Source organism: Arthrobacter sp. HLT1-20, from assembly GCF_054510895.1.
In genome coordinates this window covers 1-55,684 of sequence record NZ_JBTNDR010000023.1, presented here as the reverse complement: position 1 = coordinate 55,684, position 55,684 = coordinate 1, and the positions used below count along the sequence as shown (strand labels likewise).

The following is a 55,684-nucleotide window of genomic DNA, read 5'->3' as shown; positions in this document are numbered from 1 at the left end:
TTGAGTCGAAGCAGCGCGATTTCCCGCAGCTGGTCCGCAACAATGAGCCGTTCGGTGTGGGGTGGGTTCCCCAGCCGCTCGTGCAGGGCGGACAGAATCTCATCCGGGGATCGCCCAGCAGCCCTAATGAGGAAGACCTGCCCAAACTTTTCCTCGTAGGCCAGGTTGCCGGCCACGAGCGCCCTGGCTGTCGCGGAGTCCGCGGGGTCAATCCCCGCCTGTTCCGCGGCGGACAGCGCCGCCTCATGGCTTGCACCGGACAGGCGTTCCCCAATGCGGGGGTGGTGCCTGAGCGCGAAGCTGACTTCTTCGGCGGTGAACGGTGCGGCGGCATGAGCGGCGGTCCCGAAGATGTCCTCCACCGCGGCATAGGGCCGGGCTTCGATGATCTCCTGGATCCACCGTTCGACGTCGATGCACGGGCGCAGCGCTGACGTTAGGTTAATTTCTGGTGATTCGTTGAATTCGTTCAACAGCATGGCAAGTTGATCCTTGCAATTTATGCTGGCATCCACGGCGTAGGCTATGCGAAATCTCATTTTGTTTCGCATCGTGGAACTGTTATTTCAGCGTATGAATAGTGAACCGCATCACATTTGAAATGTCAACCGCGGCGGTGGCTGGGCGGGTCACAAAGTGCCCCGGGGCCGTAGTGGGCGCAAAAAAGCACCCCGGCGCTCTCCCCCCTGAGGGGCATGCCGGGGTGCCTCAATGCTGCTGCGAGCGGGGGAGCTTAGAGCCCCAGTTCGGTGCGAAGACGCGCCACGTGGCCGTCGGCACTGACGTTATATTCGGCGGTGCGCACAGTTCCATCCGCGTTGACAACCACTGTGGAGCGTAGGGTGCCCACGACGGTCTTGTTGTTGACCAGCTTTTCGCCCCAGGCGCCCCATGCCTCGGCGGCCTGGTGGTTGGCGTCGGAAAGCAGCGGGAAATTCAGCTCAAATTCGCTGGAAAAACTGGCCAAGGCGTCCTGCGGGTCGGTGGAAATTCCCACAACGTCCACGCCGGCGGCCTGCAAGGCGGCTAGGCTGTCGCGAAAATCGCAGGCCTCGGTGGTGCAGCCGGGCGTGGCCGCCTTCGGGTAAAAGTAGACGATCACCTGGCGCCCGGCGTAGTCGGAGAGGGAAATGTTCCGGCCGCCAGCGTCCGGGAGGGTGAATCCGGGCGCTGCCTGACCTGGGGTGAGTATGTGGGACATGAGACTCCTTAATTTCGCAATATGAAATCTAAATATTGATGGGTGAAATAAGAGTAGGGCTCATGTAGGGTGAGGTCAAAGGAGGGGATCAGAAACCAGTGCGTCAACGGCTGTGCGCAGCCGTTCGCGCAACACAGCCGATTCGGCGCTGAACGACCGCTGCGCCGCCACGTAGTCAGCCTTTCCGGCGACCGTTTCGATGGCGATGGCGGGATAGCCCCACTGAGCCAGGTCATAGGGTGATGCCCGCATGTCCATGGCCCGAATGCGCCAGGACAGCTCAAAGCAGTCCATGACCAGCTCACTGGGCAGGGCGGGTGAGAGTTTGTAAGCCCACTTGTAGAGGTCCATGTTGGCGTGCAGGCACCCAGGCTGTTCCATGTCACGCTGGTTCTCGCGGGTGGGGGTCAGCTCATTGCGACCCGATGCCTGCGGGGTGTAAAAGCGGTAGGCATCAAAGTGCGTGCAGCGGATCTTGTTCTCTTCAACCACCTGGTCCGTGCCGCTGGAGCCAAGGCGCAACTCAAGGTATTCGTGCCTGACCTGGTTGGCTTCCTGCTTGTAGACCATGGCCCATTCGTGCAGCCCAAAACAGCCAAACTGGGCCGGGCGGGCGGCCGTGCGGCCCAGGATGATGCGGGCAAAATCAATGGCGTCTTTGCGTTCGGTGAGAAACTTCTCTTTGTCCAAAACGACGCCGGAACCTGGCTGTGCCAGCCCGCCCGCCTGGAGCTCGGCGTCGTTGGCGGTTCTGTAGAACTTCCAGTTCAAACGCTCCTTGGCGGCCTCACCCGTGAGGATGACGCCCGCGCCCGGATGCCAGCGGGACAGCTGGCCGGGTTTTTGGGTGTAGTACGTGAAGAGGAAGTCTTCCACCGGGTGCTTTTGGTTGGCCGAGCGGCGGGCCAGGTAGGGCGCTGCGTAGCGGTTGACGCGGTGGTGGTGCGCCGCGGCACGGTCCTGCCAGGCGTCCTCGGCGAGGGGGCGTGGGGCAGTGGTCATGCCTTCAATTATCCGCCACGGCCACGCCGGCTGCGTCCGCAGCGTCGAGATTGCCGGTGGCGGCCGCGATTAGGGCCATCATGCTGCCATGCAGCGCCATGGCGCCTTCACGGTCCAGGCCCAGCCGGGCCATCATGGTCCCCGGCACGGAGAGGGCCTGTTCCCGCAGCGCCCGGCCGGTGGGGGTGAGGTCAATGGCCAGGGCACGCTCATCGCTGGCGTCCCGGGCGCGGGTGATGTAGCCCAGCGTCTCGAGGCGCTTGAGGAGGGGGGACAGTGTGGCCGATTCCAGTAGCAGGGCGTTGCCAATGTCCTTGACTTTCCGCGGCGCCTGCTCCCAAAGGGCCAGCATGACCAGATATTGCGGGTGGGTCAGGCCCAGGGCGGAGAGCACGGGCTTGTAGGCGGCAATGACGCTGCGGGAGGCCACACTGAGGCCAAAACAAAGCTGCCGTTCCAGCAGCAGATCGTTTTCTGTGACGCTCATTGCCTTGCTCCCTCATTTTGGTTAGTGCACTAACTATCAGGGTACTATGGATAGTATCGCCTTTATCAATCGGCCGGGGAATCCCGTTTCCGGCCCAAGCGCCATAAGGAACGCCGCCCATGCCCAAGATGAGTCCAGCACAAAAACTGATGCGCTTTACAGGCCGCTTGCGCTACATTTTGGGCCCCGCCAGCAGCAGTCCACTGGATCATGAGATGACGCCGGAGAACAAGGCGTTGTTGGAAAGCCAGCAGGCAGCCACGGTTCAGTGGATCACCGTAACCCGGGCAGACGGCAGCACGTATTTGGTGCCCAAGGACCCCACTGACAAGTCGCTGCGCTAGGCCCTTGCGACTCATGATTGAGCCAAGACTGCAGAGCCTTTGGCGCCCACCAGGAGTAAACTGGAGGCGTTCTGGAGACAGGGTTTTCCTCTGCTGGGAGTGGGTGTTGATGATGACGAGCGGCGAAAAGTTCGTAGAAAAATTCATGCATGGCACGGAGAAGCTCAAGAAGGTCTTTGGGCCAGCTGACCAAGGGGATTCAGATGCCCCGGTGGTGCACCGCCACGATGCCTTTGAGGACAGCAGCGACGAGCAGCTCTCCCATTTTGAACAGCATACTGATTCGCAGGGTCACCACTATGCGGTCCGCAAGGAAGAGCCGAGGGAATAGTTTCAAACAACTGACCCGCAGAAAACGCCGAAAATTCACGGTTTTACCGTGATTTTCGGCGTTTTCTGCGGGTCAGATCTGGTTGCGGGGCTCAGCGGCCCGTGCCGCCGTAAACCGTCGCCTCGTCGTCGCCGTCCAAGCCAAAGGCCTGGTGGACGGCGCGCACTGCAACGTCGAGCAGGTCTGCGCGGGTGACAACGGAGATCCGGATCTCGGAGGTGGAGATCAAGTCAATGTTCACGCCGGCGTCGGACAGGGCCTGGAAGAAGCGGTAGGACACGCCCGGGTTGGAACGCATGCCGGCGCCGATCAGGGAAAGTTTGCCGATCTGATCGTCATAGATCAGGTCCTCGAAGCCGACCTCGTCCTGCTTGGCGCGCAGGGCGCTCAGGGCGTCCTCACCCTCCACCATGGGCAGGGTGAAGGAGATGTCCGTCTTGCCGGAGCCCTTCGTGGAGATGTTCTGCACAATCATGTCAATGTTTGAATGCGCACCGGCAATGATGCCAAAGATCATGGCTGCCTTGCCGGGGATGTCCGGCACGCCAACAACAGTGACTTTAGCTTCGGACCGGTCGTGAGCCACGCCGGAGATGATTGGCTGCTCCAAGGCAACTCCCTCTGAGATCTTGATTTTGTCGTCAGGGCTGGGCAAAACCCAGGTTCCCTCATTGTCACTAAAGGAGGACCGCACATGGATGGGCAGTCCAAAACGCCTGGCGTATTCCACGCAGCGCAAATGCAGGATCTTGGCGCCCGAGGCCGCCATTTCCAGCATCTCTTCACTGGAGATCTTGCTGATCTTCTGGGCGCTGGGCACAACGCGAGGATCGGCTGTATAGATGCCGTCAACATCGGTGTAAATTTCGCACACATCGGCATTCAATGCCGCAGCGAGGGCAACAGCTGTGGTGTCCGAGCCGCCGCGACCCATGGTGGTGATTTCCTGCGTCTGGCGGCTCATGCCCTGGAAGCCGGCCACAATGGCCACCTTGCCCTTGTCCAGAGCCGTGCGCACACGGTGCGGGTCCACGTCGATGATGCGGGCCTTGCCGTGAATGCCGTCGGTAATCATGCCGGCCTGGCTCCCGGTGAAGGACTGGGCCACGCCGCCCAATGAGCTGATGGCCATGGCGAGCAGGGCCATGGAAATGCGCTCCCCGGCCGTCATGAGCATGTCCAGCTCGCGGGCGGGGGGACGCTCGGAAACCTGGGCGGCCAGATCCAGCAGTTCATCGGTGGTGTCGCCCATTGCGGAGACAACCACCACTACTTCATGACCTGCTGTTTGGGTGCTGACAACCCTGCGGGCTACGCGCAGAATGCCCTCGGCGTCGGACACGGACGAGCCGCCGTACTTTTGAACTATCAGGCTCATGGATGCACACTCATTGACTTACCTAACGCAACACTAGGAGAAGGAAATTTGCTGCCGCTCACGCCAGAGCCGCGCCTGCGCGCTGGGCCAGTGCGGCATCATCAGCGCGGAAGGCAGTTTCAAGCCAGTTTAGCGCGGTGGTACGTCAACACGGAATTGTGATGTCCATATGATGATACGTGAAGGTCATTATGTGGTCTCGATAAAGGGGTGGGGCCGGCTGGGTGGAAGCTGATGAATATCCGACGCCGGGATGATGACTCCGGTGCCCAGCTGAGCCTATGCTGATTGCATATCCGCTATTGCGGACTATCGGGGAGGGACACCATGACCCAACAGATTCCACCGGAACAGGACCGGCCAGCGAACCTGGATCCGGCCACAGCGCCAGCTTCCGTGCAAGCTCGCGGACCTGAGAATGGGGTGACAGAAGCCTTCAATGGGCTGTCCGCCACGGGACTTTCCCGCAGCTTTGGTGCGGTGCACGCCGTCGTCAATATGGATCTGCAGGCACCAGCGGGGCAGGTAACGGCCCTTATTGGTCCCAATGGCGCCGGAAAAACCACTCTGCTGCTCATGCTTGCCTCGCTGCTGGCGCCGGATTCTGGCACTGTCAGCGTCATGGGCATTGACCCTATCAGGGAGCCAGCCGCGGCCAGGGCAAAAATCGGTTGGATGCCGGACACCCTCGGAGTGTGGGAGGCGCTGACGGCACGAGAAATCCTCAACACCATGGGCAAGTTTTACCGGCTGCCCAAGGAATTGATTCCCGACAGGGTTGCCGAACTGCTGGCCCTGGTGAACCTTTCGTCCCTGGCGGACCAGAAGGCGCGGGTGCTGTCGCGCGGACAGCAGCAGCGGCTCAGTCTTGCCCGCGCCTTGATTCATGATCCGCAGGTGTTGCTGCTGGATGAGCCGGCGTCCGGACTGGATCCTGGCTCCCGGGTCGCCCTGCGCGGAATCCTGCGCCAGCTTGCCGCCGAGGGGAAAGCCATAGTGGTGTCCTCCCACGTGTTGGCTGAGCTGGATGAGATTGCTGACGGTGCAGTGTTTGTGAATCAGGGCCGCACTGTGCTGGCTCAAACAGTGGACCAGGCGGCCGGGCAGGGGCGCAAGTATTCCATTTCGGCGCTAGACGCCACCGCGCTGGCTGCTTCACTGGCCGCATTGGGGGTGGCCTTCGAGTCGGGAAATGGGCGCCGGGACTCCGTCATTATTTCAGTGCCCACTCAGGAACACGCGTCTGCGCTGTTGCGGGATCTGGTGATGGCTGGCGTTGCCGTGTGTGCGTTCGCCCCCGCCACCGGTGCATTGGAAGAGACCTACATGAGCATGAAGGTGGAACAGCCATGACACAGACTCACAATGATGCCGGCCCGCAGCGTGTGGCCGGCAACGCGCGGCAGCATACCGGCCTGCGCGCCTACTTTGACGGTGTCTTTGCCGTGGTGGGCATGGAGATGCGCCAAAGGCTGCGCTCACGTGGCTGGTACATCATGCTGGCCTTGTGGTTTGTCATCATCGGCATAGTCACCTGGCTGACGTGGTGGAGCTGGAATACCCAGCAGGCCAGCATGGCGTGGGACACAACCGCCGGCAGCAGAAGTCCGGGCCCACTGATCTTTGAGATTGTGCTGGCCTTTGTGCTGCTGTTTGGTCTGCTGGTTGCCCCGGCATTTTCCGCCAATGCGATCAACGGCGACAGAGCAGGCGGCACCTTGGCGATCCTGCAGGTGACTTTGCTCAGTTCCGGGCAGATCCTGTGGGGGAAATTTCTGGCATCCTGGATTGCGGGGATTGCGTTCCTGGCAGCCAGCGTCCCGTTCCTGGCCTTTGGCATAGCCCAAGGCGGACTGGGATTCGGGCACATAGCCATTGCGCTGCTGATGCTCGCCGTGGAAATTGCCGTGGTGTGCGCGTTGGGCGTTGGTATCTCGGCGCTTGCCAACCGGCCCCTGTTTTCCATAGTTGTCACCTATTTGGTGGTTTCACTGCTGGTCTTTGGAACCCTCATCGCCTTTGGGCTCGGGGCAATGGTCAGCCAGGGAAAGGTGAATGCCAATCAAATGGGGTACACAGGCATGTACGGCTATGACAGCGGCGACATCAAGGAGCCGGTGCCGCCGGACTATGTTCCGCCGCTGCCAAGCAACATCACCGACCGTGATGGTGACAGGTACTGCTTTGGGGTCATCCAAGAGGTGGAAACCGTACGCACGGAACGGGTTGCCTGGATGCTGAGCATGAACCCGTTCGTGGTGATCGCCGATTCCATTCCCTACCAAAAGTCGGTGACGGAGGATAGGACTTCCACTGGCATCTTCGAGACAATCAGCCAGGGGGCCAGGTATGCGCAGGCTGGGCCTGAAGGCAGCTACCCTTGTGCCAACGGCAAGCTCACAGCTGACTACATGGACCAGAAAAATCCATTGTGGCCGCAGGGTCTGGGGTTGCAACTGCTGGTGGCGGCAGGAATCGTGGCACTGGGCTGGCGAGCATTGCGCACCCCTGCCGGGAAACTGCCCAAGGGCACGCGCGTGGCCTAGCGTTGGGACAGGAACGCCAAGACGCGCTGGGTCACAGCGTCCGGCGCATCGTCCACGATGAAATGGGAGGCGGCCGGCAGGAACTCGACTGTGAGGTCATCGGCATAGGGTTCGTGCCCGGCTAGCATGCTCGGTGTCAGCGGCGGGTCTTCGGCTCCAATCAACATCAGCGTCGGCACACTGAGCCGAAACTTCCTGAAACGACCGGCGAAGATGTCAACAAACGTGGGGATGTTGCAGCGCCGGTACAGGGCGCTGGCCGCCCGCGCCCTGGCTGGCTCGCGAAGACTGGCTAGAAAGTACTCCAAATTTTCAGGTGTCAGGCTGCGCTCGCTGTGGCTGAAGTGGGAGAAGAGGAAACGAGGGAACTTCTGGCGCGGGGACCCGAGCAGTGCTGGGCCCAAAATTGGTGTGGCGATAACCGGCTCGATCCACGCCGCCTTCAAGACCCGGATGAGGCCAAAGGATGGCTTTAGGAAGGGGTGCGGTATTCCCAGGGCAACGAACCGGCGAACCCGTTGCGGGTGCTCCAGGCATATCCGGAAGCCGATGATCGCACCATAGTCATGCGCCAGGATGTGGGCCCGGTCAAGCCCCAGAGCATCCATCAGGCCGAGAGTGTCGGCAAGTAATTGGTCTGAGGTGTATCCGCCCGTGGGGGCATCAGTGGAGCCAGTGCCGCGAAAGTCTGGGCAGATCACCCGGTAGCGGCTGGCAAGTGGGGCGATAACATCGCGCCATTCCCACCAGTTCTGCGGGAATCCGTGCAGCAGAAGCAGCGGCTCACCGTGGCCGAGCTGGGCCACATGAACCCGCAGGCCCTCAAGATTGATGTAACTGTGTCTGACCCCGGGGATAGTCCGCTCGGGGAGTACCGTGGTGTTCATGAAAAAATTCTACTATGTTTATAGTGCAAGAGCACTATATTTGTAGTGAAAAAAATTGCGAACTACAGTAGATTCATGCCGCCAACTAAAACCCGCGCCCTGAGCGCTGCACTTGAATTACTGGGCGCCGAAGGTGTTCGGGCGCTCACTCATGCCCGCGTGGATGCGCGGGCCGGCCTTCCCAAGGGTTCCACCTCCAACTTCTTCCGCACCAGGGCGGCCCTGTTGAGCGGTGTAGTTGACTACTTGGTCGAGCAGGAACTCTCGGGCATGGGTGAGTTTCTGCGGCCTGGCACGGTGGAGGAGTTCGTTGATGGCTTGTGTGCGGTTTATGAATTCGCCGGTGGTCAAAACCGGACCTTCACGGCGGCCAGGTTTGCACTCTTCGTGGAGGCCGGCCACAACCTTGAGGTGCGCCAGGCAGTGGGTCGCGGGCGTGCCCGCTACGAGGAGCTGGCCGTCGCCGCGCTGGGACATCTTGAGGTGCCGCGCCCGAGTGTTGTGGCTGCGGCGTTAATGTCCTGTCTGGAAGGGTTGTTGTTGCACAGGATTGCCCGTGACGACGCCACGGATCCTCGGCCCCTGCTGGAGTTAATTCTCCGGCCTAGCGGCGCCACTCGTTAATGTCCGACGGCGTTCCAGCCGTCAGTATCTATGACGCACTAGGTGCGCCAAAATACCGGAAGAAAGCGCTTTCCGCCGCATCTACTGCGTCATAGACGGGGCATGTTGCTTAAGAGACGGAAACCTCGGCGCGCGGTGCTCGCATCATGATGGCGTCTTCGGGAACCTGGCGGATGGCACCCTTGTCGGCGCTGGTGGCCATGGAGGCGTAGGCGCGCAGGGCCAGGGAAACTTCACGCTCACGGGCCACCGGACGGTAGCCGGTGGTTGCCTCGAGCAGATCTCGGCGTTCGTCCAGTTCCACCGGGTCAACCAGCAATTCCATGGACCGGTTGGGGATGTCGATCCGGATGCGGTCGCCGTCCTGAACGAGGGCGATGGTGCCGCCAGCGGCCGCTTCGGGGGAGACATGGCCAATGGAGAGACCTGAGGTGCCGCCGGAGAAGCGGCCATCGGTGATGAGCGCGCAAACCTTGCCCAGGCCCAGGCCCTTGAGGAAGGACGTGGGGTAGAGCATTTCCTGCATGCCCGGACCGCCGCGCGGGCCTTCGTAGCGGATGACGACTACGTCGCCGGCCTTCACTATCTTGCTCAAGATCTTTTCCACGGCCTCGTCCTGTGACTCGCACACCACGGCCGGGCCCTCAAACGTCCAGATGGACTCATCCACGCCAGCGGTCTTGACCACGGCGCCGTCCACGGCAATGTTGCCGCGCAGGACGCCCAAACCGCCGTCCTTGGAGAAGGCGTGCCCAACATCGCGCAGGCAACCCTCGGCGGCGTCGGTGTCCAGGGACGTCCACTCGGCAGACTGGGAGAACGCAGTGGAGGAGCGCTGGCCGCCCGGTGCAGCAGTCCACAGGGCCTGCGCAGCCTCGGTGGCCTTGCCGCCGCGAATGTCCCAGTCGTCCAGCCAGTCGGTGAGGCCCTCGGAGTGGACCGACTTGACGTTCGTGTGGAGCAGCCCGCCGCGGTTCAGCTCACCCAGCAGTGCCGGGATGCCGCCGGCGCGGTGCACGTCTTCCATGTAGAAGGTCTTGCTGCCGGCAACATTCGGGGCAACCTTGGCCAGGCACGGGACCTGGCGCGACTTGGCGTCGATGTCGTCCAGATCGTACTTCAGCCCGGCCTCCTGCGCTGCGGCGAGCAGGTGCAGGATGGTGTTGGTGGAGCCGCCCATGGCGATGTCCAGTGCCATGGCGTTGTCGAACGCCTCAAAGCTGGCGATCGAGCGCGGCAGCACGGAGGCGTCGTCGTCCTCGTAGTAACGCTTGGCCAGTGCAACGGCAGTGGCACCGGCGCGCTGGTACAGCTCCTTGCGCGCGGTGTGGGTGGCCAGTAGTGAGCCGTTGCCCGGCAGCGACAGGCCGATGGCTTCCGTGAGGCAGTTCATGGAGTTGGCCGTGAACATGCCCGAGCAGGAGCCGCAGGTGGGGCAGGCGTTGTCCTCGATGAGGTCAATGTCGGCGTCGGAGATGGAGTCATCCACGGCGTCGGAAATGGCGTTGACCAAATCCAGGGTGCGGATGGAGCCGTCGGTCATGGTGACCCGGCCGGCTTCCATGGGGCCGCCGGAGACAAAAACGGTGGGGATATTCAAGCGCAGCGCGGCCATGAGCATGCCGGGGGTGATCTTGTCGCAGTTGGAGATGCAGACCAGCACGTCGGCGCAGTGGGCGTTCACCATGTACTCAACCGAGTCGGCGATGAGGTCGCGGGACGGCAGCGAGTAGAGCATGCCGCCGTGGCCCATGGCGATGCCATCGTCCACCGCGATGGTGTTGAATTCGCGGGCGATGGCGCCGGCCTCGTGAATGGCGTCGGAGACAATGCGGCCCACGGGGGCGAGGTGCGTGTGGCCGGGGACAAACTCGGTGAAGGAGTTGGCGACGGCAACAATGGGCTTGCCGATGTCGGACTTGGCGACGCCGGAGGCCATCATGAGGGCGCGGGCGCCTGCCATGTTGCGGCCGTGGGTGACTGTGCGTGAACGTAATGGAGGCATAGTGACAGTTAACCAGCATTTTGGCCCGGACAGGAAGACGGCGCTAATACTAGTAGTGGCAGTGCTAGATTTGGTGCCATGGATGAAGAGCGACGGCGGGAGCTGGGTCAGTTTCTGCGTGACCGTCGTGCGGGGCTGGTGCGGGCGGACCATGGCCTGCCGCCTATTGGCCGCAGCCGCACGCTGGGTCTGCGGCGTGAGGAGATTGCGGCCTTCGCCGCCGTGAGCGTCACCTGGTACACCTGGCTGGAACAGGGGCGGGACATCAATGCCTCCCGCCAGGTGCTTGAATCCGTGGGCAGGGTGTTGCGCCTGAGTGCCGCCGAGCAGGCGTATCTGCTGGCCATGGGCGGTTACGCGGCCCTGCCCCTGGCTGAAGTTACAGCCATCGAAGCCGCGCCGCCGCATTTGCAGGCATTGCTGGACGCCCTGGATTTCCCTGCGTTTGCCGTGGCCCCGGACTGGGGGATTGCGGGCTGGAACGGCGCCTACGCCGGACTGTACTCAAGGATTGCCGAGGTGGCCCCGGAGCAGCGGAACCTGCTGTGGCTGATCTTCACCGATCCCGCCCTGCGCCGCATGCTGCCCGACTGGGAAGAGACCTCACGGCATTTTGTGGCCGAATTTCGGGCGGAGGCAGGGCCCCGGCTTGGTTCCGCCGCGCATACTGCATTGGTGGCCAGGCTGTCCGCTGCGAGCGGGGAGTTCGCCCGGATTTGGGCAGACCACGGGGTGGAAGGTTTTGCCTCCCGGCAGCGCGTCTTTGTCCACCCGTTGGTGGGCGAGCTGACCTTTGAGCACCACAGGCTCGTGCCCTCCGACGCCCCGGACCTGCACTTTGTGCTCTACACACCCACACCCGGCACGCCCACTAGGGAACGGCTTGCCCAGCTGTCGGTGGGAACGTCGTCGAAACCGGCCACGTCCGCCTCGTGAACGTACAGTTGATGCCGATGTTGACGTGAAACATCAGCATCAACTGTACGTTCACGAGGCCACGGCGGGGCTGTTTGCGGGGTTACGTGAGGGCGTTGCGGCGGCCTTCAAAGGCGCGGCCCAGGGTGACCTCGTCGGCGTATTCCAAGTCGCCGCCCACGGGGAGGCCTGAAGCCAGCCGGGTCACGGCAATCCCAATAGTCTTGAGCATGCGGGAGAGGTACGTTGCCGTGGCCTCGCCTTCCAGGTTGGGGTCGGTGGCGATGATGACCTCTTGGATTTGGCTGTCGTTCAGGCGGGTGAGCAGTTCGCGGATGCGCAACTGGTCCGGACCAATGCCCGCGATGGGGTTGATGGAGCCGCCCAGTACGTGGTACCGGCCGCGGAAAGCACGGGTGCGCTCCACAGCGAGAACGTCCTTGGATTCCTCCACGACGCAGATGATGCTGGGATCACGGCGCGGATCGCGGCAAATGTTGCACAGCTCCGCCTCGGTGACATTGCCGCACACGGTGCAGAACTTTACGCGTTCCTTGACCGTGACAATGGCCCGAACCAAGCGCTGCATGTCCTCGGTGTCCGCCTCCAGAATGTGGAAAGCGAGCCGCTGGGCGGATTTGGGCCCAATTCCTGGCAGGCGGCCCAACTCATCGATGAGCTCCTGAACTGCTCCCTCGTACACAATGCCTCTTGTCTATTGGTTCAAAAATGGTGGCGCCAAGCCGGCTTAGTGCGACGCGTTGAGCGGGCGTTCCTCAATGAGCACTCCGCCAAGAATACGCTCCACCGCGGCCTGGCCCACCACACCGGATTCCTCAATGGTGACATCGTCCGGGCTGGGGACATCCTCCACATAGGGGGTTTGCGCCATAACCGCCGGGGCTTGGGCGCGCGCCGCCTGAGCCTCGGGGCTCGTGGCCAGCCGCTGGTAGCGGCTCATTTTGGTCCCGCCATTGTCAGCGTTCGACGCCGGAACCTCCTGGGCTGGGACGCTTACTTCCGCGGGGGGTGCGGCTGTCACCGGGGGTGCAGCCTGCACGGCGGGCGCGGCAACTATGGGTTCAGCAACTGGTGCCGGCACCGCGGCCGGTGTTTCCGTCGGTGCGGCCGGCGCATCTGCCTGGGCCCAGTCGGGGGCGTTGGACAAGCTGCCCCACCCCGGATCTTTCACGTCTGAGCGTGCCGGAGCTCCCAGCGATACACCCCAGTCCTGCGGGGCAGGCTGGGACATCTGCTCAGCCAAGAGGGCGCTGCGCTTGGGCACCACGGCTTGCGTCGCCTCCGGGGCGGCAGGCTCTACGCTGGCAGCCGGCGTATCCCAGCCGGTGGTCCAGGCCGAAATGGGTGAAACCCGTGGCGGTGTGTGTGCAGGCGGGGCCGCAGCCGCTGGCTGTTCCGGCGGTGCCTGGTATTCCGGGATTGGCGCCGGCGAATGCGCTGTTTCCGCGAACTGGTCCTGGTAGGGATCGGCCGGCGGGTAGGAATCCGGGTGCGGCTCATCCCAGGGATCACTGGGTTCGGTGGGGCCCTCCCAGTATGCGGGCTCCTCGGCGGCGGGCTCCTCGGCGGCGGGCGCCTGCACCTCGACAAGCGGCGCTGCCACGGGAACGGCCTTTGGTGCGGGTGTCTGCGGCGCTGGGGTCGCGAACGGCTGCTCGGCAACCGGCACTGCCCGCTCCGCTGCAAGGGGAGCCACAACGATTGCGGGTGAAACGGGCGCTGCGGGTGCAGGTGCAGCGGGAAGACCCCATGCGTCCAGGGGGGCCGCGACTGGCTCTGGAACTGCCGGGGCCGGGGCCGGGACCGGCTGGGCCTGTGCCGGGACAGCCTGTGCCGACTTAACCAGTGCCGGGGCATTGCCTAGCTGCGCGGGGGCGCCAACTGTTCCGCCGCGGCCACTCCGGGGTGCTGGCGGCTGATTACCAGTTTGAACTTTTGGGTTTGGCTCAGCGCTCGCCTTCGGCGCATCGCCAGCGGCGGGCATGATCGCAATGGTCATGCCCAGTACCTGGTTGATGGCCTGCTGCAAATTCTCCAGGTGGCCGCTGTTGGTGAAGGTGCTGATCAGGCCTGCGGAAGGAAGCCCCACGCGGAGTTCCTGACCGTCGAAGGTTTGCGGCACCACGTTTTGGTTGACGATTACCCACGACGCCATGCGGATGTTTCGCAGTGCGCCAAGGATTTCCGGCCAGGCGCGGCGGATGATCTCAATGTTGGAGGCACTGCCGCTGGCGGACGCGGTGCTAGGGGCTGCTGCGGCTTGCGGTGCTTTGGGGGCGGCAGCCTGCGCCTGTTGCGCCTGTTGCGCCTGTTGCGCTGCGGGTGCACTGGGCTGCCGCGTGGGAGCATCAGCGTCAGCATTGCCCGTGGGTGTGGGGAGGCTGTCCCAAGACTGTGCCGCTGCGGCGCTTTGAGCTGACTGAACCGGCTCAGGAACTGCCGCAGCGGGCGCCTGCTGCTGGGTCGGGATGGGGTGCGAGATCTGTTCAACGGCCGGGGCGGCTGCCGTGGCAGAGGACTCCACTGCGGGTGTTTCCGCCGGGGCAGAAACCGGGGCCTGGCGTGCGGCCACTTCGGCGCCCGCTGCTTCTTTGGCACGCGCCAATTGTGCCCGTACGGCAGCCAGGCCGCCATTTGAGGTGGCGGGGTCAGCGTAGGTGGGGGCCGGCGTCGAACTTTGCAAAGCAACGGGCTGTTCCGGCGCAGTAGCAAGCGGTGCGCCAGATACGGGGGCAGCGGCAGCGGTGCCAGCGTAATTCAGGCGCCGTTCCAGCTGCTCAAGCCGGGTGGCCATGCCGCGGGTGGAGGAATCCGCGCCCGGCAGGAGAAGTCGCGCGCCCAGCAATTCCAGGTGCAGACGCGGCGAGGTGGCGCCGGTCATTTCGTTGAACGCTGCGTTGGTGACATCGGCGGCACGGGAGAGCTCCGCGGCACCGAGCTGGGCGGCCTGTGACTGCATGCGCGCAATCAGCTCATCAGGGGTGCCGCGCAGGATGGCGTGGGCGCTCTCCGGCATGGCCTGCACAATGATGAGGTCGCGGAAACGCTCCAGCAGGTCTTCCACAAAACGGCGGGGATCGTGGCCTGTCTGGATGACCCTGTCCACCGACTTGAAGACTGTTGCCGAATCAGCGGCGGCCAGGGCCTCCACTACATCGTCTAGGAGCGAGGCGTGAGTGTAGCCCAGCAGGTCAACAGCCAGATCGTAGTTCAACCCTGAGGCGTCGGCGCCGGCCATCAGCTGGTCAAGGACCGAAAGCGAGTCGCGCACCGAGCCGCCGCCGGCGCGCACCACCAGTGAGAGAACGCCCGGGGCAACGGATACATTCTCTTGTTCACACAACTGCGCCAAATACGCCATGAGGGGCTCGGGCGGCACCAGCCGGAAGGGGTAGTGGTGAGTGCGCGAACGGATGGTGCCAATGACCTTGTCAGGCTCCGTGGTGGCAAAGATGAACTTGATGTGCTCCGGCGGCTCTTCAACAATCTTCAGCAGCGCGTTAAAACCTGCCGAGGTGACCATGTGGGCCTCGTCAATAATGAAAATCTTGTAGCGGTCCCGTATGGGGGCAAAGGTGGCGCGTTCGCGCAGGTCGCGGGCGTCGTCAACGCCACCGTGGCTGGCCGCGTCAATTTCAATGACGTCCAGGGAGCCGGCGCCGCCGCGGGCCAGTTCCACGCAGCTTTCGCATGTTCCGCAGGGGTGTGAGGTGGGGCCTTGGGCGCAGTTGAGGCAGCGGGCAAGGATGCGTGCCGAGGTGGTTTTACCGCAGCCGCGGGGGCCGGAAAACAGGTACGCGTGGTTGACGCGGTTCTTGTCCAGGGCAGTCATCAGGGGGGAGGTGACGTGCTCTTGGCCAATGACTGTCGCAAAAGAATCGGGACGGTACCGGCGATACAGGGCTGTTGGTGCGCTCACAGTTGAAACCCTATCTAATCCGCCTGACAAAGTGCCGCATAGATGCGGCGTTCGGGGCGCATCTGGGGATAAATATAGACCCCCCATGCACCCGCCAGAGCCCGCTTACCCTTGCTACCTTCCGGTCCTGGGGGAGTTCACAGGGTGACGCCACATGAGGGGCCGGGAATCAGCTTACCTGACTGCGGCGGCGCGGGCGAATCCGCGCAGTCCCCAGCGGGCCATTTCAATTTTCCTGCCACGGTGATACGTTCGCCAGAAGGGGCAATGACGCTAAAGCCAAGCCGGTCCCGGTGCGCTTTTGCCCTTGCGCAGCCTGGTCCAAGAAGGAGCGAGTCAGCATGTTGGGATTTGGATTCTTTGAATGGTTCTTTTGGGTGCTGGCCTTCGGTACGGGGATTCTTGCCCTGACCCGCATTGAGGTGTTCTCCACCAACTCAACACAACGCACCCGCCACCATGCCGGCCAGACATTCCTGCTGTGGATACTCACGGCCGGCTTTGCCTTGGCAGGTTTCGTCACGGCGGTCATGGCCATGCGTGCTGGGCAATAGCGGCTGCGGGCTTCGTGACGTAAAGAAGACGTGAGGAATGTCACGCGCGTGTGACGGTGTTGTAAAGTTTGGCATGTACCGCCGTCGCGGAATAGAGCGCCGACGATGGCTGTATGGGGGGGTGCATTGAGTGCCCAATCCTTTGCAAGTGGTCTGCCTTCCGCAATGACCGCATGGGGAAGTAAGGGTGGTAAGGCTTGAACGGGGCCGAGCTGCCCTTATTTCTTGCCCGGAATTGCCCCAATTGCCGGCCATTCCCAGGCCCGGGACACTCGATTCGTGCGTTTGGCACTTTGTCAGGTACTCTTGAACCTGCCGTGTTCTGCACGGCAAGCTGGAGGATTCGCCTAGCGGCCTATGGCGCACGCCTGGAACGCGTGTTGGGTTAACGCCCTCGGGGGTTCAAATCCCCCATCCTCCGCCAATGAAAGGCCCGGAATCATCATGATTCCGGGCCTTTCGTCGTTTAAGCCAATCCACGGCCGCCCGTCAGCTGAGCCGGTTAGACTCAGCCTGTGATTACAGAAACCTTGAACAGTATCCCCCTCGCCCTGAGCGACGGCACCGAAAAGTCACTCCCACAGCTGGCCGACAAGGCCGTTTTGCTGGTCAACGTGGCCTCAGAATGCGGCTTCACCCGCCAGTACGACGCCCTTGAGGCGCTCCACGGCAAGTACAGCTCACAGGGCCTGACCGTGGTGGGTGTGCCGTGCAACCAGTTTGGTGGGCAGGAACCCGGCACGCAGGAGGAGATTGTGGAGTTCTGCCGAAAGAACTTTGGCGTGAGCTTCCCGCTCGCCTCAAAAACCGATGTCAACGGCCCCGATGCGCACCCGCTCTACGCCGTTTTGACCGGCCAGGGCGAGGAGCCCATCGCCTGGAACTTTGAAAAATTCCTGATCACGCACGACGGCGCCGTGCTGGAACGCTTCCCATCTTCCGTGACGCCTGACTCGCCGGAGCTGCTTGCGGCCGTGGAAGCGGCACTGAGCTAGACCCATTCCTACGTGACTACGCAGATAACGCCCTCTCAGCGCGCCGAGAGGGCGTTATCTGCGTAGTCGCTGCCGAAAAAACTAGCGGGCCAGCTCGTCCAGCCAGTGCTGCAGGAATGCCGCCCCGGAGAAGTCATTGACCACCGCTTCGCCCAACTTGAGGTCGGCGGCGGTCTGGATCGCGTACGGTTTGCTGGGCACGCCGTCGGCCGGGCGGACATCAACGTGGATGACGTGGTGATCGTGGTGGTGCAGCCAATCGGCCATGGCGTAGTCGGTGCGGGAATCACCCACTGTGCGCCAGGACTGCGGAACAATGCCCTGGGCGGCCAGCAGCTCCACCGCGCGGCTGGCGCCCAGGTCCTTGCCCAGGCGGACTGACTCAATGTCGGTGGAAATGATGGACGGGTCAACCCGGTAGTCCACGTCCCCGGACGACGCCGGCGCCCGGTGCTCAAGGCGGGTGGCACCCAGGTCGTGGGTGGCCAGCAAAGCCAGGGCATCGGCGTCGAACTTTGCCTGCTCGGCAAGGTAGCTTCCGCTCTCAACCTCAATGTGCTGCTCCACGGACACCATGGCCCGCTTGGTCTCGTCGAAGAACATGTGATCGGCGTAGGAGCGCGCCACGAGTTCGCGGACGTCGTCACCGAAGGCCGTGGGCATGGCAAGATCCTGGTCCACGTGGATGGGACCGGGCCCGCCCGCCGTGAAGCTGAACCAAACGGCCCCCTTCTCGCAGATGGCGTGGACCACTGCACCGTCCGGCAACCCGGCCGCGAGCATGGGCTCCATGAGCTGCTCCGCAATAAATGCGTCCGAGCGGCCGGTATTGAACACCACAGGGATGCCCCGGCGCACCAGCTCAATCAAGTCCGCAATGATACCGGGGGCCACCCGCCGGGTCACAGGGCTGGCCAAGGGGCCATCAACATCAAGAAGGAGGGCAAGCGGGGGTTGCAAAAGTGTCATGCCCCATAGTCCCAGCAGAGGCGGTGGAAGGGCCACTTTGCATAACCTTTTGGCAACACGACGCTGCGTCCACAGCGCGGCCAGTTCCTTTAGGGCCGCACAGTCCCTAGTCTGAAGGAGTGATCTTCAAAGCTGTTGGCGACAAACGCCCCTATCCGGACCATGGCCACATCACGCCCAAGGACTGGGCCAGCGTTCCGCCGCGCCAGGTCAGGCTGGCCGAGCTTGTCACCACCAAGGCACAACTGGACCTTGAAGCCCTTCTGGCCGAAGACTCAACGTTCTTCGGTGACCTGTTCCCGCACGTGGTGCAATGGCGCGACACCTTGTATCTGGAGGATGGCCTGCACAGGGCTGTCCGCACGGCCTTGCACCAGCGGACTATTCTGCACGCCCGAGTGTTGGTGATAGATGACTAGGCCCCGCGCGGAGCCGCCTTCCGGGGAATCCGCTGACCGCATTCCACCCCCGCCCCGGTACTTTCCCGGCGAGGCCCTCCACGATGAAGTGTTGATGACGGCCAAGCAGCGGCGCAAGGCTGCCCGCGAAGAGAAGCGCCAGGCCAAGGATGCGGCCTACGATCTTCGCCAGAAACGAAAAAAAGAAAAAGACATCCATTCCTGGCACGGGCACCACATTGTGGATTCCAAGGGCTTGGCCGAGGCGTTCCCCGAGCCGGAAACGCCGGAAATTCCCAGCAGCACGGTACGCCGCCGCATCACCCACGGCGTCATTTTGGTGCTTCTGCTGGCCATGGTGGCCACGGGCCTAGTCTTGGCGGGGATGGTACAGCGCGGTGAACTCGAGCTGAAATTCAGTGCAGGCAAACCCACTCCCACACCCGCAGCCTGTCCGGGTGAGACGTTGGACTACCCGGCCAACAAGACTGTCAGGGTCAATGTCTACAACGGCGGCGCCGCCGAGGGCCGGGCCGGCCAGGTGGCGCAGGAACTGATGCAACGAAGCTTCGCAGTGGGTGAAGTAGCCAATAAAGCCTCCGAATATTCAGCTCCCGTAGTGATAGTTTCAGGTGCCAAGGGCCATGCTGCCGCTTTCAATATGCAGCGAAATTTTTCCCTCGTGGCGGATGGTTCGGAGTATGTGCAGGACGGTAGGGAAGATGCCAGTGTGGACGTCATCCTAACCAGTCAGTTCCAGGACCTGGTGGCAGTGCCCAAGGTGGACCAAAAGCCGGGCGTGCTCTTTTGCCCGCGGCTCAGCCCGCCGCCGAGCGCTCCCGCAAGCCCTGGCACTCCCGCAAGCCCTGGCGCAACGGCGCTCAAGAAGCCCTGACGAGCCCTACTGCTCCACGATGACGGGGCGGCCATGTTCGTCAAAGGCGGCGCCCACTCCGGCCTGAATAAACTTCACGGCTGCGGCAATGCGGTCCTCGTCCGGGGTGTCCGAGTTGCGGCGGGAGGCGCTTGCCGTCAACGATCCGTGGATGAGCTGCACCAGGCCGTCCACGTCTGACGCAGGCAAATAGCCCTGCTCCATGCCGGTGCGCAAGATGTCTTCCAACAAAGCATTGAGCTCGCCCACATGAACGCCCAGCTTTGCGAACGACTCACTGGACAGCACCGATCGCATGGCCGGCCCAGGGGGCAGATGGCGCCGGGTGAGGTCCTCAAGCTGCGCGCGCACGTACACGGCCAGCCGGTCCACGGGGTTCCCCAAACCATCCAACTTGGCCCGCAACTCGGCAACAAACTTGCCGGTTTCATCCAGCGCGTAGGCCACCAGGAGCTGTTCCAGATCGGCAAAGTAATTGTAAACGGCTGTTCGTCCCACGCCAGCCGTGCGGGCAACATCGGTCATGGTGAGCCCGGGAAGGCCGTGTGTAAACAGAAGGTCGCCAAAGGCGTCGAGGATTTTGCGCTGCGTCTGCTCGCGCTGCGCCGCGTTCGTGGGGGCGGCTATTCGTGGCATAGAGACATTTTAGCGGCAATTCGTCAGTAAAAGTATTTGGCGGTGTTTCTAGCGTTGGATGGCCGCGCGTCGAATCCCCAAAACACGTACGACGGCGGCACTGACCCCACGCTCAAAGGGCAGTTCCGCCGTGGTCATGACGGAGGCCGCAAGGGCCTTGTCGATGCATTTGGCCACGAGCCGTTCGGGGATGTGCAGGGAACGGCCAAAGCGGAGCCAGTCGTTGCGGTTCAGGCCTGTCCGGCTGCCGGCGCTGCCACCCACGGGCAGGGCCATGCCGGGGTCCCGGGAGGGGTCGCCGTCGGTCAGATCGGTCAAGATTCCCCCGGGAACACCGGCCGCGAAGCCCTGCTCAATCTCGGCAGCCAGCGTGCATTGGAGGTCGTAGGCGGGGGCCACCAGCCATTCGCCATTGTGTTGCTGCACCACGGAAATGTTCTTGGCGTGCAGATTCCCGTTGCCCGTCAGCCAGGCAAAGAGGAACTGCAGGAAAATGTTGCGGGCGGCCAGGGACTGGGCCGAACACATGTTCACGGCGGCCGCTGCCACGGCCTCGGAGGGCACCGAGTGCTTGCGGCCCGGCAATAGCCCCATCAGCTGGGCGCAATCCTCAACCGCCAACGGCCCGCCGGGGGACCGGTCAAAACGGGAGACCAGCAGCGCTGCCTGACCGGCGCCGTCGTACACCAAACGGGCGTCCGCCACGGGGATGGCGAGCCGTCTGGCCTTTTGCAGGAGCATGAATTCCGTTTCAACCTGACGGGCGTGGCTGCCGTCGTTGAACTTGAGAATGTAGGCGCGGCTGGGGTCCTTGTCATGCAGATACGAGGCCGTGACCTTGTCCTGCATGCCGGGCAGCGCCGAATGGTCAACGGGGCCGGGGACGGAGGCAAAATCACCAAAGTTCATGGTGGCCATGTTCTTGGTGACAGTCAGCAGGGCGGGGACTTTTTGGGGTTCGTGCCCTGTCGGCAGGATCTGGACGTCGCCCACGGGGTTCTCACCCGCAGCAACCAGGAGGGAGAACTCGTCATTGATGGTGGTTTTCACCGCCCAGCGCAGCTTGGACAGGCGTTCGCCCTCCGGGAGCAGGCCCGCAAAGAACGCCGGAACGCTGCCGTGGCCCAGCGTCACCGGGACGTCAAGGGCCGGCAGGGTGGAGGCAATCGCCGGGCCGCCAGTGCTGAGATAGGTGGGCAGATAGGAAAAGACCACGCCAACGCTTGGGTGCCGGCTCAGGGTGGCCGCGGCCCTACCCTTCTTGAAAATCACTGCCTGGGTGACTGTTTTGGCATGTTCAAGGTTCTTCACGGGAGTGTCCGCAACACGTCAGTGGATTCTCATGGCATTGTCACCGTCAGGCCCAGGCTCATGCCAAGCGCCGTGGCCACGGCGGCCAAGATGTCCAGGCGCACAGTTTCGCGGCCGTTTTCCAGGTCGCTGAGCACGCGGGTGGAGACATCGGCCAGGTCGGCGGTTTCGCTCTGCGTCAGGTGCAAGGCTTTTCGTCGGGCGCGCAAGGTGGCGCCCAGTTCGGCAACGTCCATGAGTCAACACCTTTCCGCGCAGGAACCGTGGCTCCATACTAAGCCCTGGGTGCCGATTTTCTGCACGATCCTGCCGAAAAAGCGGGAGCATTACTGGCCCGCTACGTCACCTGCAGCCGGGCCAGGAACTCGGGGGCGTCCCAGAGCTTGTTATCCAGGATGTCAAACAAGGCCTCCACGGCGTTCCACACGTCCATGTACCCCACATACAGCGGCGTAATGCCGAACCGCAGGACCCCAGGTTCGCGGTAATCGCCAATGATTCCGCGCGCAATAAGGGCCGCCATCACGGGGTAGCCCTGCGGATGAACGTAGCTGACGTGGCTACCGCGCTGGGCATGGTCCAAAGGGGTGATGAGTTCCAGCTCGTGCTCACCGCGGCGGGCCTCAACGAGCGCGATGAACAGATCCGTCAGCGCCAACGACTTTTCCCGCACCTGCGCCATGGGCGCCGCCAAGCTGATGTCCAGCCCGCACTCCACCAGCGCCATGGACAGGATGGGCTGGGTGCCGCACAGGAACCGGCCAATGCCGGAGACCGGTTCGTAGGAATCCTCCATGGCAAAGGGCCGGGCATGGCCCCACCACCCTGACAAGGGCTGCCAAAACCGGTCCTGGTGGGCGGCATTGACCCAGATGAAGGCCGGCGAGCCGGGCCCGCCGTTAAGGTACTTGTAGGTGCAGCCCACAGCAAAGTCGGCACCCGCACCGCGCAGGTCAACGGGGACGGCCCCGGCGGAATGGGCCAGGTCCCACACGGCCAACGCTCCGGCGTCGTGAATGGCAGAGCTCGTGGCAGCCATGTCCCACATGGCCCCCGTTCGGTAGTTGACGTGCGACAACGCCACCACGGCAACATCCGCGCCCACGGCATCCTGCAAGGACAAGGAACTGTCAATCAGGCGCACCGAGTAGCCCTGGTCCAGGAAATCAACCATGCCCTGGGCCATGTAGATGTCCGTGGGGAAGTTGTCCCGCTCCGTAACAATGACCTTCCGCGCCGGATCGGCTGCCTTCTGGATGCGAACGGCAGCGGCCAGGGCCTTGAACAGGTTCAGTGAGGTGGTGTCCGTGACAACCACCTCGCCCTCGCCGGCACCGAGCAGACCCGCCAACTTATTGCCCAGACGGCCCGGCAGCTCAAACCAGCCAGCGGTGTTCCAACTGCGGATCAGCCCCGTGCCCCACTCATCCTCCATGACGCGCGTGGCCACCTGGGTGGACGTTGCAGGCCTGGCGCCGAGGGAGTTGCCGTCCAAGTAGTTCACGCCCTGGGGCAGGATGAACTGGTCCCGGAACCGGCGCAGGGGATCGCCCTGGTCTGCGGCCAAACAAGCGGTCTTGGTGATGGGCTGCGTTAAATCCATGGGGCATCCTTGCCGTGGGGTGGGGTGTGCGGGCCAATCCCCAATCTATGGCCGCAGTTGTGCCCGGTCAAGGACTGCCGGGCGCATGGCGCCGCGGAAGGTGGCTAGGGTTAACCGGTGAGCAATTTTGTTGTGAAGAAACCATGGGCCGGCCGCATCGGGGCGCTCCTGGGCATCATGGTCATGGCCCTGAGCCTGCGCACGGCCGTGTCCGTGGTGCCCCCGCTGCTGGGCGAATTGCGCGGTGAGCTGGGCTTCGATGCCAACACCATCGGCCTGCTGGCCATGCTGCCGCCACTGATTTTTGCCCTCTTTGGGCTGCTGACGCCTGTGCTGATCCGCCGCTTCAGCCTGGAGAAGGCGCTGGTGGCCGCCGTGGCCCTTGCCGTGCTGGGCCAGCTGGCCCGCGCCACCACGGAACAGGTGTGGCCGTTCCTGGGCCTCACGGCTGTGATCATGGCCGGCTACGGAATTGGCAATGTGGTGCTGCCGCCGCTGGTCAAAAAGTACTTCCCCGACAGGGTGGGGCTGGTGACAGCCGGCTACGTGACACTGCTGGCCGTGGGCACCGCCATCAGCCCGCAGCTGGCCGTGCCGGTGGCCGGGCTGAGCACCTGGCGGGTGTCCATTGGGATGTGGGCCTCGGTGAGTTTCCTGGTGCTCCTGCCTTGGATTCTGCAATTCCGCCGTGACCGCAAGGAAAGGGGCGACGCCGTTTCCCCAGCCGGGAAGGCAGCCCACCTCAGTGCCACCCAGGGCGGTGCCGGGCCTGTGCCGAAGCTGCGGCCGTGGCGTTCGCCCGTGGCCTGGGGGCTGGCCATATTTCTGGCCGGAAACTCCGCCCAAACCTATGTGTACTTCACCTGGCTGCCGCCCTACCTTGCAGGCCAGGGGCTCGACGCCGCAACGGCGGGCTCGGCGCTGGCCTACTTTGCCATTCTGGGCCTGCCCGTGAGCTTGCTGGTGCCGCTGTGGGTGCCGCGCATGAAGAACCCCATCGTGGCGATCAGCCTCTTCGCGATGTGTTCGGCCACCGGCCACCTGGGCTTGTATCTCTCGCCCCTGGATGGAACCTGGCTGTGGGTGACGTTTGCCGGCTTGGGCCAGGGCACCTTCGCCACGGCCCTGCTGATGGTGAATCTGCGCTCGCGGACTACGCACGGATCCGCCGTGTTGTCCGGCTTCAGCCAGGGGCTTGGCTACGCAGGCGCTGGCATTGCGCCCCTGCTGTTCGGAACCATGCACGAATCCACAGGCTCGTGGACCGCATCCTTCGCCATGCTGGGCATCTGCCTGCTGGTGATGATGACCGGCGCCGTCATGATCAACGCCAAACGCTACATTGAAGACTCCGCAGAGGGGCCGACTGAGCCGCCAGCCACCGAGCATGCTGTGGCCCTCAAGGACTAGCCACCCGCAAAGCAAAACGCTATCGCATCAGTGGTCAGTTTTTTCCGGACCCTCTCGCAGCAATGGCAAGTTTTTGCCGAACGCTCTCGCAGTTGTGTGCGATAGCGTCCACCAAAATCCAGCCATTGCTGCGAGAGCGTCTGTCGTGCCTGAAAAGGTCTTAGAAGCTGGAGGAGCTGCCTGAACCGGAGAAACTTCCGCCACTTGAGCCGTAGCCGCTGCTGCTGCCACCGCTGGAACTGGCGCTGGAGCGGGCCGAGTCAACAGTGCTTCTGCCGCTGCTGTAGCCGATGGCGAAGGCGTGCACCGGGTAGAAGGTGTACCACTGGTACACGGACCCCAAGATGGTGGATTCGCGGCCACGAATCTCGGTCCGGCGACTGCTTTCCATGGCCCGCTCCATGTCCATAGTCTCGGACTTATTTTTGGCGTACTTGCCGATCATGGCCTCCGAATGCCGCTGCAACACGGATGTCAGTTCCGCACCCATGGCCCGCAGCTGGTCCAGAGCCGCATCCGGGGTGATCAGCCCGGACCGGAAATCGGCGGCCAATTGTTGCAGCCCCTGGGTTCTCTGGGTGTGCAGTGAGGCGAGGGCTGCGGTGGTGGGCAGGCCTTGGGCCTCTGCCTGGGCGATCAGTGCTGGCAGCTGTTCCAAGTCATGGCGCATGGGGTGGGCCTGCCTGTCCCACGCGCCTTCCCAGCCGGCAAACTTGTTGAGCAAAGTATTAGTGTCCGCGATGACGTCGTCCAGACTGTCCAATTCCTCCGCCAGATCGGCGTACTGAGCCACGGTCTTGACGGTGGAACCCTTGGCTAGATCTTTCTTGGTAAAGGCGTGGCACGTCTGGTTCAAATCGCTGGCCTCATGGTACCGGGTATTGAAATTGCGGTACTTCTCCAGCACTAGGGCGCCGTAGCTTGATGCTTCGGGGATGGTGTTGGCATTGAGTTCGGTGACGGGCAAATCAAGGCTGACGCTGGAGAATCCGGCGTCGCCGCGCTTGAGATGCTCAGCGGCCTTCTTCCTGTTCTTGGCCCGGACGACGGCGCGCGTCCCCAGTCCCAGCGCGGCCAGGCCGCCCACGATGCTTGTGGTGATGATGAAGCCCGCCGAGAGATACCAGGGCTGGTTGATCAGCTTGGCGGCCTTCTTGACTCCGGCGATGGTGCCGTCCGTCCATTGGGCTTCACGGAACAGATCCTTGGTGGCTTCCTGGATCGCTTCCTGCTTGCCCAGGGACACCTTGCGGTCTTCACCCATGTAGGTGCCCACCTTGCGGGCTGGCGGATCAAAGGCCAGGATGAACAGGCCGTCGGCCCATTTTTGCCCGTCCGCGCTGATCCACTCGGGGTGGTTGGCGCGGGCGTAGCGCAGAACCTCTTCGTTGAAGTTCTCGCTTTTGTTGCCACTACGGGTGTAGATGACCACCTTGGTGGGGGAGTGGAAGCTGATCTCCTCCAGCGCAGGCAGCAGCTGAGGCTGATAGAGCACTCCTGCGGTGTCCTCAACAACGATGTCAGTTGGTGGCGCGGCCATGGCTGCCGGGGCGATCCCAAGGATCGCCATGAGTGTCAGTGCCAGAATCCCCAGAATCTTCTTCATGGCTACAGCCCACCATTTTGTTGCGGCTTTGTGCAAGCTTGCGGTGCGGCTGGGAGAGGTTCCGGCCGATGGTGGCTAGTCAAACGGTGGCGGCCCCACAATCACGATGCCGCCGTTGATCCTCCCGGAGTCCTGAATGCGGTCGAAATTCACCACCCCGGTTCCCGTTTCACCCAGCGGCACGCTGGCTCCCATGTAAAAAGACTGCGCGTTGCCGGGTGTTTGGATGCAGAGCAAGCTGGTGTCCTCACTCAACACTTTGAAGGCATGTGGTTGGCCGCGCAGCGCCATGACCAAGCCGCCCGCTCCCACCTCTTCTTCAATGCCGCCCAGGTTCATGAGGATGGAACCGGAGAGAATGTAGAGGGCTTCATCCGTGTCGGGATGGATGTGCATGGGGGTGACCTTGCCGGATTCCATGTCATCCCGGTAGATCAGGGATGCGCCGCCGGTCTCCTCGGCCTTGGCCAACCAGGTGTGGACGCCGCCCCCGAAGAACCACCGCCGCTCGCCTTCCCCTGCTTGGCGGGTGAATGATTTGGCCTGCTTCGTCGTGTCCATGGGACTCGCCTCTTTATTGGGCTGATGACTTTATGGGACTGATGTCTCATAACAAGACTGCGGTATCATAAGCTCTATGTCAACCCCTTATCTGGAACGTGGCCGCAGCGGCCAGAAGCGCCGCACCCTCAACGCATTGGTCGACGCGGCCAGGGAGATGATTGCAGCGGGCAAGACGCCCACTGTGGACGAGGCCGCGCTCGCATCCGGGGTGGCCAGAAGCACGGCGTACCGCTACTTCCCGGGACAGCGCGAGCTGCTGGCGGCTGCCCACCCGGAAACCGGACTGCGTTCCATACTGCCGGAAAACTCGGGCGACGATCCCGCGGAACGGCTTGCCGCCGTCGTACACAGGTTCACGGCAATGATCGTTGAGACGGAGAATCAGCAGCGGACAATGCTCCGGTTGTCGCTGGAACCTGCGACGCCGGTCCACAGCCTTCCACTGCGCCAGGGCCGGGCCATTCCGTGGATCACGGAGGCTTTGGAACCTTTGCGCGGCACAATGTCAGAGGCGGAAATTCACCGCCTGGTGCTGGCCATCCGCAGTGCCACCGGCATTGAATCCCTGGTGTGGCTGACGGACGTTGGCGGGCTGTCCCGTGAGCAAGCCGTCGAGTCCATGCGTTGGAGCGCACAAGCCCTTCTTCGCCAAGCGCTTGAAGTCGGCGCGCCACGTCTATGATGCGTTGCCAACCCGCCGGACGGTTCGCCTCCCATTAACCCGGCGTTCAACCATTCCCCTCCAACACGTCGTCCGGCACTGCCACTGTGTGTGTATTGCACCCACGTCTGGAAGGTTCGCCATGAACGATCTGAAGAAACTCTTGCCCATGCTCGGCCACACCCGCGGCAAGCGCAGCGCCGTTACCTGCATGCTCAAGTGCGACAGCGCCTGCTCCAAGGCCGTTTGCAACACCTCCACCAACAGTTACTTCCGCGACATCGTCTCCACGGAGTTCTCACGCCGCTCGGCAATGGGCATTGGCCTGGCCGGTGTGCTGAGCGCCGCAGTCATGGTCGGCAGCAATGACGGCAAAGGCGGCCAGTACGACGGCGGCGACAAGGGTCAGGGTGGCAAGCTTGCCTTCACGCCGATCAAGCCCGTGGACGCGGCCGTGGACAGCTTCAATGTCCCCGCCGGATACCGCTGGCAGCCCATCATCCGCTGGGGTGACCCGCTGTTCAAGAACTCACCCGACTTCGACTTCGCGAAGCAAACGCCCGAGGCACAGGCCGGCCAGTTCGGCTACAACAACGACTACACGGAGATCCTGCGCCAGCCCAACGGCAAGAAGGGCTTGCTGGTCTGCAACCACGAGTATGTCAACCCGCAGATCATGTTCCCCGCAGCCCCTGCCAACGATGCTGAGCAGGCCCAGCGCCGCAACATCTTCCGCAACGCCGTGGGCATGAGCGTCGTGGAGCTGGAACGTGAGAAGAAGGGCCAGCCGTGGAGCTATGTCCGGGGCGGCAAGCTGAACCGCCGCATCACCATGGACACAAAGTTTGAATTGACAGGTCCTCTGGCTGGCTCCGACTTCGTCAAGACAGCAGCGGACAAAGATGGCCGCTTCGTGTTGGGCACCCTGGGTAACTGTTCCGGCGGCACCACCCCCTGGGGCACCATTCTCTCCGGCGAGGAAAACTTCAACGGCTTCTTCCGAAGCAATGGAACCAGTGCCGAGGACCGCCGCTATGGTCTGGGCAACGCCGTCACGGGTATGGCGTGGGAGCTTGAGGACCCGCGCTTTGACGCCCGTGGCGAGGACTACCGCAACGAGCCCAACCGCTTCGGCTACATTGTGGAGGTTGACCCCGAAAACCCCAACTCCATCCCGAAAAAGCACACCAGCCTGGGCCGGTTCAAGCATGAGGGCGCCAACGTCATCATCGCGGACAACGGCAAGGTGGTTGCGTACTCGGGCGATGACGAGCGCTTTGACTACCTGTACAAATTCGTCTCCAAGAACAAGTACAAGAAGAATGACAAGGCGCACAACATGACGCTGCTCAGCGAGGGCGATCTCTACGTTGCGCAGTTCGCGGGCAATTCGGCGGCTGAGATCGACGGCTCCGGCACGGTTCCCACCGACGGGGCGTTCGACGGCTCCGGAAAGTGGCTGCCTCTGGTGGTCAACGGCAAGAGCGCCATTTCCGGCATGAGTGTCCAGGAGGTTCTGGTCTACACACGCCTGGCAGCAGACAAGGCCGGCGCCACCAAGATGGACCGTTGCGAGGATGTGCAGCCCAACCTGAAGACGGGCAAGGTGTACGTGGCCTGCACCAACAACACCAAGCGAGGCGTGGGCAGCGGGGCGGTTGCCGACGAGACGAACCCCCGCGCGGAGAACCGTGACGGTCACGTTGTGGAGATCACCGAGCGCCGCAACGACGCCACGGCCACCACCTTCGGCTGGAACTTGCTGATGCTGTGTGGGGACCCGGCCAAGAATACGGAAACCTACTTCAGTGGCTTCCCGGCGTCGCAGGTCAGCCCCATCTCCTGCCCGGACAACCTGGCGTTCGACACCCAGGGCAACCTGTGGATCTCAACGGATGGGGCACCGTCCACCATTGGCTATAACGACGGCCTGTTCAAGGTGGGTCTGGAGGGCCGCAACCGCGGCAATGTCCAGCAGTTTGCATCCATGCCGCGCGATGCCGAGACCTGTGGTCCCATCATTCACGACGATGAATCCATGGTTTACGTGGCCGTGCAGCACCCGGGCGAGGACGGGAAACATGGGGCGCAAAACTCATTCTTCCCCGACTACGTTGCCGAAGGCGCCAAGCCCAAGCGGGGCCAGGTGCGCGCGGCCCGCCCGTCGGTAGTGCAGATCTTCCCGAAGAACGCCGGCAAGTGAACTAAAAACTAGCCCGCAGAAAACGGCGAAAAATGGTCGATTCCGACCATTTTGCGCCGTTTTCTGCGGGCTACTTCTAAGGCTACTTTTTGGTTTCGTCGTTCGGGTGCTCTTCGCGGAGCTTGGCCTCGCGGGCATCCAGCTCGGCCTTGAGCTTGCGCAGCTTCTCGGCTTCCAGCTTCTGCGCCCGGTTCACGGCCAGGTTGCGCAGGAACTCGGGATCGTCGTCGGGAGCGGTGGAACGGCCCGTATTGCCGGCCGAGTAGGGGCCACGACTACCGGCGGACCGGCCACCCGCGCGCTGTACGGCACCGGAAGCGTAGCGGGGGCGGCCCAACCAGAACCACAGGCCCACGCCAATGACGTTCAGAAGCACGATGACAACTATCCAGGCAGTCTTGGGAATGCTCCGCACATGGGCGGATTCACTACGGATGCAGTCAATGAGCCCGTAGATAAAAAGGACAACACCGAAGATGACTGGGAGATAACGCATATTTCATTCTAGCGTTGAGAACCAGCCCGCGGCACAAGGGAAAGCGCTGAGGAACAGCTCCGGGGCGGCACTCAGAATCAACGGCTAAACTTGGCCGGTGGCTTTCTTCAAATACACCTTGATCCGTGCAGTCCTGTTCCTGGCATTCTTCTTGATCGCCTACCTGGGGCTGCATCTGAGCGACCTGACATCGGCCCTTGTTGCCGCCCTCTGCGCTTTTATTGTCAGCTTCTTCTTCCTGCGCAAGCAGCGCGACGGCGCCACCTCGGTCATCGCCGACAGGTTTGCCCCCAACGCCACCACCACCCAGTCCTCCGGCGCCATGGCAGATGCCGACGCCGAGGACGCGCTGGTTGATGAGAACCCGGACATCTGGGTTGACGCCGACCGCAAGCCCGGCCGCGAACCCGAACAGGCCTAAAACGCTAGAACGCTAGAACGCTAGAGTGCGCTGAGCACCATGGCCGCGGCGAAAAGCACGCTGAAGCCAAGGTTGATGAGCCCCGTCTGCTGCAGCACCGGGATCAGGCTCTTGCGCTTCTTGCCCTTGAGCATGAGCCAGCTGGGCATCAGCATGAACGGGATCAGTAGCAGCACCATCAGGATCCACGGCTTGGCCGGGGCCAGGAACAGCATCAGCACCACGGACAGCGCCAGCATCACCACGTAGCTGAGCCTGGCATTCCTGTCGCCCAACCGCACCGCCAGGGTGCGCTTGCCAACCTCCGTGTCCGTGGGAATGTCCCGGACATTGTTGGCCATCAGAAGTGCGACGGCGATCAGTCCCGTTGAGATGGAACCTAACACTGCCGCCGTGCTCACCGCCCCGGCCTGGGTGAAGGTGGTTCCCAATGTGGCCACGGGGCCGAAGAAGACAAACACGAAGACGTCGCCCAAACCCATGTAGCCATAGGGATTCTTGCCACCCGTATAGCCCCACGCGGCCAGAATCGCGCCGGCGCCCACCAGCAGCAGCCACCAGGCCTGGGACATGATCACCAATGCCAGCCCGGCCAGCATGGCCAGGCCAAGAGCCCCGAAGGCTGCCATTTTGACGTGCTGCGGCTTCGCCACCCCGCTGCCCACTAGGCGCAACGGGCCAACCCGGACCTCGTCAGTGCCGCGAATGCCGTCGGAGTAGTCGTTGGCGTAGTTCACGCCAATTTGCAACAACAACGCCACCAAGGCGGCCAGCACGGCCCGCCCCCAGTGCAACGCACCCATGTCGAAGGCTGCGGCCGTACCGATGATGACCGGTGCCACTGCCATGGGAAGAGTCCGCAATCGAGCCCCAGCTATCCATTGCCCCACAGTGGCCACGGTGTTACTCCTTAGATGCATCAAGAAAAGTTAAAAAGGTACTAGGCGGACCCGAAACTTGGGCCTTCCTAGCTAATTCTGCCGCCTGGGCGGCAATTATGTGCGGGCAGTTGTCCCGTTTTCCGCGTTGGGCGCCAGTGAAGCGTCCGTCAATGCCGCCAGAATCGCTGTCCTGTCGGGCTTTCCCGTGGCCAGCAGCGGCAGTTCGGAGACAAACACCACAGTCTTGGGGACCAGATGGGGTTCCATGACTCCCGCAGCACCCGCCAAAAGTTCAGCCAACGAGCATGAGCCAACCACCATGGCCGCCACCGCCTGGCCCCACTCCGCCGAAGGAACAGGGGCTACGAACGCCTCGCGAACACCTTGCACCTTGTGCAGCCCGTCAGTGACCGTGCCGGCAGAAACCTTCAGGCCGCCGGTGATGATCACATCATCCACGCGACCCAGCACACGCAACCGTCCCTCGCTGTCCAATTCGCCCAAGTCCCCGGTGGAATACCAACGCACCAGTTCGCCGTCGTGCTCTTCCTCGAAGAAGGACGCGCTGGTCAGAGCGGCGTTGTCCAGGTAGCCGGAGGCCACAACCGGTCCGCCGAGCACCACCAAGCCGGAGCGGATGGTGAGTTGCACGCCGTCGAGCGGGACGCCGTCGTACACGCAACCGCCGCACGTCTCGCTCATGCCATAAGTGGTGACAACGTTCAGCCCGGCACCGCGCGCGGCCTCAAGCAGCACGGGGTTGATGGGGCCGCCGCCCAACAGGATGGCGTTGAAACGGCGCAGCACGGTAAGCGTTTCGGCGCTCGGGTTGGTGAGCAGACGGCTGAGCTGGGTGGGGACCAGCGAGGTGAAACGCATCTTGTCCGTGAGTTCCAGCGCCGCCTCGGTGAACGCCTCGGGGGTGAAACCGCCGCTCAAATCCATGGCCCAGGGGCGCGTTCCGGCGAACAGGCTGCGCACCACAACCTGCAGGCCCGCCACATAGTTCAGCGGCAGCGCCAACAGCCATTGACCCTCGCCGCGCAGCGCCAGCGCCGTACCCACGGACGACGCCGCCAGCGCATCAACGCTCAGCAGCGTGCGCTTGGGCGTGCCGGTACTCCCGGAGGTAAGCACGACGGCGGCAATCTCCGTCTCGCTGCCGGCCGGCAATCCCAGCTCGCTTTGCGGGATGAGGGTGAAGCTGCCGTCGGGGGCGATCTGAACTGCGGGACTTTCGCCGGCGAGGGCTTCGGAGAGTGCCTTGAGCAGGGGTTCAATGTTCATGAGTACCTCTATATAGGGGGATTAGAAGTAGTACGGGAAGGAGGACCAGTCGGGGTCGCGCTTTTCCAGGAACGCTTCCTTGCCCTCCACCGCTTCATCCGTCATGTAGGCCAGGCGGGTGGCTTCGCCAGCAAAGACCTGTTGGCCTGCCAGGCCGTCGTCGGCCAGGTTGAAGGCAAACTTGAGCATGCGGATAGCCTGCGGGGACTGGCGGGCAATGTCCGCGGCGTATTCCAGCGCTGTCTTTTCCAGATCCTCGTGGGCCACGGCCTCGTTGACGGCGCCCATGCGGACCATGTCATCGGCGGAGTACTCGCGGGCCAGGAAGAAGATTTCGCGGGCTGATTTCTGGCCGATCTGGCGGGCCAGCAGGGCCGAGCCGTAGCCGGCGTCGAAGGATCCCACGGTGGCGTCGGTCTGCTTGAACTTGCCGTGTTCGCGGGAGGCGATGGTCAAATCGGAGACCACGTGGAGTGAGTGTCCGCCGCCGGCCGCCCATCCGTTGACCACGGCGATGACCACCTTGGGCATGGTGCGCATGAGGCGCTGGACCTCCAGGATGTGGAGGCGGCCGGCGCGGGCGGGGTCGATGGTTTCCTTGGTTTCGCCATCTGCATACTTGTAGCCGTCGCGGCCACGGATGCGCTGGTCGCCGCCGGAGCAGAAGGAATGGCCGCCGTCCTTGGGGGAGGGGCCGTTGCCCGTCAGCAGCACGGTGGCCACATCCGGGGTCATACGGGCGTGGTCCATGGCGCGGTACAGCTCATCCACCGTGCCCGGGCGGAAGGCGTTGCGGACCTCGGGGCGGTTGAAGGCGATGCGCACTGTGGGCAGGTCCCTGACTATTTCCCCTGCTGCATTTCGTTCCACCTGGCGGTGGTACGTCATGTCGGTGAAGTCGAAGCCCTCCACCACGCGCCAGCGGGTGGGGTCGAAGATGTCGGATACCTGGTCAGGAAGATTCTGCACGCTGCTCACCCTAACGATCTTAGCTGGCAGGTGGCGTGTTGCCCCGCTCACAGTGTTGCGTCAATGTGACGAAAACGGTCTTGGAACATTTTCGTTTTCACTTTCACCACACCCGGGGACCTGCCAGCTCGCAAGCCCACCTCTTTGATCGCTGAGCAATGCGGGGCGCCTTAAAAGTTCAAGAGCAATCATTGCGACGTCCTGCCTTGCCCTGTCCATTTGGATCAATTTCAGCGCAGAAACTTGGCCACACTTGCCCGCCGTTGGCCAATTGGTCAGTTGGCGGCGTGCCTTATAGCTTGGTATCTGTTGCCCAACGTCCATTGGGGGTGGCGAAACTGTCAAGACATGAGGGTTAGGTAATTTCTTTGAAACTTAGTACACCACCAGCGGGCCGAGCTTCCCGCCGCATAGGCGTCCTGACGGCGTCGAGCCTTGCCGGGGCGCTAACCCTGGGCGGATTTCTGGCCATGGTTCCCACGGCCAATGCGGAGGGCAGCTTTTCCTGCGCCGAATTGATGCCGGGGCTGGGCAACGGCGCCGTGGCCGGCTTTGACAACAACACCAACATTTTTGTGGGCGGCAACTTCGCCGTGAAGGAATCGGCGGCCGAGGCTGAAGGCCGGATTGTTGTCATGGGCAACGCCGATTTCAGCAAGACACAGCAGAGCCGCTACAACGTTGGCGAGGTGGGTGTTGGGTCGCAGACCGTTCCCACGCCCGGAGCTGAGATGCTGCTGGTGGGCGGCAATGTGAGCAGCAACGGCACCACCATCGACGTCGGATTCCGCACTGCCGAAGGTGGGGCCGTCCGCATCAAGGGCGCAAACAATGCCCCCACTGGAAAATTGGTGACCAACGGCGGTGCCCTGACCGTTCCCGATGCGGGAGCCGTTTCCGAGCACACCGGCGTGGCGGCGGCTTTGACGGCAAGCTCCGCGCAGTTCTCCGCGCTGGCGGACACTGGCACGGTTGTCACCAACGCGTGGTCTACGGTGTTGCAGGGCGACGGCGTGTCCTCGCCGCAGGTCTTCACTGTCAACGGAGGTGCGCTCGGCACCCAGGCCAGCAACGTTTCATTGCAGTTGAAGGGTATTCCCGCTGGTGCCCGAGCGGTGGTCAACGTGACCGGCGCCCCGGCAGCCGGACTGTTCTTCAACTCCCTGCTTGATGGCGCCGGCTCGCCCCTGAACACCAACGCCAACCCGCCAGCCGAATCCGCCTTTGGTGCCATTGCCGCCAATCTTGTGTGGAACTTCGAGACTGCCTCCAACGTGACTATCGGAGGGCAGGCTCAAGTGCCCGGCACCATTTTAGTCGCGACGCCCGGTGGCGTCACCGATATCTCCGCGCCCGGCACGAACGGCCGAATCTTAGTTGCCGGTGACCTGACGCACCGCGGCAACGGCAGCGAAATGCACGCCTACCCGTTGAGTGGGCATGAGCTGTTCGGTTGCAAGGTCCCCGGTGATCCGGTCCCTACGTCTGCTGCGCCGGTCACCACCTCCGCGGCTCCGGCCACGACTGCGCCGGCGACGACTATTCCGGCGACGACGGTTCCCGCCACGACGGTTCCCGCGACTACTGCTCCGGCGACGCCGGCAGTCAGCGTCACCGCGGCGACTCCCGCCGGCAATGGCCTGGCTGCCACTGGCGCAAACACCAACGGTGCCATGCTGTTTGGTGGCGCGGCCTTGATGCTGCTGGGCTTGGGCGTTTTCTCGGTGACTTCAGTGCGCCGCAGGCACTAGCGGCCCCAGGCAAACACAATGGCCGTTAGGCTGTGGGAAACCACGGCTCAGCGGCCATTGCCGTCTACGGAGTCGCTAGCTGATGCAGAATTCGTTGCCTTCTGGATCAGCCATGGCGAACCAGAAGTGCGGGCCTTGCCCCGCTTCCCAGAGGAATGTGGCGCCCCGGCTTTCAAGGCGGGATCGGAGTGAGTCCCTGTCGTCGCCGTCGAGCCGCACATCCCAGTGCACGCGATTCTTGCCAGCTTTGTTCTGTTCGCTGCGCTGGAACAGGATCCGTGGTTGACCCGAGCTTGCGTCAGCTCCTGCTGTGATAGCCGCGCCGATGGCCCAAACCAGGATGCCGTTATGGGTGAGGGTTTGCTCCGCCGTGGCAAAGCCTTTCTCCACCATGGAGCGGATGAAGTCCGGATCTGACGGTTCCACCTGCCAGCCCATGGTCTCAGCCCACCAGTCGGCAAGCACATGGGGATTGCGGCAATCGACAACTATTTGCAGTGAGTAGGCCATGAGGAAAGTCTGCTCCGCGGCGGGGCCGGCGTCCAGCCTTCAACTTCTACGTACGGTTCATGCCCAATCCGGCGCAGCTATCAGAGCTGCGCCGGATTCAGCCCGAATGGTGCGCCGAATTCGCGGGCTCCGGCTAGGGTTTTCTCATGACAGCAATTGCGCCCGTAACCTTGCACGGAAAATATGTCACCCTAGAGCCGTTGAGCATGGAACACCATGACGGCCTGGTGGCTGCGGCGTCAGACGGCGAGCTCTGGAACCTTTGGTACACCTCGGTTCCTCGGCCGGAGGCCATGAAAGCTGAGATTCAACAACGTCTGGCCGCGCAGCAAGCCGGAAACGAGCTGTCCTTCACCGCAAGAAAGATAGACGCCGCGACCGGGGAGCCTGGCCAAATCATTGGCCTCACCAGTTACTACGCCATAGATCTGTCGGTGCCGAGGCTCGCCATTGGGGCAACGTGGAACGCCGCCAGCGTGCAAGGCACCGGCACCAACCCCGACAGTAAGCGGCTGTTACTGGCCCACGCCTTTGAAGCGTTGGGCTGCGCGGCGGTGGAATTCCATACGCACTGGATGAATATGCAATCGCGTGCAGCAATCGCCCGGCTCGGGGCCAAGCAGGACGGCGTATTGCGGGCCCATCGACGCATGCCCGACGGCTCCTTGCGCGACACCGTTGTCTTCTCCATCCTTGCTGCCGAGTGGCCACAGGTGCGCAATGGCCTTGACCACCGATTGTCGAAGAAGCAGTGACGGCACCGCATTGGGAAGGTGCCGTCAATGCCCGGCGCCTCACGGGGGACATCTACCGGATGGGCCGCAGTGAATGGCTCACCGAGCATGGCTGGGAACAGCTCTACAGCGACGGCGTCCGCACAGTCATCGATCTCCGAAATCCCGGGGAGCGCCAGCGCAGGCCTAGCGACCCGGAGGTGAGCGGGGCGGCCATGGCGAGATTCGCCGTCGTACATTCACCTACCGAGGACCCTGCAGATCCGGCGTATCAAGAGCTGTTCCACCCGTACATGAACCACCCCCGGCTCTACGCCGACATTCTGCGCCTCTTTCCGCATCAGGTGGCGGCCGTCTTCAAGGAGCTGGCGGCTGCGCAGGGCGCTGTGGTGATTCATTGTTCGGCTGGGCGGGACCGGACCGGGTTGATCGCCACCTTGCTGCTGGCCCTGCTTGGTCAGGCGGATCGGGCGGCGCGTGAGGACGAGCTTGCGGCCCGCGGCATCAACGAATGGCATTTGGTGGCGCCCGTTAAGCATCCCTACGAACGGCACTTGGAACAGGCTGAGCTGGCGGAGGTGGTGCACGGCCGGGGTGAGGCCGTGGCGGAATTTGTTGGCGGTATGGATGTGCGCGCATTCCTGCTGGCCAACGGTCTCAGCGCTGCCGAGCTCGACGCCGTTATTGCGCGGAGCCGCTGAGGCTGCGATTGAGTCGATCAACCTCGTCAAGCACTTCCGTTGCCGCCCACGCCCGCCATGGCTGCGGCGGTGTGGGCTGGCAATTCCCTCAGGGTTAGCCGTTGAGTCGAGTAGTTGCGAGCTCCTTCCTACGATTCTTGATCTCAAATAAGAATAAGGAGACACTTGTTCTTCGCTTGGGCCGGCTTTCTGGTTGAGGTTGAGGATTGCGTTGACCGGCGAGGACCCGTGGCTCGCTTGCTGATTTCTAGTTGGCTGATCCCGCACTGACCAGTGACCGGGCGCGGGATGAGGTCGGCAGATCGCGGAGCTCTTCGGTGAACACGAAGTACCGGTAGGCCAGGAACCTGAAGATGGTGCCCAGGACCAGGCCAATCACCCCGCCGGCAATGAAGTCGGCCGTGAATGAGGTTAAGCCCAAAACGTAGCGCGAAATGACCTGACAGGCCAGCACGATGCCAAGGCCCAGCCCGTTCATGACCAGGAACAAGGCGAATTCCTTCCACACTCGCTCAGAACGGCGGTGCCGGAATGTCCAATAGCGGTTGGCAAACCAGGCGAACAGGGTGGCCACGATGGTGGAAACCACGCGGGCCTTGATGGTGCCATCGGACATGGGGCCGCGCCACAGCATGGTGTAGATTCCGTTGTCTATGAACCAGCCCAGTCCGCCCACGGCACCGAATTTCAGGGCCTCCCGCCACAGCAAAGCCGCTAGGTTCATGATCTTGTCGATGACGCGCAAAGGGGGCCTTTCCTGCGGGCGGAACCGCCTGAAGTTATCGATAACATTTGAAGAGGGAACGGCGCAGGGCGCTAATCTATGCTTACGGTAGCGCAAAAAACCAGGCCGAGCTTTGGAATGTGCGCAATCAGGCCGCACTTGCTCGAATTATGACGTGACTGTAGATTCGGCACTCGCAGGGACTGGCCGCAAGAAGCAAGACCACCGACAACCATGGGTTGATATGGCAATGCGAATGAACAAGGAAGCATCCGGGAAACAGCTGGCAGTCAAGAAGCGGCCGCAGTTGGGAAGCCGGTTCAAGAACTGGCTCCTAAACACCCCGGGAGTGATGGACACCGCCGGGCTGGATCAGCTGGTGGCCCGTGCCGTTGAGCGCGCCACCATGCCCGCGCCGCACGGGCAACCTTCCGCGGTCAGCGTTGCAGAGGCGCAGGAAGTCCTTGCCGCACTGAGGGATTCCTCCCCGGAAATTGCCACCCAATGGAGCGATCCGGAGGTGGAAGACTTTCTGTTCTGTGCACGCGTCTTGGTGCAGGAATCGCTGGGGATGACCCTCTTCGACACGCAGCTGCTGGCCGCCGCCAACATGATGCGCGGGACTGTTGTGGAGATGGACACCGGCGAGGGAAAAACCTTGGTGGGGGCCCTGGTAGCCGGCGCCCACGCCGTGCGGGGCAACCGCGTCCACGTCCTCACTGTCAACGACTACCTTGCCCACCGCGATGCAGCGTGGATGGGTCCGTTCTTTGGCCTTTTGGGTGTTGACGCCCAGGCTGTGACATCGGCCATGGAGCCGGCCGCGCGCAGGACGGCCTACCTGGCAGACGTTGTGTACGTCTCCGTCAACGAGCTTGGTTTTGACGTGCTGCGGGACCGGACGTGCACGGAACCCGGGCAGTCAATCCTGCAACCGTTCGATGTCTGCATTGTGGATGAGATTGATTCCGTGCTGGTGGATGAAGCCACGGTTCCGCTGGTCTTGGCCGGCCGAGCCAGGGCGGAACTGGAAAGCGTTGACGTGGCGAGCTTTGTCAGTGCGCTGCGTCCCGGGATTGACTACACAGTTGCAGCTGACAGACGCAATGTCTCCCTGACGGACGCCGGCTTGAACCGCGTTGAGGTGAGGTGGCCCGGCGTCGAACTGTACTCGGCGGCAGGAACTCCACTCTTTTCCTCCATCAATGTGGCGCTGCATGCGGAGGCGCTGTTGCAACGCGACGTTGACTACATTGTGCGCGACGGCATGGCGGAAATTGTGTCCGATTCGCGTGGCCGGGTGGCGCATCTGCAGCGGTGGCCGGACGGCTTGCAGGCGGCTGTAGAAACCAAAGAGGGGCTGCACAAAACCGAACAGGGCGAGGTCCTCGATCAGCTGCTGGTGCGGGATTTGATCAAGAGTTTCGCCAGTGTCACGGGCATGAGCGGCACAGCCGTGGCGGTTTCGGAGTATTTGCGCAACAACTATGAGCTGGATGCGGGCCGCATTCCGGCCCACAAGCCGTGCATTCGGGATGACCGGCCGGAGCAGATCTACGCCACGGCGGCCCAGCGCAATGCCGCTGTCATCGGCGCCGCAATACAAGCCCATGCGGCCGGCCAGCCAGTGTTGATCGGCACCCATGACGTTGCCACCTCGGAGCGCTTCGCAGCAGATTTGGCGGCGCGGGGCGTTGAAGCCCAGGTCCTGAACGCCCGCAATGACAGTGTGGAGGCGCAGATCATTGCACAGGCCGGGCGCAGGGCCATGGTCACCGTGTCCACGCAGATGGCCGGACGCGGCACCGATATCCTGCTGGGCGGGACCGCCGCCAGCGCCCAGGAACACGGCGACGTTGCCGCCCTGGGTGGGCTGCTGGTCATCATTGTGGGCCGTTTCCATTCGCCCCGCCTCGATGCGCAACTGCGCGGCCGGGCAGGGCGGCAGGGCGATCCCGGTGCCAGCGTGATCTTCTCCAGCATGGAGGATCCCGCCGTCAACGGGCAGGAAGCGCACGGCCTGGAGCTCAGCGATTCTGTGTCTCAGGAAGCTGACGACGCCGGATTGGTCACCAGGGAGGGTGTGTCGAAGCTTTTGGACCGGGCCCAGCGCCTGGCTGAGCAGGAACGGTTCACCACGCAGGAAAACTCGTGGAAGTACAACGAGCTGATTGCCTACCAACGCAGGGTGGTTCTGTCCGAGCGCGGCAAGATCCTGGCCGACGACGCCGCAGCCCTGGCGCTTTTTGACAACCTCGCGGACGACGATCAAGACGGCGACGCTCCGAGCCTGATTGCGGGCTGCCTGGATGAACTCCGCAGCGCCCTGGGCGAGGAAATGTTGGAGAACGTCTGCCAGGCAATCATGCTCTTCGAACTGGACGCCGCCTGGAGCGACCACCTGGCGTTGCTTTCGGAACAACGCGCAGCGATCCACCTGCGGGCGCTGGGCCGACAGAACCCGCTGGATGAATTCCGGCGCGAAACCATCAGGGCCTTCGAGGGCTTCTTTGACGGGGTCCATGACACGGCCGTGGCCACGCTGGAGTCTCTGGAGATCACCGGCGACGGCGTGGACCTTGAGGCGGCGGGCATCCGGCGGGGCTCCACCACCTGGACCTACGTTGTTGATGAAAACCCTTTTGGCAGCCAAACCGACCAGATCGTGAAATGGCTGTTGAAGAAAATGGGCAAATAGCTTCCCGCCCGGAGCGGCTGGGCGAATACTGGGAACTATCAGTGCAGTAACTCTTCTCAGGAGGCCATGCCCGTGGGCAAACTCATCTACACCGCCATCACATCTCTGGACGGCTACGTTGCAGATGCCGCAGGCAACTTTGACTGGAGCACACCCGACGCGGAGGTCCACGCCTTTGTCAACGACCTGGAGCGGCCCGTCGGCACGTACCTGCTTGGCAGGCGCCTCTACGAGGTCATGAAGGTGTGGGACACCTTCTACGGGCAGGACGGACTACCCCCGGAAATGGAGGACTACGCCGCCATTTGGCATCAGGCCCAGAAGATCATTTACTCAACCACCTTGAGTGAACCCAAGGCAGTGAACACGAGACTAGAGCGCAGCTTTGATGCGGCTGCGGTCCGCAATTTGAAGGCGGAAGCAGCGGAGGATCTGTCGGTGGGCGGAGCCGAACTCGCCGGCCAGGCCCTCAAAGCGGGTTTGGTGGATGAGGTTCACTTGTTGATGTCGCCGGTCATGGTGGGTGGCGGCAAGCGTGCGCTGCCCCACGGTGCCAGCACCTCGCTGGAACTGCTGGAACAGCGCAGGTTCGGCAACGGCGTCGTCCATCTCCACTACCGGGTGGGCAACTAGCGCGCCAACAAGCCCCACAAAAGATAGGCCGAGCAAGCAGCCGAGCCAAAGATCACCACGGCAAAGCCGCTGAGCCAGATGAACGACGGCGCTCCCGTTGTCTGCGCCAAAATGTAGGCGTCGGAGCTGGCCAGCTGATTGCGGCGCCGGGTGTGCACCGCAGCCACCTTGAAGAAGTCGCGCACGGAGCCAACGCCCAGGGCTATGCCCAAGCCCAGAACCACGTAGCTGACGGTCTGTGGATCGGCGAACATGACCAGCGACTGGGCCACCGCCGCGCTCACCAGGGCCACCATGATGCCGGTGAAATTGCGCAGGAACATCAAGGCCAGCAGCAGCACCAACGCGCCAATGGAGGCCGCGGCCCCTGCCCAGCCGGCAGACACCGACCACACCAGGGCCAGCCCCACCACGGCAGGGGCCGGGTAGCCCCAGAAGCCGGACCAGGTGGCACTAAAACCGCGCCGCCCGCTGCTGACCAACTGGCCTGAGTGGTCCAAGCCAATCTTGAGCCCGTGCACCACGCGGCCCGTCATGAGGGCGGCAAAGGCGTGGCCCAATTCGTGCACAAAGGTCACGTAGAGGCCAAACCAGCGCCATGACGCCCGCGGAATGCTGAGCACAATTGCGGCGGCAACAATGCTGAGCAATATGGTGGCGGAAACACTTGGCGCTTCCGCGCGGACAAAACCAGACAACACGGCCTGCCACCATGAATCGATCGCGGCAAGGGGTTGCTGGAGCTCAGTAATCATTCAAGGAAGCCTATGCCAACCGGCTGTGGATTCGCTGTTGCCAACAGCCCGCCGGCCCAACGCAGGGTTGACAGGCTTGCCCCACCGCGTGCAACACTGGGATTGTTCTGTCCCCTCTGTGAGGAAATCCATTGAAGACTTGGCTCGCCCCCGCATAACCTGCGCCGTAGCGATGCACGCCCTCGTCTGAGAGGCACCGTGCAGCTCCCGGCGCGCTCATTCAAGAGTTGCCGAGGAGAACCATGACGAACACCCACCCCATTTCACTGTCCCACCTTGCCTTTTCCTGGCCCGATGGCACAGAAGTTTTTAGCGATCTCACAGCAAATTTCACCGCCGGTCGCACAGGCCTGGTGGGACCCAACGGCGCCGGAAAAACTACACTGTTGCGCCTGATTGCCGGCGAACTGGCACCCACCGGCGGCACTGTTGTGGCGGCGTCGTCCGTGTCCTACCTGCCGCAAAAGCTCACCCTGCATACCGGGCAAAGCGTCACGGAGCTGCTGGGACTGGGCGCCAAACGCCGTGCTCTGGCCAGCGTCCTGGCCGGCCGCGAGGAAAGCATGAGTGAGAATTTGGAGCTCATTGGCAGCGACTGGGATCTTGAGGAACGTGCCGTGGCCCTGCTGGCTGGTTACGGCCTGCCCGTGGCCGGCCCAGACTTCCTGGACAGGACGGTGGGCACACTCTCCGGGGGCGAGGCCATGATCCTTGCCCTGGCAGGCCTGGAACTTGCTGCCCGGCCCATCACGCTGCTTGATGAACCCACCAACAATCTGGACAGGACCGCCCGCGGGCGGCTGCACCAGGCCGTGGAACGATGGCGGGGCACACTGGTGGTGGCCACGCATGACGCCGCGCTGCTGGAGCGGGTGGATGCCATCGCCGAGCTCCGCCCCGTCCGCAGCCGCGCATGGGCGGGGGAACGTGTGGAGCTGATCCGCCATGGCGGCAACTGGGGCAGCTACGTTGCGTCCTTGGCGGCCGAGCGCGAAACCGCCCAGCGCATGGTCCGCGACGCCGGAGCCAGGCTGGCGGCGGAGAAGCGCCAGCGCATCGAAGCCGAAACGAAGATTGCCCGCCGCGCCAAGCAGGGCCGCAAGGCGGGGGAGAGTCTGCCCAGAATCCTGGCCAATGAGCTTCGCAAGCGGGCGGAAGAGTCGGCCGGAAAGATGCGCGGCGTCATGGGCAGCCGCGAGTCTGACGCCGTTGCCGCCCTGTCCGATGCCCGCGACGCCATCCCCGCCGAGACCCGCATCCGGATCGAACTGCCCGGCACGGAAGTCCCGCCGGGCCGCACGGTGCTTGATGCGCTGGCTTCGTCGGTGGCTCTCGGGGTGATGTTCGACGACGGCGCGCGGCTCGCGCCGGATTCCCGGCTCACGCTGCGCGGCCAGGAGCGGGTCATGCTGACCGGACCCAACGGGGTTGGCAAGACGGCCCTGCTGAACAATCTGGTGTCCTTTGCCCGCGTCCCCGTGGGCTACCTGCACCAGCGGATTGGCAGTGAATCCTGGGCTGGGCTAGATGACTCCCGCACCGTCATGGAGAACGTCCTCGCCGTGGCCCCGGAAGCGGCGCTGGCTGATATTCGGGAGCAGCTGGCACGCTTTCACTTCCGGGGCGGACTGGTCAACCAAGGGGTGGGTGAACTGTCCGGCGGCGAACGCTTCAGGGTGGCGCTGGCCCGGATACTGCTGGCCCAGCCTGCCCCGCAGCTGCTGTTGCTGGACGAACCCACCAACAATCTTGATGTTCCCTCCAGCGATCAATTGGTGTCAGCGCTCGCTAGTTACAGGGGAGCCCTGATTGTCTCCAGCCACGACGACGACTTTCTGGACGCCTTGGCCCCGAAACGCCATTGGGAACTCAAACGTGTCCAAGCCGCAGGCCGGACCCCGCTAGGCTGACCAACGTGAAGCAAAACTCTGATGGACCCCGCCGCTTTGAGCTGACCCTGCACAAGCCGTGGCTGGGGTGGTTCCCCAAACCCACTGTTGTTGTTAACGGAACGGCACAGCCAGCCCAGTGGGGAACCCGCAACTGGAAGGTGCCGGGCAGCGGGAACGCGGAGGTCAGCGTGTTCCTGTTCAACCGGCTCTGGAAGTTTGGCGAGGCTGACTTCGTGGTGGAGCCGGGCGCCGACGTGGCGCTGGTGTACTCGGCGCCGTGGCTGCCCTTTTTGCCCGGCAAGGTCCGCGCAAAAGGGTAACGCACCGGATTTGCGGTACCGTCCGCCCCGCACCATGCGGGGCGGACGATGCCTCACCAGGCCTCGGCGAGCAGCCCGCCCAGGAGCTGGCCGTCGTCGACCTCCAGCCCGCGGGCCGTGAACCAGGCACACATGTTCCGGCAGTCCCTGGCCAGCAGCTCGGCTCCCTGCAGATTCCCGGCCAGGTCCACCAGCTGTGGCAGGTCGATGACCACCAGGCGGTCGCCAGCGGCCAGCACGTTGTAGGGGGAGAGGTCGCCGTGGGCAAAGCCCATCCTGGCGAACCCGGTCATGGCGTCCACAAGCTGCTCCCAATAGCCCTCCAACCGTTCTCGGCTTGGATTGACCGACTGTAGCCGTGGGGCAGCGGCTCCAGGGGCGTCCGGATCTTCAATGAACTCCATCATGATCTCGCTGCCGCAGATCTGCAGTGGGTAGGGCACGGGGATGCCAAAGTCCCAGGCCATGCGCAGGTACGTCCACTCGGCGTTCGCCCAGCGGGCGGCCTCCACCTCGCGGCCGTAGCTACTGCCGTTCTTGATGGCTCGGGCGTCGCGGGACCGCCGCACCGAGCGCCCCTCCGTGTACGCGGCGGACCTGTGGAAGAGCCGCTGTTCAGCTGAGCGGTACCGCTTGGCCGCAAAAAGGGTGCGCCGGGATTCGGTGGCCCGTTCAAGGAGGAAGACGTCGGCCTCCTTGCCCGTCTTCAGGACGCCAAGGTCGGTGTCAACGGCGGCGGCGTCCTCAATGACAAACGCGGGATACGGCGCGGGTCCGCGCATGAGTTTTTCAAGATCGGGCCACGTGGACCAGCGCTGGTTCGCGGCCAGGGAATCGTCAAGGACGTTCCAGTCCTGGGGGCGTGCTTGCGCGCTGTCAAAGGCGCTGTCCACATGTGGACTGCGGCGCTGGGAGGTCTTGCGGGTGAACTTTTCGAAGTGCGCGGTGTCAGCAGAATGCTTCATGGGTGAATCGACTCCTGGGGAGGGCAATGCGGATGTTTTGGGCACGGAGAGCTGCGTGAACAATCATTGGTTCCTCCTTCGGGTCGGTTCGGTTCGTGGCGGAAAGCCACTTAATCTGACCATGGCGGCTTCGGCGGTGTCAATGGCTGATTTGCGGGAAGGGTGCAGGGCGGAGGTGCGTGCAGGGCGCGGGTGCATGCAGGGCGCGGGCCGGAGACTAGCTGGTGCGCTTGGCCCGAGCAGTCTTGGCGGAATCGGCGGGGAGGATTCCCCAGCGCTGCCAGCCGAGGAACGCCAACGCGGCCTGTGCCACGAAGAGGAAGATCAGCACCGAACCCTGGGCCAACATGGTGGCGGAGTAGACCGAGGCCACGGACGCCGCGATGACCAACAGCCACGCCCAGCGCGACCGGTGCGCCAGCCCAACCAGCGCGGCCGGCAGCAGGCCCATCAGGAAGCCGGTGAGCAGCAGGGACGCCCAGGGGATGCGGGACAGCGGGGCTGAAAACTCCGCGAAGATCGAGGCCACAAGCAGCATCGATCCCAGCGCGAAAACCAGCGCCACGGCAGCAGGCGCCAGCAGGTCCCCTGCACTGAACGGCCGCAGCGCCACGGTCCGCAGTTGCCGGGACTCCAGCGGCAACTTCCGGAAGGACAGGAAGCCATACGCGGCGGACCCAGCCGCCACGGCGAGCGGGATGGCCACACCGGCGGTGAACATCAGCAGACCTGCCGGGGAGGCTGCCAGCAGGCCCGGGAAGTTCATCAGTTGCGCCAGCGCCTGCAACAGAAACGCGGAACCAGCCAGCCACCAGCCGGTGTCGCTGCGCCGGGCCAGCTGCACCAGTGACGCGCAGATCAGCAGCGCGCCAAGGATGGTCAAGGCCACGGCTGCACCATCGAGGGGGCCAGCCATCCGGCCGAACAAGAGCTCACCAATTCCATACATGCCCCCACTCTAGGCTTGCGTGGCGTTTGGTGGGCATTCCGTGGTGGGTGGGCCGGGCGCGGAGGCGACGGCCGCCGTCGTGCTGGCAGAGCAGGAGAGGTAGGGTCGGAGAATGGTTGACATTCCTTTTCCCCTGACCACTGAGCGGCTGGTTTTGCGGCGCTTCAGCACCGACGATCTGGCTCCGTACTACGCCTATCAGCGGCTGCCGGAGACGGCCCGGTACCTGTATGGCGAGGCCCGGAGCTACGCGCAGTGCATGGCGCGGATCGGCCGGTACGTGGAGGGACCGTTCAATGGGCCCGGTGACTGGGCCACGTTTGCCGTGGAATTGCAGTCAACGCCTGGGTTGATCGGCGAGCTGGCGCTGAAGTGGAACGCCGGCGGCAAACCCGAGGGGCCGCAGCCGGAGCGTTTCGGTGAGATTGGCTGGACCATGGCACCCGCCGCGCAAGGCCGCGGATACGCCACCGAAGCGGCCCAGGCTGTGCTTGAGTTGGCGCTGGATGTGCTCGATTTTCGCCGCGTTGAGGCACGGCTGGACGCGCGGAACTCGGCATCGGCGGCCATTTGCGAGCGTTTGGGCATGGCCCACGAAGGCGTCATGCGCAACAATATGTACCTCAAGGGCGAGTGGACATCTGAGGCCGTCTACGCAACCGTCCGCGGTTCCTGAGAAACACCGTCTCGCAGCCCCGCGAACGGGCAGTAGTGGCTGATGTTTCACGAAAACATCAACCACTACTGCCCGTTCGGGAGGCAGGGGCGGCTAGCGGAGCTTGGTGGCTCCCAGTGCGTCGGCGAGGAACGCGTAATCCCAGGCCCGGGTCTTCCAGCCCTCATAACGGCCGGACGCGCCGCCGTGGCCGCCGTCCATCTCAATCTTCATGACAATGGGCTCGGTGCCGGTGGACGTTGCCCGCAGTTCCTGCACCCACTTGGCTGGCTCAACGTACAGCACGCGGGTGTCGTTGAAGCTGGTGACGGCCGCGATCTTCGGGTAGGGCACCGCCTGCACGTTCTCGTACGGGGTGTAGCCCTTCATATACGTATACACCGCAGGATCCGTGATGGGGTTGCCCCACTCCTCCCACTCCAGCGCGGAGAGCGGCAGCTCCGGGTCCAGGATGGTGGTCAGGGCATCCACAAAGGGCACCTGGGCCACCACGGCCGCGTACTTCTCCGGGGCCAGATTCGCCACGGCACCCATCAACAGCCCGCCAGCCGAGCCGCCCATGGCAGCGATCCGCGCCGGATCCACCCAGCCGGAACCGGCAACCCAGTCCGTGGCCGCAATGAAGTCGGTGAACGTGTTCATCTTGTTCAGCTTCTTGCCGTCCTCATACCAGTGCCGGCCCATCTCGCCGCCGCCGCGGACATGCGCAATGACAAACACCACGCCGCGATCCAGCAGGGACAGGCGCGGCACGCCGAACCCGGGGTCCATGCTGACCTCGTAGGAGCCGTAGCCGTACACAACCGCTGAGTTGCTGCCATCGCGGGGCAGGTCCGCCCGGCGCAGCACCGACAATGGAACCAGGGTGCCGTCGGGGGCCGTGGCCCACTCGCGTTCAGCAACGTAGTCCTGGGCGCGGTAGCCGCCCAAAACAGGTGTTTCCTTGCGCAGCAGCAGTTCGCCCGCTCCGCCAGCCACGGGCAGCACGTAGTCGTAGACGCGCGGAGGCGTGAAGTCGGAGGTGTAAATCAGGCGGATCACGGGGGACTCATATTCACTGCCGCCCATCGATGCCGTGTAGAGCTCCTCGTCAAAGACGGGTTCGACGGCGGCGCCCTGTCCCGCTGTCCCCAGGCCTTCCAGCGGGGTCACCTGGATGCGTTCGATGGTGTCTTTGCGCAGGGATACCACCATGTGGGTGGCGGTGACGGAGGCGCCATTGATGCGCACGGAGTCATCGTGGGCCACCACCGTGTCCCAGTGCTGGGCGGCCACATCCTTGCTGAACTCCGCGGCGTCAACCAGGGAAATCATCGAGTTCACGGCGTCACGGTCATGAGTGAGCAGAACCTTTTCGACACCATCCACAAGGAAGGGCTCGGCGTCGTACAGGATCTCGGCACTGCGCGGGATCAGGATCTGCAGACCCTTTTCAGGGGCGGCGAAGTCCAGCAGGCGCGTTTCGCTGAATTCGGAGCAGCCGATGCTGATCATCAGGTGGCGGCGGTCGGCGGAGAGGTCGAAGCCCGTCCACATGGCTACGTCGTCCTCCTGGTACAGGACAGCATCCTCGGAAACAGGCGTGCCCAGGACGTGGGTCTTGACCTGGTACGGGCGCCAGGAGTCGTCTGCCACCATGTAGAAGAGCGTGGTGCCGTCGGGGGAGAAGCTCAGGCCGTAGAACACGTTCTCGATGGTGTCTTCCAGCAGCTCGCCAGTGCGCAGGTCCTTGATGCGGACGGTGAAGAGCTCGTCCCCGGCGTTGTCCACGGCGTAGGCATACAGGTTCCCGTCGCGGGTGACTGCCGCACCTCCTAGCGAGAAGAACGGCTGGCCTTCGGCTTCAACGTTGCCATCGAGGAGGATTTCCTCGCCGTCAACGGGAACGCCGGGCTCCACCTGCGGCGGGGTCCAGTCGGCCAGGGTGCCGTCGCTGCCGGCCGCCACCCGGCATTGGATGCCGTAGGCCTGGCCCTCCACCATGCGGGAGTAGTACCACCAGCCGTCCTTGCGGCTGGGCACAGATAGGTCAGTCTCCTGGGTGCGGTTCTTGATCTCGTTGAAAATGTCCGTCCGGAGCTGTTCCTGGCCGGCCGTGACAGCATCCGCGTAGGCCTGCTCGGCGTTCAGATGGGCCACCACTTCCGGGCTTTCCTTCTCCCGCAGCCACTCGTAGTTGTCGGTGAAGACATCGCCGTGATGGGTCCGTTCTACCGGAACTTTCTTGGCCACGGGCGGTGCTGGGTAGTTCGTGGCGGGGGTGGGCTCGGTGGCGGAGGTGGTGGCGGCTGCGGCGGGAGAGATCATGACTCCACTGTATCCAGCGGTACCCCATGCCGGGCTGTGAGTATGCCCAGAGCGGAGCCGGCTATCCGGGACTCATGCCGCGCAGTGCCGTCGCAATACCCCAGTAGGCAAGTGCCGCCAGCGGGAAGATCCATTGCACTGTGATGTCGCCGATCCGCGCGTAGACGCTTCGACGGCGCGCGGCGCGCAGATTCTCCAGGGGGTCCCGTAGCCGGTCGTCGGGGTCCCGGGTGGCACTGATGGTCCCTGCCACCGACACCGCGAGCATGGCCAGGACGCTGGTGAGCAGAAGAGGGCCGGGGTTCACTGAGATCCAGGGCTGCTCACCGGGCTGTGGGGCAGCCACGGAGGACAAGATCATGGCGAGCATGCCAACGCAGTAGGCAGCTGCCAGGACCCACATCCTTCGGATGCCGGCGTTCAAGTAGAGCGGCAGTGTGGCGACGAGTATCAACGGCACCAGCATCCACAGCACTTCCAGGGCGTTCATGGAGAGTTGCTCGTGGTGCAGCCAGGGCAACATGGCGACATTGAAGCCAAAGAACCCGGCGATCCCGATCCCGGCCCGCAACACAGCATTCCGGGTTTTGCCAGCCGGGATCGTCGGCAAATCCAGAGTGTTGGCGTAGTCCCGGGCAGTGCCGAACTCTTCCAGTGGGGGCGTCCGGGAGTCGGCCATGAATTCCTTGACGGAGGCCACTGTTTCACCAATGGCGGCGCCGGTGACCTCGCGGATCCGCAGCTCAAGGATCAGCTCATCCAGCCACTCTTGTTCCGCGTGGTCGCGAGCGGAACTGATGTGTTTGTCAATGTTCATGGTGTTCCCCCGGGAAGAAATGGTCGGTGGTAGTGGTGCTGAAGCGGCGCCAGAGTGCCAGCTGGCCCGCCAGCTCGGCCTGCCCCGCTGGGGTAAGTGAAAAGTATTTTCGCCCCGGTCCTTGAGTGCCGGCCCGCCACTCGGTGCTGACCCAACCAGCCACCTCAAAGCGGGTCAGGAGCGGGTATAGCGTTCCGCCCTTGATTGGTCCCAAACCCGCCTTTGCCAGTGTTGTGGTGATGGCATAGCCATACGACGGTCCGTGGGTGAGCACCTGCAATACGCTCAAACCCAGAATGGCGCGCAGCCAATCGCTGGGCCAAGGGACTGCGGAGGTGTCCGCCTCATTCGTATCCATGACTATATTGTCTGATTAACTAGTTTGCCTGTCAATCTTGTGGCGGTGATGTGACCGGAGGGCCCTCCCGGTGTGCGCCCATTGACCACCCCGCCATCGCATGGAATATTTATAGAACGAACGGTCGGTAAATTGACGGACCGTTCCCGGCGGCGGCACCAGCTACGCCGGCAAGGCGCGTTCGAAGGGTTTACTCATGGCCGCAGGAACACCGCAGGCTTTCCTGGTGGGTGGGGTCCGCACGCCCGTGGGACGTTATGGCGGCGCGCTCAGCTCCGTACGGCCCGATGACCTTGCGGCCCTGAGCATCAAGGAACTCATGACCCGCACCGGGATCGACCCGGCCTGCGTCGACGAGGTCATCCTCGGCAACGCGAACGGTGCCGGCGAGGAAAACCGCAATGTGGCCCGCATGGCGTGGCTGCTGGCTGGCTTCCCGGACACTGTCCCCGGCCTCACCGTGAACCGGCTGTGCGCCTCGGGAATGAGCGCCATCACCCTGGCCAGCCAGATGGTCAAGGCCGGGGCGGCGGATCTTGTGGTGGCGGGCGGGGTGGAATCCATGTCCCGCGCACCCTGGGTCATGGCCAAACCGGAGCAAGCCTTTGCCAAGCCAGGGGAAACCTTTGACACCTCGATCGGCTGGCGCTTCACCAACCCAGCCTTCCTCTCCGGCGAACTGTCCCGCAACGGAAAAATGAGCTCCTCGATGCCGGAAACCGCCGAGGAGGTGGCCCGCCGCTGCAACGTCAGCCGCGAAGATTGCGATGCCTTCGCCGTCCGCTCCCATGAACGCGCGCTCGCCGCCATCGCCGCCGGGCACTTCCGCGATGAAATTGTCCCTGTCACCGTGAAGGCCCGTCGCGGGGAGATCACCGTGGACACCGACGAGGGCCCGCGCGCCGGCACCACACTGGAAGTCTTGGCCGGGCTGCGCCCCGTGGTCAAGGGCGGCTCAGTGGTCACGGCCGGCAACGCCTCCTCCCTCAACGACGGCTCCTCCGCCGTCATTGTCGCCTCGGAACGCGCCCTGGAAAAGTACGGCCTGACCCCGCGCGCCCGAATCCTGGACGGTGCCGCGGCGGGGCTGGCCCCGGAAATCATGGGCCTGGGCCCGGTCGCCGCCTCCCGAAAAATCCTCCAACGGCAGGGGATCGGCGTGGGTCAACTGGGTGCAGTGGAGCTCAATGAAGCGTTCGCCTCCCAGTCGCTGGCCTGCATCCGCGAGCTCGGCCTGGACCCGGGCACCGTCAACAACAGCGGCGGTGCCATCGCCCTGGGCCACCCGCTGGGCTCCTCCGGCTCACGGATCGTCATTACGCTGCTGGGCCGGCTGGAGCGCGAGGAACCCGGCGGGATTGGGCTGGCCACCATGTGCGTGGGCGTCGGCCAGGGTGCCGCCCTGCTCGTGGAGGGGCTGTGATGGACGACGCCGGCACCCGCCTCGACGCCGCCACGTTCGCCACGCTGCTGGTCACCGAGGGGGACGACCGCGTGGCCGTGCAGCTCAACCGGCCCGCCGTGCGGAATGCGATTGACGCTCAGATGGTGGCCGAGCTCCACGCCGTCTGTGCGCATCTGGAAGCCACGCCCAAGGTGCTGATTCTTTCCGGCAGCCCGGGCGACGAGGCCACCGGCACGCCGGGGATCTTCGCCTCCGGGGCAGACATTGCCGAGCTGATCGGGCGCCGCGGCAAGGATGCCCTGGCCGGCATCAACTCTGGCCTTTTCGCCAGGATCGCCAAACTCCCCATGCCCGTCATTGCCGCCCTGGACGGATACGCGCTGGGCGGTGGGGCCGAGTTGGCCTACGCCGCGGACTTCCGCATCGGCACCCGTGCCCTGCGCATGGGCCAGCCGGAAACCAGCCTGGGCATCATGGCCGCGGCCGGTGCCACCTGGCGGTTGAAGGAACTGGTGGGAGAGCCGCTGGCCAAGGAGATCCTGCTCGCGGGGCGGACACTCACGGGGGAGGGCTGCCTGCGCGTAGGGCTCATCACCGAGCTGGTGGAATCCGCAGACCTCCTCACAGCAGCCCACGCGCTCGCCGACACCATAGCCCGCCAAGATCCGCTGGCCGTGCAGGCCACCAAGCACGTCTTCCATGAGCCGCGCGGGGCCCACCCCGAGGTGGACAACCTGGCGCAGGCCGAACTGTTTGAGTCCCCGGCCAAGTTGGCGCGCATGCAGGCGTTTTTGGACAGGAGAAAACAATGACATCCACACCCGACGCTCCTGCCGATGTGGGGGCTTTTTCGCCGACGCTCCCTCAGTTCGTGGGTGTTCTGGGCGGTGGGCGCATGGGTGCCGGCATCGCCCACGCCTTCCTGCTGGCTGGCTGCCGGGTGCTGGTGGTGGAGCGCGATCTTGAAGCCGTGGCCGGTGCCCATGTGCGCGTGGCCCAAGCCGTGGACAAGTCTGTGGAAATGGGGTTGGCCGGCGGACCCGAGGCAACCGCTGAGCCCATTATGAAACGCCTGAGACTGTCCACCAACTATGCCCACTTTGCCCCTTGCGAGCTGGTGGTGGAGGCGGTGCCAGAGATCTGGGAGCTCAAGGTGGCCTCGCTGCAGCGGGTGGAAGAGCATCTGGCGGAGAGTGCCATGCTGGCCTCCAACAGCTCATCCCTGTCCATGACGGGGTTGGCCGCGGAATTGGCCCGCCCGCAAAACTTCATCGGCCTGCACTTCTTCAACCCGGTCCCGGCGTCCACCCTGATCGAGGTTGTGGTTGCGCGGCAAAGCAGTCAGGAGTTGGTGGCGGCGGCGCGGGGCTGGGTGGCGGCGTTGGGCAAGACGGCCGTGGTGGTCAACGATTCACCGGGCTTCGCCTCCTCCAGGCTGGGCGTGGCCATTGCGTTGGAGGCCATGCGCATGCTGGAAGAGGGTGTGGCCAGTGCGGAGGATATCGACAACGCCATGGTGCTGGGCTACAAACACCCCACCGGACCCCTGCGGACCACCGACATTGTGGGTCTGGACGTGCGCTTGGGTATTGCCGAATACCTGGCCGAAACGCTCGGTGAACGTTTTGCGCCGCCGCAGATCCTGTACGACTTGGTGGCCCGCGGCGAGCTGGGCCGCAAGACCGGACAAGGATTCTTCCACTGGGCCTAGGGCCCCGCACCAAGACCAACCACAGCCATGACCACCACAGAAAGGACGGGTCAACGATGACCGCTGCACCGTCAATTGAGACTGTTCCGAGTTACATCCAAGACGCATGGTGGACGCCGGCCAGCGGTGTCACGGGCTCCGACGCCCGCGACGCCAGCACCGGTGAGGTGCTGGCCCGGGTGTCCGCCGAGGGACTGGACCTGGGCGCCGCCGTCGAGCATGCCCGAACGGTGGGCCAGGCCAGCCTCGGAAAACTGACCATCCACGAGCGCGCCCTGAAGCTGCGTGAACTTGCCGCCTTCCTCAATGACCGCCGGCAGGACCTGTATGAGGTCTCGGCCCGGACGGGTGCCACGAAGATTGATTCCATGGTGGACATCGACGGCGGCATTGGCGTGCTGTTCACGTTTTCCTCCAAGGGGCGGCGCGAACTGCCCAACTCGAACGTGATTGTTGACGGCCCGGTGGAGGTACTGTCCAAGGACGGATCGTTCATCGGCGAGCACATCTACACCCGGGTCCCCGGCGTCGCCGCCCAGATCAACGCCTTCAACTTCCCCGTGTGGGGCATGCTGGAGAAGTTCGCCCCGGCGTTTCTGGCCGGGGTGCCCACGATCGTCAAGCCCGCCACGCCCAGCGGCTACCTGGCCGAGGCCGCCGTGCGCGCCATCGTCGAATCGGGGATCCTGCCGGCCGGCGCTCTGCAACTGGTCTCCGGCTCGGCCCGCACCCTGCTGGACGTCCTGGACTACCGCGACATGGTGTCCTTCACCGGCTCCGCCACCACCGCCAACACGCTCAAAAGCCACCCCAACGTGGCATTTGGCGGGGTCCGTTTCACCGCCGAAACCGACTCGCTGAACGCCGCCATCCTGGGCCCCGACGCCGTCCCCGGAACGCCCGAATTCGAGGCCTTTATCAAGTCAGTGGTCACTGAGATGACCGTCAAGGCCGGTCAAAAGTGCACCTCCATCCGCCGCGCCATCGTCCCCAACGAGCTCAAGCAGGCCGTCATCGACGCCATCAGTGCGCGGATCAACGAACGTGTGGTGGTGGGGGATCCCCGGGCAGGGGGAGTCACCATGGGTGCGCTCGCCTCGCTGGAACAGCTGGCGGACGTCCGCTCGGCCGTCGAGACCATGCTCGCCGCCGGTGGCGAACTGGCCTACGGGACCCTCGATGCACCGGAGGTGACCCGCACGGACGGCACCGTGGGCGCCGTCGTCGATGGCGCGTTCATGACGCCTGTGCTGCTGAGCTGGGCCGACGCCGAGGCCCCAGAGGCCCACTCCCTGGAGGCTTTTGGCCCGGTGTCCAGTGTGATTGGCTATGAAACGCACGACGGGGATGTCAGCGAGGCGGTCAGGCTCGCCGCGCTGGGGGCGGGGTCGCTCGTGGCGACGGTCTGCACGAACGATCCGGCCACGGCACTGGCATTGGTGACGGGCATTGCCGCCCACCACGGTCGCGTGCTGGTGCTCAATCGTGAGGATGCCCGCACCTCCACCGGCCACGGTTCGCCCGTGCCGCATTTGGTGCACGGTGGGCCGGGCCGGGCGGGCGGCGGCGAGGAACTGGGCGGCATCCGTTCGGTCAAACACCACATGCAGCGCACGGCCATCCAGGGTTCGCCCAACATGCTCACCGCCATCACCGGGGTGTGGCACAGCGGTGCCGACCGGGTGGCGGCCGGCTCCGCGGAGTTTGGGGCCGTGCCCGGCGCGGTCCACCCATTCCGGAAGTCGCTGGCCGAGCTGCGGATCGGGGATGCCTTTGCGTCCGGGCTACGCCCGGTGACGCTGGAGGAGATCACGGCGTTTGCGAACTCCACCGGGGACACCTTCTATGCGCACACCGACGCCGAGGCCGCGGAGAGGAACCCGTTCTTCCCGGGCATCGTGGCGCACGGGTACCTGCTGGTGTCCTGGGCGGCGGGGCTGTTCGTGGAGCCGGCGCCGGGGCCGGTGCTGGCCAACTACGGGCTGGAATCCCTGCGCTTCATCACGCCTGTGGCCGCCGGGGATTCGATCCGCGTGACGCTGACGGCCAAAAAGATCACCCCTCGCGTCACCGACGACTACGGCGAGGTCTGCTGGGATGCCATTCTGCACAACCAGAGTGGAGAAATCGTGGCGACGTACGACGTCCTGACGCTCGTGGAAAAAGAGGACACCCTCTACGCGCGCCTGGGAGGAGGGGGGGGGGGGGGGGGGGGTGGGGGGGAAAGAAGCAAAACACACCCTCTCCCCACACGGAGAG

At 63.8% G+C, this 55,684-nt stretch carries 53 protein-coding genes, 1 tRNA gene, 1 other RNA gene and 1 pseudogene (1 of these 56 cut by a window edge); 27 read left to right on the top strand and 29 right to left on the bottom strand.

Features of this window, described 5'->3' with window-relative positions:
- From uraD to ACX80Q_RS12890, 4 genes are all read right to left on the bottom strand, one after another.
- Nucleotides 1-479: the 5' portion of a 2-oxo-4-hydroxy-4-carboxy-5-ureidoimidazoline decarboxylase gene (gene uraD / locus ACX80Q_RS12905; protein WP_459330929.1), read on the bottom strand. Its footprint begins 19 nt before the window's first position; 479 of the gene's 498 nt are visible here — the first part of the coding sequence; it begins with the start codon at nt 477-479; its stop codon lies off the left edge, out of view.
- Nucleotides 480-733: 254 nt separating this feature from the next.
- Nucleotides 734-1,201: a thioredoxin-dependent thiol peroxidase gene (gene bcp / locus ACX80Q_RS12900; protein WP_459330928.1), complete on the bottom strand. Its 468-nt coding sequence runs from the start codon at nt 1,199-1,201 to the stop codon at nt 734-736.
- Between the two features lie 75 nt (nt 1,202-1,276).
- Nucleotides 1,277-2,203 (bottom strand): 3-methyladenine DNA glycosylase, encoded by a 927-nt coding sequence (locus tag ACX80Q_RS12895; RefSeq protein ID WP_459330927.1) that lies wholly within the window; start codon nt 2,201-2,203, stop codon nt 1,277-1,279.
- A gap of 4 nt (nt 2,204-2,207) precedes the next feature.
- A complete protein-coding gene (locus tag ACX80Q_RS12890; protein WP_459330926.1) occupies nt 2,208-2,690 on the bottom strand; it encodes a MarR family winged helix-turn-helix transcriptional regulator in 483 nt (160 codons plus the stop codon).
- Between the two features lie 119 nt (nt 2,691-2,809).
- Here ACX80Q_RS12890 and ACX80Q_RS12885 point away from each other — a divergent pair, with 119 nt between their 5' ends.
- On the top strand, nt 2,810-3,034 hold the full coding sequence (locus tag ACX80Q_RS12885) for a hypothetical protein (RefSeq protein WP_459330925.1): 225 nt from the start codon (nt 2,810-2,812) through the stop codon (nt 3,032-3,034).
- A gap of 145 nt (nt 3,035-3,179) precedes the next feature.
- Nucleotides 3,180-3,365 (top strand): hypothetical protein, encoded by a 186-nt coding sequence (locus tag ACX80Q_RS12880; protein WP_459330924.1) that lies wholly within the window; start codon nt 3,180-3,182, stop codon nt 3,363-3,365.
- A gap of 91 nt (nt 3,366-3,456) precedes the next feature.
- Here the strand turns inward: ACX80Q_RS12880 and ACX80Q_RS12875 are convergent, their stop codons facing one another.
- Entirely contained in the window at nt 3,457-4,743 is a 1,287-nt protein-coding gene (locus tag ACX80Q_RS12875) for an aspartate kinase (protein ID WP_459330923.1), read from the bottom strand.
- Between the two features lie 327 nt (nt 4,744-5,070).
- Here ACX80Q_RS12875 and ACX80Q_RS12870 point away from each other — a divergent pair, with 327 nt between their 5' ends.
- Both ACX80Q_RS12870 and ACX80Q_RS12865 read left to right on the top strand, forming a co-directional pair.
- Entirely contained in the window at nt 5,071-6,096 is a 1,026-nt protein-coding gene (locus ACX80Q_RS12870) for an ABC transporter ATP-binding protein (RefSeq protein WP_459330922.1), read from the top strand.
- On the top strand, nt 6,093-7,289 hold the full coding sequence (locus ACX80Q_RS12865) for an ABC transporter permease (protein WP_459330921.1): 1,197 nt from the start codon (nt 6,093-6,095) through the stop codon (nt 7,287-7,289). The genes ACX80Q_RS12870 and ACX80Q_RS12865 overlap by 4 nt, the downstream gene beginning before the upstream one ends.
- Here ACX80Q_RS12865 and ACX80Q_RS12860 read toward each other — a convergent pair.
- The gene (locus ACX80Q_RS12860) at nt 7,286-8,176 is read right to left on the bottom strand and encodes an alpha/beta fold hydrolase (RefSeq protein WP_459330920.1); all 891 of its coding nucleotides are present in this window, start codon (nt 8,174-8,176) and stop codon (nt 7,286-7,288) included. The two genes, ACX80Q_RS12865 and ACX80Q_RS12860, sit on opposite strands and share 4 nt — an antisense overlap.
- Nucleotides 8,177-8,251: 75 nt before the next feature.
- On the opposite strand from ACX80Q_RS12860, the gene ACX80Q_RS12855 reads away from it, so the two are divergent.
- Nucleotides 8,252-8,800, top strand: a complete 549-nt coding sequence (locus ACX80Q_RS12855) for a TetR/AcrR family transcriptional regulator (protein ID WP_459330919.1) — start codon at nt 8,252-8,254, stop codon at nt 8,798-8,800.
- Nucleotides 8,801-8,909: 109 nt separating this feature from the next.
- On the opposite strand, the gene ilvD is transcribed toward ACX80Q_RS12855, so the two are convergent.
- The gene (gene ilvD, locus ACX80Q_RS12850) at nt 8,910-10,805 is read right to left on the bottom strand and encodes a dihydroxy-acid dehydratase (protein ID WP_459330918.1); all 1,896 of its coding nucleotides are present in this window, start codon (nt 10,803-10,805) and stop codon (nt 8,910-8,912) included.
- Between the two features lie 78 nt (nt 10,806-10,883).
- Here ilvD and ACX80Q_RS12845 point away from each other — a divergent pair, with 78 nt between their 5' ends.
- On the top strand, nt 10,884-11,741 hold the full coding sequence (locus ACX80Q_RS12845; protein WP_459330917.1) for a helix-turn-helix transcriptional regulator: 858 nt from the start codon (nt 10,884-10,886) through the stop codon (nt 11,739-11,741).
- Between the two features lie 82 nt (nt 11,742-11,823).
- Here the strand turns inward: ACX80Q_RS12845 and recR are convergent, their stop codons facing one another.
- The 3 genes from recR to ffs form a co-directional block, all read right to left on the bottom strand.
- The gene (recR, locus tag ACX80Q_RS12840) at nt 11,824-12,423 is read right to left on the bottom strand and encodes a recombination mediator RecR (protein WP_103465060.1); all 600 of its coding nucleotides are present in this window, start codon (nt 12,421-12,423) and stop codon (nt 11,824-11,826) included.
- 45 nt (nt 12,424-12,468) lie between these two features.
- The gene (locus tag ACX80Q_RS12835) at nt 12,469-15,660 is read right to left on the bottom strand and encodes a DNA polymerase III subunit gamma and tau (protein WP_459330916.1); all 3,192 of its coding nucleotides are present in this window, start codon (nt 15,658-15,660) and stop codon (nt 12,469-12,471) included.
- A 71-nt stretch (nt 15,661-15,731) separates the two neighbouring features.
- Nucleotides 15,732-15,827: signal recognition particle sRNA small type (gene ffs, locus ACX80Q_RS12830), an RNA gene on the bottom strand.
- 174 nt (nt 15,828-16,001) lie between these two features.
- Between ffs and ACX80Q_RS12825 the strand changes: the two genes are divergently transcribed.
- From ACX80Q_RS12825 to ACX80Q_RS12815, 3 genes are all read left to right on the top strand, one after another.
- Complete coding sequence (locus tag ACX80Q_RS12825) at nt 16,002-16,214, top strand: hypothetical protein (protein WP_459330915.1); 213 nt, start codon at nt 16,002-16,004, stop codon at nt 16,212-16,214.
- 336 nt (nt 16,215-16,550) lie between these two features.
- Nucleotides 16,551-16,638 (top strand) — tRNA-Ser (locus ACX80Q_RS12820).
- A 91-nt stretch (nt 16,639-16,729) separates the two neighbouring features.
- Nucleotides 16,730-17,209, top strand: a complete 480-nt coding sequence (locus ACX80Q_RS12815) for a glutathione peroxidase (RefSeq protein ID WP_459330914.1) — start codon at nt 16,730-16,732, stop codon at nt 17,207-17,209.
- Nucleotides 17,210-17,290: 81 nt separating this feature from the next.
- On the opposite strand, the gene ACX80Q_RS12810 is transcribed toward ACX80Q_RS12815, so the two are convergent.
- Nucleotides 17,291-18,178: a hypothetical protein gene (locus ACX80Q_RS12810; protein WP_459330913.1), complete on the bottom strand. Its 888-nt coding sequence runs from the start codon at nt 18,176-18,178 to the stop codon at nt 17,291-17,293.
- Between the two features lie 119 nt (nt 18,179-18,297).
- Between ACX80Q_RS12810 and ACX80Q_RS12805 the strand changes: the two genes are divergently transcribed.
- Both ACX80Q_RS12805 and ACX80Q_RS12800 read left to right on the top strand, forming a co-directional pair.
- On the top strand, nt 18,298-18,597 hold the full coding sequence (locus ACX80Q_RS12805; protein ID WP_103465056.1) for a type II toxin-antitoxin system VapB family antitoxin: 300 nt from the start codon (nt 18,298-18,300) through the stop codon (nt 18,595-18,597).
- The gene (locus ACX80Q_RS12800) at nt 18,590-19,471 is read left to right on the top strand and encodes a LytR C-terminal domain-containing protein (RefSeq protein ID WP_459330912.1); all 882 of its coding nucleotides are present in this window, start codon (nt 18,590-18,592) and stop codon (nt 19,469-19,471) included. Before ACX80Q_RS12805 ends, ACX80Q_RS12800 begins: the two co-directional genes overlap by 8 nt.
- Before the next feature lie 6 nt (nt 19,472-19,477).
- Here ACX80Q_RS12800 and ACX80Q_RS12795 read toward each other — a convergent pair whose 3' ends face one another.
- From ACX80Q_RS12795 to kynU, 4 genes are all read right to left on the bottom strand, one after another.
- On the bottom strand, nt 19,478-20,107 hold the full coding sequence (locus ACX80Q_RS12795) for a TetR/AcrR family transcriptional regulator (RefSeq protein ID WP_459330911.1): 630 nt from the start codon (nt 20,105-20,107) through the stop codon (nt 19,478-19,480).
- A gap of 48 nt (nt 20,108-20,155) precedes the next feature.
- On the bottom strand, nt 20,156-21,418 hold the full coding sequence (locus ACX80Q_RS12790; RefSeq protein WP_459330910.1) for a type II toxin-antitoxin system HipA family toxin: 1,263 nt from the start codon (nt 21,416-21,418) through the stop codon (nt 20,156-20,158).
- Nucleotides 21,419-21,447: 29 nt separating this feature from the next.
- A complete protein-coding gene (locus ACX80Q_RS12785; protein WP_459330909.1) occupies nt 21,448-21,654 on the bottom strand; it encodes a helix-turn-helix domain-containing protein in 207 nt (68 codons plus the stop codon).
- Nucleotides 21,655-21,755: 101 nt separating this feature from the next.
- Nucleotides 21,756-23,021 carry a kynureninase gene (kynU, locus tag ACX80Q_RS12780; RefSeq protein ID WP_459330908.1) on the bottom strand — a complete coding sequence of 422 codons (1,266 nt, stop codon included), beginning with the start codon at nt 23,019-23,021 and terminating at the stop codon, nt 21,756-21,758.
- Between the two features lie 117 nt (nt 23,022-23,138).
- Between kynU and ACX80Q_RS12775 the strand changes: the two genes are divergently transcribed.
- Nucleotides 23,139-24,431: an MFS transporter gene (locus tag ACX80Q_RS12775; protein ID WP_459330907.1), complete on the top strand. Its 1,293-nt coding sequence runs from the start codon at nt 23,139-23,141 to the stop codon at nt 24,429-24,431.
- 160 nt (nt 24,432-24,591) lie between these two features.
- Here the strand turns inward: ACX80Q_RS12775 and ACX80Q_RS12770 are convergent, their stop codons facing one another.
- Together ACX80Q_RS12770 and ACX80Q_RS12765 are read right to left on the bottom strand one after the other, a co-directional pair.
- A complete protein-coding gene (locus tag ACX80Q_RS12770) occupies nt 24,592-26,037 on the bottom strand; it encodes a DUF5129 domain-containing protein (RefSeq protein WP_459330906.1) in 1,446 nt (481 codons plus the stop codon).
- Nucleotides 26,038-26,112: 75 nt separating this feature from the next.
- Complete coding sequence (locus ACX80Q_RS12765) at nt 26,113-26,598, bottom strand: cupin domain-containing protein (protein WP_459330905.1); 486 nt, start codon at nt 26,596-26,598, stop codon at nt 26,113-26,115.
- 76 nt (nt 26,599-26,674) lie between these two features.
- Between ACX80Q_RS12765 and ACX80Q_RS12760 the strand changes: the two genes are divergently transcribed.
- Both ACX80Q_RS12760 and ACX80Q_RS12755 read left to right on the top strand, forming a co-directional pair.
- Nucleotides 26,675-27,283, top strand: a complete 609-nt coding sequence (locus ACX80Q_RS12760; RefSeq protein ID WP_459330904.1) for a TetR/AcrR family transcriptional regulator — start codon at nt 26,675-26,677, stop codon at nt 27,281-27,283.
- 121 nt (nt 27,284-27,404) lie between these two features.
- Complete coding sequence (locus ACX80Q_RS12755; protein WP_459330903.1) at nt 27,405-29,465, top strand: PhoX family protein; 2,061 nt, start codon at nt 27,405-27,407, stop codon at nt 29,463-29,465.
- Nucleotides 29,466-29,547: 82 nt separating this feature from the next.
- Here ACX80Q_RS12755 and ACX80Q_RS12750 read toward each other — a convergent pair whose 3' ends face one another.
- Nucleotides 29,548-29,961 carry a PLD nuclease N-terminal domain-containing protein gene (locus tag ACX80Q_RS12750; RefSeq protein ID WP_459330902.1) on the bottom strand — a complete coding sequence of 138 codons (414 nt, stop codon included), beginning with the start codon at nt 29,959-29,961 and terminating at the stop codon, nt 29,548-29,550.
- 97 nt (nt 29,962-30,058) lie between these two features.
- Between ACX80Q_RS12750 and ACX80Q_RS12745 the strand changes: the two genes are divergently transcribed.
- Nucleotides 30,059-30,382 carry a DUF4229 domain-containing protein gene (locus ACX80Q_RS12745; protein ID WP_459330901.1) on the top strand — a complete coding sequence of 108 codons (324 nt, stop codon included), beginning with the start codon at nt 30,059-30,061 and terminating at the stop codon, nt 30,380-30,382.
- Nucleotides 30,383-30,402: 20 nt separating this feature from the next.
- Here the strand turns inward: ACX80Q_RS12745 and ACX80Q_RS12740 are convergent, their stop codons facing one another.
- From ACX80Q_RS12740 to ACX80Q_RS12730, 3 genes are all read right to left on the bottom strand, one after another.
- Nucleotides 30,403-31,281: a 1,4-dihydroxy-2-naphthoate polyprenyltransferase gene (locus ACX80Q_RS12740; protein ID WP_459330900.1), complete on the bottom strand. Its 879-nt coding sequence runs from the start codon at nt 31,279-31,281 to the stop codon at nt 30,403-30,405.
- Between the two features lie 96 nt (nt 31,282-31,377).
- Nucleotides 31,378-32,550, bottom strand: coding sequence for an AMP-binding protein (locus ACX80Q_RS12735; protein ID WP_459330899.1), 1,173 nt, complete (start codon nt 32,548-32,550; stop codon nt 31,378-31,380).
- Between the two features lie 21 nt (nt 32,551-32,571).
- Nucleotides 32,572-33,528 carry a 1,4-dihydroxy-2-naphthoyl-CoA synthase gene (locus ACX80Q_RS12730; RefSeq protein WP_459330898.1) on the bottom strand — a complete coding sequence of 319 codons (957 nt, stop codon included), beginning with the start codon at nt 33,526-33,528 and terminating at the stop codon, nt 32,572-32,574.
- Between the two features lie 359 nt (nt 33,529-33,887).
- Here ACX80Q_RS12730 and ACX80Q_RS12725 point away from each other — a divergent pair, with 359 nt between their 5' ends.
- Nucleotides 33,888-35,270 (top strand): choice-of-anchor A family protein, encoded by a 1,383-nt coding sequence (locus ACX80Q_RS12725; protein ID WP_459330897.1) that lies wholly within the window; start codon nt 33,888-33,890, stop codon nt 35,268-35,270.
- Nucleotides 35,271-35,345: 75 nt separating this feature from the next.
- Here ACX80Q_RS12725 and ACX80Q_RS12720 read toward each other — a convergent pair whose 3' ends face one another.
- Nucleotides 35,346-35,780 (bottom strand): VOC family protein, encoded by a 435-nt coding sequence (locus tag ACX80Q_RS12720; protein ID WP_459330896.1) that lies wholly within the window; start codon nt 35,778-35,780, stop codon nt 35,346-35,348.
- A gap of 146 nt (nt 35,781-35,926) precedes the next feature.
- On the opposite strand from ACX80Q_RS12720, the gene ACX80Q_RS12715 reads away from it, so the two are divergent.
- Both ACX80Q_RS12715 and ACX80Q_RS12710 read left to right on the top strand, forming a co-directional pair.
- Entirely contained in the window at nt 35,927-36,535 is a 609-nt protein-coding gene (locus ACX80Q_RS12715) for a GNAT family N-acetyltransferase (RefSeq protein WP_459330895.1), read from the top strand.
- Nucleotides 36,532-37,215 carry a tyrosine-protein phosphatase gene (locus ACX80Q_RS12710; protein ID WP_459330894.1) on the top strand — a complete coding sequence of 228 codons (684 nt, stop codon included), beginning with the start codon at nt 36,532-36,534 and terminating at the stop codon, nt 37,213-37,215. The genes ACX80Q_RS12715 and ACX80Q_RS12710 overlap by 4 nt, the downstream gene beginning before the upstream one ends.
- 247 nt (nt 37,216-37,462) lie before the next feature.
- On the opposite strand, the gene ACX80Q_RS12705 is transcribed toward ACX80Q_RS12710, so the two are convergent.
- Nucleotides 37,463-37,960, bottom strand: coding sequence for a GtrA family protein (locus ACX80Q_RS12705; protein ID WP_459330893.1), 498 nt, complete (start codon nt 37,958-37,960; stop codon nt 37,463-37,465).
- A 235-nt stretch (nt 37,961-38,195) separates the two neighbouring features.
- Between ACX80Q_RS12705 and secA2 the strand changes: the two genes are divergently transcribed.
- The gene (gene secA2 / locus ACX80Q_RS12700; protein ID WP_459330892.1) at nt 38,196-40,637 is read left to right on the top strand and encodes an accessory Sec system translocase SecA2; all 2,442 of its coding nucleotides are present in this window, start codon (nt 38,196-38,198) and stop codon (nt 40,635-40,637) included.
- A 72-nt stretch (nt 40,638-40,709) separates the two neighbouring features.
- Entirely contained in the window at nt 40,710-41,270 is a 561-nt protein-coding gene (locus ACX80Q_RS12695) for a dihydrofolate reductase family protein (RefSeq protein WP_459330891.1), read from the top strand.
- On the opposite strand, the gene ACX80Q_RS12690 is transcribed toward ACX80Q_RS12695, so the two are convergent.
- A complete protein-coding gene (locus tag ACX80Q_RS12690; protein ID WP_459330890.1) occupies nt 41,267-42,025 on the bottom strand; it encodes a M50 family metallopeptidase in 759 nt (252 codons plus the stop codon). The two genes, ACX80Q_RS12695 and ACX80Q_RS12690, sit on opposite strands and share 4 nt — an antisense overlap.
- Before the next feature lie 242 nt (nt 42,026-42,267).
- Between ACX80Q_RS12690 and ACX80Q_RS12685 the strand changes: the two genes are divergently transcribed.
- Nucleotides 42,268-43,935, top strand: a complete 1,668-nt coding sequence (locus ACX80Q_RS12685) for an ATP-binding cassette domain-containing protein (protein WP_459330889.1) — start codon at nt 42,268-42,270, stop codon at nt 43,933-43,935.
- A gap of 5 nt (nt 43,936-43,940) precedes the next feature.
- Nucleotides 43,941-44,237 carry a hypothetical protein gene (locus tag ACX80Q_RS12680; RefSeq protein WP_459330888.1) on the top strand — a complete coding sequence of 99 codons (297 nt, stop codon included), beginning with the start codon at nt 43,941-43,943 and terminating at the stop codon, nt 44,235-44,237.
- Between the two features lie 53 nt (nt 44,238-44,290).
- Here the strand turns inward: ACX80Q_RS12680 and ACX80Q_RS12675 are convergent, their stop codons facing one another.
- Nucleotides 44,291-45,202, bottom strand: coding sequence for a serine protein kinase RIO (locus tag ACX80Q_RS12675; protein ID WP_459330887.1), 912 nt, complete (start codon nt 45,200-45,202; stop codon nt 44,291-44,293).
- A gap of 217 nt (nt 45,203-45,419) precedes the next feature.
- Nucleotides 45,420-46,151 carry a hypothetical protein gene (locus ACX80Q_RS12670; protein ID WP_459330886.1) on the bottom strand — a complete coding sequence of 244 codons (732 nt, stop codon included), beginning with the start codon at nt 46,149-46,151 and terminating at the stop codon, nt 45,420-45,422.
- Between the two features lie 112 nt (nt 46,152-46,263).
- On the opposite strand from ACX80Q_RS12670, the gene ACX80Q_RS12665 reads away from it, so the two are divergent.
- Nucleotides 46,264-46,827, top strand: coding sequence for a GNAT family N-acetyltransferase (locus tag ACX80Q_RS12665; RefSeq protein ID WP_459330885.1), 564 nt, complete (start codon nt 46,264-46,266; stop codon nt 46,825-46,827).
- Between the two features lie 93 nt (nt 46,828-46,920).
- Here ACX80Q_RS12665 and ACX80Q_RS12660 read toward each other — a convergent pair whose 3' ends face one another.
- From ACX80Q_RS12660 to ACX80Q_RS12650, 3 genes are all read right to left on the bottom strand, one after another.
- Nucleotides 46,921-49,134, bottom strand: coding sequence for a S9 family peptidase (locus ACX80Q_RS12660; RefSeq protein ID WP_459330884.1), 2,214 nt, complete (start codon nt 49,132-49,134; stop codon nt 46,921-46,923).
- 61 nt (nt 49,135-49,195) lie between these two features.
- Nucleotides 49,196-49,951 carry a hypothetical protein gene (locus ACX80Q_RS12655; RefSeq protein WP_459330883.1) on the bottom strand — a complete coding sequence of 252 codons (756 nt, stop codon included), beginning with the start codon at nt 49,949-49,951 and terminating at the stop codon, nt 49,196-49,198.
- On the bottom strand, nt 49,941-50,309 hold the full coding sequence (locus ACX80Q_RS12650) for a PadR family transcriptional regulator (protein ID WP_459330882.1): 369 nt from the start codon (nt 50,307-50,309) through the stop codon (nt 49,941-49,943). The genes ACX80Q_RS12655 and ACX80Q_RS12650 overlap by 11 nt, the downstream gene beginning before the upstream one ends.
- Before the next feature lie 196 nt (nt 50,310-50,505).
- On the opposite strand from ACX80Q_RS12650, the gene ACX80Q_RS12645 reads away from it, so the two are divergent.
- The 4 genes and pseudogenes from ACX80Q_RS12645 to paaZ form a co-directional block, all read left to right on the top strand.
- Nucleotides 50,506-51,732, top strand: a complete 1,227-nt coding sequence (locus tag ACX80Q_RS12645; protein ID WP_459330881.1) for a thiolase family protein — start codon at nt 50,506-50,508, stop codon at nt 51,730-51,732.
- The gene (locus ACX80Q_RS12640) at nt 51,732-52,526 is read left to right on the top strand and encodes an enoyl-CoA hydratase/isomerase family protein (RefSeq protein WP_459330937.1); all 795 of its coding nucleotides are present in this window, start codon (nt 51,732-51,734) and stop codon (nt 52,524-52,526) included. The genes ACX80Q_RS12645 and ACX80Q_RS12640 overlap by 1 nt, the downstream gene beginning before the upstream one ends.
- Nucleotides 52,523-53,425, top strand: a complete 903-nt coding sequence (locus ACX80Q_RS12635; RefSeq protein ID WP_459330880.1) for a 3-hydroxyacyl-CoA dehydrogenase family protein — start codon at nt 52,523-52,525, stop codon at nt 53,423-53,425. Before ACX80Q_RS12640 ends, ACX80Q_RS12635 begins: the two co-directional genes overlap by 4 nt.
- 56 nt (nt 53,426-53,481) lie before the next feature.
- Nucleotides 53,482-55,590, top strand: a pseudogene (paaZ, locus tag ACX80Q_RS12630) (phenylacetic acid degradation bifunctional protein PaaZ); the annotation flags it as partial.
- Nucleotides 55,591-55,684: the final 94 nt, after the last annotated feature.

Coding starts and splice junctions, on each gene's coding strand:
- bcp (WP_459330928.1), bottom strand. CDS start 1,201: ATGTCCCACATACTCACCCCAGGTCAGGCAGCGCCCGGATTCACCCTC.
- ACX80Q_RS12895 (WP_459330927.1), bottom strand. CDS start 2,203: ATGACCACTGCCCCACGCCCCCTCGCCGAGGACGCCTGGCAGGACCGT.
- ACX80Q_RS12890 (WP_459330926.1), bottom strand. CDS start 2,690: ATGAGCGTCACAGAAAACGATCTGCTGCTGGAACGGCAGCTTTGTTTT.
- ACX80Q_RS12885 (WP_459330925.1), top strand. CDS start 2,810: ATGCCCAAGATGAGTCCAGCACAAAAACTGATGCGCTTTACAGGCCGC.
- ACX80Q_RS12880 (WP_459330924.1), top strand. CDS start 3,180: ATGCATGGCACGGAGAAGCTCAAGAAGGTCTTTGGGCCAGCTGACCAA.
- ACX80Q_RS12875 (WP_459330923.1), bottom strand. CDS start 4,743: ATGAGCCTGATAGTTCAAAAGTACGGCGGCTCGTCCGTGTCCGACGCC.
- ACX80Q_RS12870 (WP_459330922.1), top strand. CDS start 5,071: ATGACCCAACAGATTCCACCGGAACAGGACCGGCCAGCGAACCTGGAT.
- ACX80Q_RS12865 (WP_459330921.1), top strand. CDS start 6,093: ATGACACAGACTCACAATGATGCCGGCCCGCAGCGTGTGGCCGGCAAC.
- ACX80Q_RS12860 (WP_459330920.1), bottom strand. CDS start 8,176: ATGAACACCACGGTACTCCCCGAGCGGACTATCCCCGGGGTCAGACAC.
- ACX80Q_RS12855 (WP_459330919.1), top strand. CDS start 8,252: ATGCCGCCAACTAAAACCCGCGCCCTGAGCGCTGCACTTGAATTACTG.
- ilvD (WP_459330918.1), bottom strand. CDS start 10,805: ATGCCTCCATTACGTTCACGCACAGTCACCCACGGCCGCAACATGGCA.
- ACX80Q_RS12845 (WP_459330917.1), top strand. CDS start 10,884: ATGGATGAAGAGCGACGGCGGGAGCTGGGTCAGTTTCTGCGTGACCGT.
- ACX80Q_RS12825 (WP_459330915.1), top strand. CDS start 16,002: ATGTTGGGATTTGGATTCTTTGAATGGTTCTTTTGGGTGCTGGCCTTC.
- ACX80Q_RS12810 (WP_459330913.1), bottom strand. CDS start 18,178: ATGACACTTTTGCAACCCCCGCTTGCCCTCCTTCTTGATGTTGATGGC.
- ACX80Q_RS12800 (WP_459330912.1), top strand. CDS start 18,590: ATGACTAGGCCCCGCGCGGAGCCGCCTTCCGGGGAATCCGCTGACCGC.
- ACX80Q_RS12795 (WP_459330911.1), bottom strand. CDS start 20,107: ATGCCACGAATAGCCGCCCCCACGAACGCGGCGCAGCGCGAGCAGACG.
- ACX80Q_RS12785 (WP_459330909.1), bottom strand. CDS start 21,654: ATGGACGTTGCCGAACTGGGCGCCACCTTGCGCGCCCGACGAAAAGCC.
- kynU (WP_459330908.1), bottom strand. CDS start 23,021: ATGGATTTAACGCAGCCCATCACCAAGACCGCTTGTTTGGCCGCAGAC.
- ACX80Q_RS12770 (WP_459330906.1), bottom strand. CDS start 26,037: ATGAAGAAGATTCTGGGGATTCTGGCACTGACACTCATGGCGATCCTT.
- ACX80Q_RS12765 (WP_459330905.1), bottom strand. CDS start 26,598: ATGGACACGACGAAGCAGGCCAAATCATTCACCCGCCAAGCAGGGGAA.
- ACX80Q_RS12760 (WP_459330904.1), top strand. CDS start 26,675: ATGTCAACCCCTTATCTGGAACGTGGCCGCAGCGGCCAGAAGCGCCGC.
- ACX80Q_RS12755 (WP_459330903.1), top strand. CDS start 27,405: ATGAACGATCTGAAGAAACTCTTGCCCATGCTCGGCCACACCCGCGGC.
- ACX80Q_RS12750 (WP_459330902.1), bottom strand. CDS start 29,961: ATGCGTTATCTCCCAGTCATCTTCGGTGTTGTCCTTTTTATCTACGGG.
- ACX80Q_RS12735 (WP_459330899.1), bottom strand. CDS start 32,550: ATGAACATTGAACCCCTGCTCAAGGCACTCTCCGAAGCCCTCGCCGGC.
- ACX80Q_RS12720 (WP_459330896.1), bottom strand. CDS start 35,780: ATGGCCTACTCACTGCAAATAGTTGTCGATTGCCGCAATCCCCATGTG.
- ACX80Q_RS12715 (WP_459330895.1), top strand. CDS start 35,927: ATGACAGCAATTGCGCCCGTAACCTTGCACGGAAAATATGTCACCCTA.
- secA2 (WP_459330892.1), top strand. CDS start 38,196: ATGAACAAGGAAGCATCCGGGAAACAGCTGGCAGTCAAGAAGCGGCCG.
- ACX80Q_RS12690 (WP_459330890.1), bottom strand. CDS start 42,025: ATGATTACTGAGCTCCAGCAACCCCTTGCCGCGATCGATTCATGGTGG.
- ACX80Q_RS12685 (WP_459330889.1), top strand. CDS start 42,268: ATGACGAACACCCACCCCATTTCACTGTCCCACCTTGCCTTTTCCTGG.
- ACX80Q_RS12675 (WP_459330887.1), bottom strand. CDS start 45,202: ATGAAGCATTCTGCTGACACCGCGCACTTCGAAAAGTTCACCCGCAAG.
- ACX80Q_RS12670 (WP_459330886.1), bottom strand. CDS start 46,151: ATGTATGGAATTGGTGAGCTCTTGTTCGGCCGGATGGCTGGCCCCCTC.
- ACX80Q_RS12665 (WP_459330885.1), top strand. CDS start 46,264: ATGGTTGACATTCCTTTTCCCCTGACCACTGAGCGGCTGGTTTTGCGG.
- ACX80Q_RS12660 (WP_459330884.1), bottom strand. CDS start 49,134: ATGATCTCTCCCGCCGCAGCCGCCACCACCTCCGCCACCGAGCCCACC.
- ACX80Q_RS12655 (WP_459330883.1), bottom strand. CDS start 49,951: ATGAACATTGACAAACACATCAGTTCCGCTCGCGACCACGCGGAACAA.
- ACX80Q_RS12650 (WP_459330882.1), bottom strand. CDS start 50,309: ATGGATACGAATGAGGCGGACACCTCCGCAGTCCCTTGGCCCAGCGAT.
- ACX80Q_RS12645 (WP_459330881.1), top strand. CDS start 50,506: ATGGCCGCAGGAACACCGCAGGCTTTCCTGGTGGGTGGGGTCCGCACG.
- ACX80Q_RS12640 (WP_459330937.1), top strand. CDS start 51,732: ATGGACGACGCCGGCACCCGCCTCGACGCCGCCACGTTCGCCACGCTG.
- ACX80Q_RS12635 (WP_459330880.1), top strand. CDS start 52,523: ATGACATCCACACCCGACGCTCCTGCCGATGTGGGGGCTTTTTCGCCG.